Raw genomic sequence first — 57,671 nt, forward strand, 5'->3', positions numbered from 1 at the left:
GACGCGAACGACGCGAACGAAAAGAACGATACGAACGGCGCGACGCGGCGCCAAACCGACGGCGACACCGCGACGGTGAACGCCGCTCGGCGGGCATCGGCGGAGTCGCATGAAGGACGCCCGCATCTGATCGTCGTCGAAGACGATCCCGAGCTCGCGCGCACGCTCGTCGATTGGCTCGAGCAGGGCCGGTATCGGACGACGCTATTCCCGAGCGGAGGAGCAGCGATCGCTCAGCTCGCGCTGCTGCAGTTCGACGGGGTGATCTGCGACGCCGACGTGTCCGACGCGAAGGGAGTCGAAATGCTTCGCACGAGCAAGTCCGTTCGGCCACTCGTGCCGGTCATGATCATCACCTCCGATCGCTCCAACCAGATCGCGTCGGAGGCCGTGCGCAACCACGCGGACGAGATGCTCCTCAAACCCTTCGATCACGACGTCCTTCTCCGACGGCTCCAGGATATGATCGTCACGGGTCGCGCGGCACGCCGAGCCGGACCGCGAACGGTTCTCGCGATCAGCGCGCACCCCGATGATGCGGAGATCGGTGTCGGCGGCACGCTCATGGGCCACATCGCCACGGGCGACCGCGTCATTCATCTCGTGCTGACCGATGGCGAGGGCGGCGGCGCTCGGGAAGATCGAATCGCCGAGGTGGAAGCGGCGGCGGCATCGATGGGCGTGGTGCTTCGCCGCGCGAGTCTTCCGGACGGGTGTCTCGCGGACACGATGGAAACCGTCGCCGCTGTGGAGGAGATCATTCGAGAATACTCACCGTCGCTCATGTACATCCATTCCGAGCACGACACGCATCAGGATCATCGAACGGCGCATCATGTGGCGATGGTCGCCGCTCGCAACGTGCCGTTCGTCTACGCGTATCAGGCGCCAAGCTCCACCGTCGACTTTCGGCCGGCGCGCTTCATCGACATCGCGCGGCAACTCGACCGAAAGATCGACGTCCTGAGACTCTTTCGCTCGCAAGCGCCGATCCGGGCGTACCTCGCCGACGATCTCATTCGCGCGACCGCGCGCTACTGGGGACGCTTCGCCGGACACAGCGTCGTCGAACCGCTCGAAGTGATTCGGCAGTTGTCACAATGAACGAGCGCATGGGCGACACGGAGCGCGCGCTGCGCGTGCTCGTGACCGGAGGCGGCGGACCGTCGGCGATCAGTTTCATGCAAGCCGTCTCGGGCAACGACGTCGAGCTGTTCGCCGCGGACTGCGACCCGTACGCGTCGGGACTCTACCTGGTGCCGCGCGGCAACCGCGTGATCGTGCATCGAGGGGACGATTCACGCTTCATCGAGCATCTCCTCGCGGCGTGCGCGGTGCATCGCATCGAGGTTCTGGTTCCGACGGTCGATCTCGAGCTGGGCAAAGTGGCGGCGGCCCGGGACGCGTTCCAGGCGGCCGGCACGGCGGTGCTCGTCGCGAGCTCGGCGACACTCGATTGTTGTCTCGACAAGTGGGACCTCGTTCGTGTCTGCCGCAGCGTGTGCCCCACGCCGCATTCGGCGCCATACGACTCCTCCTTCGACGACGTTGGGTGGGGTTATCCATTTTTCGTGAAGCCGCGTCGCGGCGCGGGCGGCAACGGCGCGCAGCTCGTCGTGAATCCGGCGATGCTCGGCGGGCTGCCGCGCGACGGATCGCTCATCGTGCAGGAGTTTCTGACCGGCGAGGAGTTCTCGGTCGACGTGCTCTCGGATTGCGCCATGAACGTGATCGCCGTGGTCCCGCGAGTGCGCCTGCGAATCAACTCGGGCATCGCCGTATGCGGCCGAACCCTGCATGACGAAATACTCGATCGTCAGGCGCGGTCGGTCGCGCGGCGCATTGGCTTGGCGTACATCGCGAACATTCAGTTCCGTCGCGATGCCGCGGGCGTCGCCAAGCTGCTCGATGTGAATGTGCGCTTTCCGGGAACGATGCCGCTCACGATCGCCGCCGGTGTCAACATGCCGCGCCTCGCGCTCGATCTCGTCGCGAAGCGCGCCGTGCCGCGAGATGCCGGAACGTTTCACGATGTGGGAATGGTGCGGGTGTGGCGCGAGCACTTCGTGCCGACGTCGGAATTCGACGAGCTCGTGGCGTCGGCGGCGACGGTCGCCAGTTCCACGCCGGGCGCGGCTACCAGCGCACGATGAGCCCCACCGCCATCGACCGCCGGCTGTACGCACCGGTACGCGACGCAAGCTCCACGCGGAGGCCCTCCCACGGAGTGATCATCGCCGTCGCACCGGCGACGGCGGTCGTTGCCGACAGTCGGTCATCGAGATCGCGGACGACACCCAATCGAATGGCAAACGGCCGCGCGGGCGCGCGTTCCCAGAACGCGCGCAGCTGCCCGCGCGCTTCGAGCGGCGATGGTTCCACACCGCGCGTCGCGACCAGCGTGAGCGTTTGACGGTCCGCGATCGCCGTCGCCGCCCCGAGGCTGAACTGCGTCGCGCCGTTCGCGCCGCTGATCGGCCGGATGCCCGCGAGCAGCGTCACGCGCGAGGCGAGGCGATACGCCGCATCGGTCCAGAGAAAAGTCGCGCGTTCCTGCGGGGTGGACCACTCTTCCATGCGCGCGGTCATCCAGAGCGCGGTGGTCGGATGAACCACGACTCCGGCTCCGACTACACTAGCCCGCGTCGAAGCGAGCGGGTCCGCGCGCAAGACGACTCCTTCGGTGGGATCGCCGGCCGCCAGGGCGCCGACGCGCGCCAGGACCGTGACGACGGACGTGAGCTCGCCGGTGAATTCGATGTTTCCTTCGACGCCCGTCACGGCACCGCCGGGCCGGCCTGGCGCATCGATCCTCGCGCCACCGCCACTGACGTCGAGCGACCACGGTCGCTCCCACGCAAGCAGCGCCAGCGCCGAGCGCGCCTCGGCGAGCGATGGTTCGTGGGCCAAGGCCGCGCGATACCATGCTCGCGCCTCGCTGAGACGTCCAACGCCGCGCGCAACGAAGCCGCGGCCCAGCAACGGCTCGATGGCGTCGGGCTCTTCGCGTTGGAGAGCCGCAAAGCCCTCGTCCGCGCGCTCCCAGTCGCCCGCCCACGCAATCTCCCACACCGCGAGCGTGCGCGGACCCCACGTCGAGTCGACGAGCTCCGGATGCACACGCGGATCGCTGGCCGGAGTCTGAGCGGAGAGATGCTTGGGCGCGAGCGCACACAGGACCGCAGCCATCAGCAGCTGGGCTCCTCGATGACTCCGATAGCGTTTCACAATGCTCCATGGATGGACGCGCGATGAGCGATCTGATCGCTCTGATCGATCTGGCGGAGGATCGTCACGTCCATTCGACCTTCTCGGACGGCGCCGATACCTTGGAGTGCAATCTTGCGGCCGCGCGCCTCGCTGGCCTCCACCGCCTGGGCTGTGTCGATCATGTGCGGCGGGACAGCGACTACGTCGGCCGGTACGTGCAAGCGGTTCGCGCGCTGTCGTCGGACGGCGTGGTGCTTACCGCGGGCCTCGAGGCGAAAATACTCGACGCCGACGGTGCGCTCGATATGCCGGACACGTTCTCACTCGCCGACGCCGTCTACATCGCGGACCACCAGATGCCGACGCGCGACGGTCCGCGGTCCCCGCGCGCCATCCGGGACGAGCTGTCCGCGGGCCGCCTGCTCGCCGCCGACGCGATCGAGCTGATCGTCGTCGCCACGGAGCGGGCGCTGCGACGATACGCCGGCACGCCGCTGGTGATCGCGCATCTGTTCAGCATTCTGCCAAAGATCGGGGTCGAAGAGGCAGCCGTCCCGAGCGCAGCGATAGCTCGGCTCGCGACCGCGGCCGCGGACGTCGGTGCGCTGATCGAAGTCAGCGAACGCTGGCGCTGTCCTTCGATCGACACGGTGCGCGTGTTTCACCGGCACGGCGTCACGATCGTCGCGAGCACCGACAGCCATCGCGCCGAAACCATCGGTTGCTACGACTACGTTCGCTGGCTCGCGGCCGCATGCTCCGGCGATGCGTAAGGTGCGAAAGGTTCGCACGGCGCGGCCGCCAGGCGACCGACGACCAAGCCGCTGGGCCCTCTCGCGCGCGATGCGCCGAGATGCGACGACGCGGCGGACCACGAACGTGCGATTGCACGTGCTCGCATACGCGCTGCTCAACGTGCTCGCGGCACAGATCGCGGTGTTCGCGCTGCTGCCGCGAGCGCCGCGCCGCGTGGACCTCACGCTGTTTTGCATCGCGCTCGTGTTCGCGGGCGCCACGCCGGTGCTCGCGTCGGCGCTTCAATACCTCGTCATCGGACTGCATCGCTTTCATACCGGCTATCGCCGGCTCACGCCATTTTATCCGCGCACGGCGATCGTCGTCCCGGCGTGGAACGAAGCGGCCGTGATTGGCACGACCATCGACCAGCTGCTGCACATGTCGTATCCCGCCGAGCGGTTGCGGGTCTACGTCGTCGACGATGCATCGACCGACGCCACGCCGGACATCGTACGCGCCAAAGCGCTCGATGATCCCGAGCGCGTGGTTCACATTCGGCGAGTCGAGGGCGGGCAGGGCAAAGCGCATACGCTCAACGCCGGCATCGATCGCGCGCTCGCGGATGATTGGGCGCAAGCCATTCTGATCATCGATGCCGACGTGCTGTTCGAGAAAGACGCGTTGCGCAAGATGACGCGGCACTTGTCGGATCGCACGGTCGGCGCCGTGACGGCGTACATCAAGGAAGGCACGCCGAACGCGAATTATCTCAACCGATTCATTACGTACGAATACATCACCGCGCAGGCCGCGGCGCGCCGCGCGCAAAACGTCTTCGGCGCGCTCGCCTGTTTGGCCGGCGGCGCGCAACTGCATTCGCGACAAAACATGATCGACATCGGCGGCCGCATCGACACGTCGACGCTGGCCGAAGACACGGTGACCACGTTCAAGACGCAGCACGCCGGCAACCGCGCGGTCTTCGAGCCCAACGCCGTCGTCTGGGCCGAGGAGCCGAAGGATCTCGCGGCACTGTGGAAGCAGCGCATGCGCTGGGGACGCGGCAACGTCGAGATCACGATCCAGTTCGCGCACCTGTGGACGCAGTCGAACGGATTCGGCCGCCTTGCCGGCCTACCGATCAAGATGCTCTGGTTCAGCGTGTTGCTCATGCCGATCGTCATGTTTGGATCCGCCGTCGGCCTGATCGGCTTGTATTTCATCAATGCCGGCACGGCGTGGAGCGTATTTCGCGCGCTGTGGATCTGGAGCTTGTTGGTGTACGTGTTTCAGACGGCAATGGCGTTCGCCGTCGATCCCGGCGCCGCCAAGCGATCGTGGTTTCAAGCGCTGACGTTTCCGGGAATCGTGTCGCTCGCCATCATGGCGCACAGCGCCTGCCCGCCGATCGTCGACGCGACATTGGCGCGCTGGCTGCTCGCGCTGGGCTTGGAGCCTCGTTCCAACCTGGCGGTCACGTTGTCGCTGGCCATGTATGCCTGGTGTTTTCTCTGCATTCCGGCGGCGTACGTTGGCAAGCTTTGCGCGGAACATCGGACGACGAAATGGCTGACGCCATTTTGCGTCTACATCGCCGGGTACGGTCCATTCCTGTGCGCGGTGACGTTCGCCGCGTATGTGCAAGAGCTCATGAACAAGCAGGCAGTGTGGGACAAGACGATCAAGACCGGCGCCGTAGTCGTGCCGGACGCGGCGGCGAGATGACGTCATCCCCAAACGAAGAACCGGCCGCGCTGGATCCCGACTGGATGCGAGTCTTCGAGACGGAGCTCGCACATGACGATCGCGTAGAGCGCCGCCTCCTCGTGCGAGAACTGGCGATCGTTCTCGGCCTGTGCCTCGTGGTGGTGGCGTGGTCGATCCTGATTTAAAACTGTCGTGGTTCAACTGCGGAATTGCGACAACCGCTGAAAAAATCGGATAACGGCGGTCAGACCCGAGGAGAGCTCGGCCCGGGGCCAGGTTCTGCCGCTTGAAACCAACTCTAGCCTCCAGCCGCCAAGCCGATCACATTTCACGTATGGCCTGGTGGACCAAAAAGGACAAAAAACCGCGCGCCCCTCGGCGCGATCGCCTCGAAATCCCCGCGGATGTCTGGGAAAAGTGTGAAGCCTGCGGCCTCACCGACATTCGGGAGAAGTTCGAGCGCAATCTCAACGTCTGCCCGAACTGCGACTATCACCGTCGCATTCGCGCGGCCGACTACTGCAACCTGCTGCTCGACGAGGGCTCGGTCGAAGAAGTCGAAGTCGATCTACGGTCCACCGACCCCCTCGGCTTCCCGGAATATCCGAACCGGCTCAAGAAAGCGATCACGAACGCCGGCGACACCGACGCGCTGCTGGCGTGCACCGGAACGCTCGACTCGCTGCCCGTGAACCTCGGCATCATGGACTTCGCGTTCATGGGCGGGTCGATGGGCTCGGTAGTCGGCGAAAAGATCGCGCGGCTCGGCCAGCGCTCGCTCGAGCGCAAGTATCCGCTCATGGTCGTCTCCGCGTCCGGCGGCGCGCGCATGCAGGAAGGTGTGCTCTCGCTCATGCAGATGGCGAAAGTCGCGGCAATGCTCGCGCAGCTCGCCGAACGGCGGATTCCGTACATCTCGATACTGACGAATCCCACGACAGGTGGCGTTAGCGCGAGCTACGCGATGCTCGGCGACGCCATCCTCGCCGAGCCGGGCGCGGTGATCGGCTTCGCCGGTCCGCGAGTCATCAAGCAGACGCTTGGCCAGGACTTGCCCGAAGGATTCCAGACCTCTGAATTCCTGCTCGATCACGGGATGCTCGATCAGGTCACGCATCGCCGAAATCTCAAGCGGACGGTGAGCCAGCTGCTGCGTCACATGACCGGCCGGCCGGCGGCGACGGGATGGACGGCGTAGCGTCTCCCGTCGCCGGCAGGGCAGCTTTTCGCGACGCGCTCGACTTCCTCTTCGCGCGCACGACCGGCGGCTTCAAGTTCGGCCTGGAGCGCACCGAAGCACTGCTCGAACGACTGGGCCATCCTGAGCGCCGCTATCCGTCGCTGCACATCGCGGGCACGAACGGCAAGGGAAGCAGCGTGGCGACGATGGCCGCGCTCCTCGCCGCCAAAGGGCTCAAGGTCGCGACCTACACGTCGCCGCATCTGGTCGATTTTCGCGAGCGGATGATCGTGGACGGCGCGCCCATTCCGGCGGACGACGTCGTCAATTTCATCACGCGGCTCATGCCGTGCGTGGAGGAGATCGGCGCGTCGTTCTTCGAGGCGACGACGGCCATGGCGTTCGACTATTTCGCGCGCGCCGGCGCGGACGTCGCGCTGATCGAGGCCGGGCTCGGCGGCCGCCTGGATTCGACGAACGTTCTTCTGCCGATGGTCGCGGGCGTGACGTCGATCGGCCTCGATCACACCGAGTATCTGGGCGAGACACTCGAGGAGATCGCCGGCGAGAAGGCGGGCATCTTCAAGGCGGGCCGTGCCGCCGTGATCGGCGAGTGCGAGCCGCGCATTCGCGATCTGCTCGCCGAGCGCGCGCGCCGGGCGGGCGCGTCGGAAGTGCGCATCGCGTCGGAGGAAATCCGGTTCGATCGCATCGGCGTGAGCGACGCCGGCACCACGTGCAGTCTCGAATGGAATGGCCGAAGGGCGACGCTGACGACGCCGCTGGCGGGCAAGCATCAGGCGGCGAATCTCGCCTTTTCGCTCGTCATGCTCGACGCCAGCGGCGGGCCGTATCGCGTGAGCGTGGACGACGCAGCCGCGAACTTGCGCGCCGTGCGGATTCCCGGACGCTTTCAGCACACCGGACGATTCATCTTCGACGTCGCGCACAATCCCGCAGGCTCCGAGGTGCTCGCGCAGACGATTGCCGCGGTCGCGCCGATACGGCCGATTACCGTGCTGTTGTGTGTGCTCGGCGACAAGGATTGGCGAGCGATGATGCGCGTGCTCTCGGCAGTCGCCGCGCGATTCATCCTCACAATGGCGCCGACCGCTCCGGCGAGCCGAGCGTGGGATCTCGGCGACGCGTTGCGCTTCGCCCGCGACCAGGGGTTCGATGCCGACGCGATCGCCGATTTCGACGCGGCGCTCGCGACCGCGCAGGAGGGCGAGGGAAGCATCGTCGTCACCGGGTCGTTTCACACGGTGGGCGACGCGATGGAGCGCCTGCAGGTGTCGCCGCTAGCCCAGCCAGTCTAATTTTCCTGGATGGCTCAAGGGGCACCCGGCGCCTTACCCGGATTTCGCGACTTCTATCCCGAACAGTTCGCTGAACGCGCACACATCACGAATGTGTGGCGCGACGTCGCGCGCCGGTTCGCGTTCGTCGAGTACGACGGACCTCCGCTCGAGCCACTCGAGCTCTACACGAAGAAGAGCGGCGACGAGATCGTGGGACAGTTGTACAACTTCACCGACAAGGGCGGTCGCGAGATCTCGCTGCGCCCCGAGATGACGCCGACACTCGCGCGCATGGCCGCGGCGAAAGCGAACGCATTGCGGAAACCGATCCGTTGGTTCTCGATTCCGCAGCTGTTTCGCTACGAGCGCCAACAGCGCGGACGTTTGCGCGAACACTTTCAGCTGAACGTCGACATCATCGGCGAGACGGACGTCACGGCGGATGCCGAGCTACTGGCGGTCGCGATCGAGATCATGCGCGGCTGCGGACTGACGGCGGGCGACGTGCGCGCGCGCGTATCGGACCGCCGCCTGCTCCGCGCGTTGCTCGCGTCACTCGGTGTTGGTGACGAGCGCATCGCCGACGTGTTCGGCATCGTCGACAAGATCGATCGACAGCCGCGGGACGTGTCGCGCGAGAAGCTGGTGGGCGTAGGTCTTTCGAACGAGTCCATCGAGCGGCTGTTCGGATTGATGGGCGACGTCACGCTCGATCACATCGAGCGCGAGTTCGGCTCGGCGCCCGAGATCGCGACGCTCCTCTCCGATTTCCGCCGCTATTTCGCGTACCTCGAAGGTCTCGGCGTGCTGGACTGGGTGACGATCGATCTCAAGATCGTGCGCGGTCTGGCGTACTACACGGGGATCGTGTTCGAGCTGTTCGACGCGAAGGGCGAGTTGCGCGCGATCTGCGGCGGGGGACGGTACGATAATCTCCTGCAGTCGTTGGGCGGCGTGGACCTGCCGGCGCTGGGTTTCGGCATGGGCGACGTGGTGCTCGCGGAGCTGCTGCGCGACCGGGGGTTGCTTCCGTCCAAGAGCGAGGGCCCGCAGGTGTGGGTCGCCGCGGAATCGGCGGCGTTGCAGTCCGATGTTCGGCGGGCCGCGACCGCGCTGCGCCATCACGGCGTGAGCGTCGAATACGCGCTCCGCGACCAACCGCTCATGAAGCAGGTCAAGGCGGCGAAATCCGCCGGGGCGGCATTCGTGCTCACGCTGCGCGACTCCGCGCAGCCGGAAGGCGAACGCCATGCCTGGAGTCCGGAACCGCCGCCCGAATGGAACGACCTGCTTGCCGACCTCGGACTTTAGCATACTCTAAAACTACAATGGCTGACGACAAAAAACTCACGACGCGCGAAGCCGACTTCAGCGCCTGGTACAACGAAGTCGTGTTGCGCGCGGAGCTGGCGGATTACTCGCCCGTACGCGGCTGCATGGTCATTCGTCCCAACGGCTACGGCATCTGGGAGCGCATGCAGCGCGCGCTCGACGACATGTTCAAGGCCACGGGCCACCAGAACGCGTACTTCCCGTTGTTCATTCCCGAAAGCTTTCTGCACAAGGAGGCGGAGCACGTCGAGGGTTTCGCGCCCGAGACGGCCGTCGTCACGCATGGGGGCGGCAAAAAGCTCGAGGAACCGCTGATCGTTCGGCCCACGTCGGAAACGATCATCTACTCGATGTTCGCCAAGTGGGTGCAAAGCTACCGCGACCTGCCGCTGCTCATCAATCAGTGGGCGAACGTCGTGCGCTGGGAAATGCGCACGCGCCTGTTCCTGCGCACGCTCGAGTTCCTGTGGCAGGAAGGCCACACCGCGCACGCTACGCACGACGAGGCCGAGGAGGAAGCGCGGCGCATGCTCGGCGTGTATTCGGACTTCATGGAAGGCCACATGGCGATGCCCGTCGTCACCGGCCAAAAGACCAAAGCTGAGAAGTTCGCCGGTGCGCTGCGCACGTATTCGTGCGAAGCGATGATGCAGGACAACAAGGCGCTGCAGGCCGGCACGTCGCACAACCTCGGCCAGAACTTCGCCAAGGCGTTCGAGCTCAAGTTCCAGGCGGAGCACGGTGGACAGGAGTTCGCGTGGAACACCAGTTGGGGCGTGTCGACCCGGCTCGTCGGCGGCCTCGTGATGACGCACAGCGACGATAATGGCCTGCGGATTCCGCCGCTGCTCGCGCCCATCGAGCTCGTGATCGTGCCGATCTACAAGAGCGATGAAGAGCGGAGCAGGATGCTCGAGGCGGCCGATCGCGTGAGCGACATGCTGCAGGATTGGGAGCGTCGTGATCCCGGCCGCCTGCGCGTCCATGTCGACGATCGCGAAGGTGTGAAGCCGGGCGCGAAATATTACGAGTGGGAGCTGCGCGGTATCCCGGTGCGCATGGAGCTCGGACCCCGCGATCTCGAGAAGAATCAGGGCGTGCTCGTGCGGCGTGACACTCGCGAGAAGCGGCCCATCTCGCTCGATTCGCTCGGCGAGGACGTGAGCGAGCTCCTGATGCGCATTCAGGACGACATGCTCATCGCGGCGCGCGAGCGGCGCGAGCAGAACAGCATTCGCCACAAGATCAGCTATGACGATTTCAAGTCGCTGATGGACGACAAGGGCGCATTCGTCTATGCCGGCTGGTGCGGCAGCGAAGATTGCGAGCGGGAGATCAAGGAGGAAACGAAAGCGACGATCCGCGTTCTGCCCGACGAAGAGTTTCAGTCGGCCGAAACGCCGGGCACTTGCCTCAAGTGCGGCAAAAAGACCGGCGGCAGCACGACGATCGTCGAAGCGCTATGGGCCAAAGCGTACTGACCACCGGCTTCAGCCGCGTCGACGGAGTGATGTGCTGCGAGGGCGTGTCCCTCGAGCACATCGTCCGCGACGTCGGCTCGCCGGTGTACGTCTATAGCGCGGCGACGATTCGCGACCGGTTCGAGCGATTGGATCGCATGCTCGCGCCGGTCGCGCATCGCATTCACTACACGCTCAAGGCGAACGCCAGCCGCGGCGTGCTCGACGTCCTTCGCGAGCTCGGCGCGGGCGTCGACGTCGTCTCGGGCGGCGAGTTGCATCGCGCGCTCGCGGCCGGATTCAAGCCGAAGGACATCATCTTCGGCGGCGTCGGGAAGACCGAGGAAGAACTGGCGCAGGCGCTCGATGCGGACATCCTGTTCATCAACGCGGAGAGCGAAGCCGAAGTCCGGATCATCGATCGGCTGGCGGGCGAACGCGGCGTGACGGCGCGCGTGTCGCTGCGCGTGAATCCCGAGATCACGCTCGAGACGCCGCATGACTACATCAAGACGGGCGGCAAGGGGCACAAGTTCGGCATTCCGCATGACGACGTCGTGCATGTGGCGGAAGTGACGGCGTCACTCGCCCACGTCACGCTGGTCGGTCTGGACATGCACATCGGATCGCAGCTCTCGCGCATCGATCCGTATCGCGAAGGCACGGAGCGCCTGGCGTCGATCTTCGCCGAAATTCGGCGGCGGGGAATCGACACGCTCCGGTACCTCGACATCGGCGGCGGACTCGGCGTGCGATACGACACGGAGCAGCCGCCGAACCTGCAACGCTTCGCGGAGCTCGTGCTGCCGACGGTCGCTGACACAGGCCTCGAGCTGGTGATGGAACCGGGGCGTTTCATCGTCGGCAACGCCGCGGTGCTCGTTGGGCAAGTGCTCTATCGCAAGCGGAGCGGAGGGAAGCACTACGTCGTCGCGGACGTTGGCATGACGGAGCTCTTGCGCCCCTCGCATTACGGCGCCTTTCATCGCATACTCGCCATGCGGGAGCATGCGACGACGGCCACCGTGGACGTCGTCGGTCCGGTGTGCGAGAGCGGTGATTTTCTGGCGCTCGACCGCGAGCTCGACGACCTGGCGCCGGGCGAATACCTCGTGGTGTGCGACGTCGGCGCGTATGGCTACGTCATGGCGTCGAACTACAACAGCCGTATGCGGCCGGCCGAAGTGCTGGTCGACGGCGACCGGTATGCGGTGATCACCGCGCGCGAGCGCTACGAGGATCTCATGCGCCTCGAGATCGCGAAGCCGGAATGGAAAGCCACCGCAGCACACGCCGGAGACCAAAGCTGATGCGCATTGGCCTGATCGGGGACACGCACGATCGCCTGCCGGCGGTCGCGGAATTGGTGAAACAGATTCAGGCGGCGGGCGCCGGCATGGTGCTGCACGCCGGCGACTACTGCTCGCCGTTCGCGCTCCGCGCATTCGAGGAGTCGCACGTGACGCTGGCCGGCGTGTTCGGCCGCAACGACGGCGATCGCGAGGGCTTGGTCTCGCGCGCGCAATCGGCGTTCGGCGCCGAGCTGTTCGAGTCGCCGCACAGCTTCGAGATCGGGGGCAAGCGCATTCTTCTCGTACACGACATCGGCGACATGCATCAGCGCTCGATCGACTCGCACGAGATCGTGATCCATGGAAGCACGCACCAGCAGGAAATGAAGACGCGGGGGAACACGCTCATCGTGAATCCCGGGGAAGGGTGCGGCTGGCTTCACGGAACGCCGTCGGCCGCGGTGCTCGACATGGATGCGATGCGCGTCGAGTTTCTCACGCTGTCGGGAGCGGAATGGAAGTACTGACGGCTGACCACGGACGAACAGCGGACAACCGCGGATCGGCACGGAGACGGCGTCAACTGCAGTCAACTGCTGTTCAAAAGCTCTTAAGAACACCCTCGGGAAACTCGGTTTCGCGGAGCGTCCCGAGGGTGTCTGACAAAAACCATTAAACTCAAAACGCCGTTCCAACGCCGTTCCAACGCCGTCTCCGTGCCGATCGGTGAACGTCCGACGTTCGTCCGTGGTCCATATTCCTGATCCGACGTGACTTCCAGAATCCTCATCCTCGACTACGGCTCCCAATTCACTCAACTCATCGCGCGCCGCGTGCGCGAGGCGAGAGTGTATTCCGAGATCCATCCGGCGACCCGCTCACTCGAGTGGATTCGCGACTGGAAGCCGACCGGCATCATCCTGAGCGGCGGTCCGAGCTCCGTGTACGAGGACGGCGCTCCGCTCGCCGAGCCGGCGCTCCTCGACATCGCACCGGTGCTGGGCGTGTGTTACGGGATGCAGCTCGTCGCGCACATCTCGAACGGGGCGGTGATCGCCGGGGGGCGGCGCGAATACGGACGCGCACAGCTTCGCGTCGACGAGCCGTCGGGATTGTTCGCGGGCTTCCAGCCCGGCGACGAGATGACGGTGTGGATGAGCCACGGCGATCACGTCGACGCGCCGCCGCCGGGCTTCGTCGTCACCGCGTCGAGCGGCAGCGTCCCCATCGCGGGCATGCGCCACGAGACCAAGCCGGTTCACTGCGTCCAGTTCCACCCCGAGGTCGCGCACACGCCGCGCGGCCGCGAGGTGATATCAAATTTCTTATTCAACATATGTAAAGCGGAGCCGACCTGGACGCCCGGCGCGTTCGTGGACGGGGAGATCGAGAAGATTCGCGCCCGTGTCGGCTCGGCACGCGTCATCTGCGGGCTTTCGGGCGGCGTCGACTCGTCCGTCGCCGCGGCGCTCGTCCATCGCGCGATCGGCCATCAGCTGACCTGCGTCTTCGTCGACACCGGCTTGCTGCGCCTGCACGAACGCCAGCAGGTCGAGCAAACGATGCACGCCAACCTCGGGATCAAGCTCGTGACGGTGGACGCGTCGACACGCTTTCTCGACGCGCTGGCGGGAGTCGAAGATCCCGAAGAGAAGCGCCGGATCATCGGCCACACGTTCATCGACGTGTTCGAGGAAGCAACATCCGGCGCCGGGAAGGATGCCAGTTTCCTCGTGCAGGGCACGTTGTATCCCGACGTGATCGAATCGTTCTCCCCGCGCGGCGGCCCGTCGGTCACGATCAAGACGCATCACAACGTCGGCGGCCTCAAGCCCGACATGAAGTTCAAACTCATCGAACCGCTGCGCGAGCTGTTCAAGGACGAGGTGCGCAACGTCGGCCGCGAGCTCGGACTGCCCGAGGAGATGGTCGGCCGGCATCCGTTCCCGGGACCGGGACTCGGCATTCGGGTCCTCGGTGCCGTGACGCCCGACGCGCTCGACGTGCTGCGCCGCGCCGACGCGATCTATCTGGACGAGATTCGGCAAGCGAATCTCTATGACGAGATCTGGCAGGCGTTTGCCGTGCTGCTGCCCGTCCGTACCGTCGGTGTCATGGGGGACTACCGGACGTATGAAAACGTCGTGGCACTACGCGCCGTCACGAGCACGGACGGTATGACCGCCGACTGGTACCCCTTCCCACATGATGTGCTGGCGCGTATTTCAAGCCGCATCATCAACGAAGTGCGCGGGGTCAATCGTGTCGCGTATGACATCAGCTCAAAACCACCAGCCACGATCGAGTGGGAGTGAACTGACGCGTCACGGGCGATCCGCATCATCGTCTCACTCAGCTTGGACCCATGAGCATACCGCTTAACGTGACGTCGCGTTCCGCCGAATTTGCCCCGCCGGCATCCAGCGTCGAGCCGCCCGCGCCGTGGACCATTGCCTGTTTGAACTGCCACGCGACGATGAGCGGTCCGTTCTGCGCACAGTGTGGACAGCGCGCGGTGCCCCCGCACCCGAGCGTGCACGAGATCGCCGGCGAAGCCTTCTCCGAGTTCACGGGATGGGACGGCAAGTTCGTCGAGACGTTCAAGCTGCTGCTCACGAGGCCCGGCGCCGTCACGCGGCAGTTCATCGAGGGCAAACGCGTTCGCTTCATCTCGCCGGTGCGGCTGTATCTCACGATGAGCTTCATCTACTTCCTGCTCGCGTCCGCCGCACCGACGCTGGTGCCGGTGACACGTCGGGTGGACGCGGCGGGCATCCAGGTTGGCCTCACCGTCGGGCCGAATGCCGCGAAGAAAGGATCCGCGCCGGAGGTAGTGGGCAAAGCACTGGCGACCGCCGTCGCCGGCGGCAATCTCTCGACGGCACAGCGTGACTCTGCGCTCGCGAAGGTCGGCAAGGCACCCGTGTGGCTTCGTCCAATCGCGAGGCGTGAAATCGAGGATCCGCAGGGCCTCAAGCGCAACCTGCTGGACAGCCTGCCGCGCGTGCTCTTCATGATGCTGCCGGTCTTCGCGCTGGTTCTGAACGCCTTCTATCGGCCGCACCGCTATCCCGCGCATCTCTACTTCTCGATTCACTTCAACACGCTCGTCTTCATGCTGCTCGCGATCGGCGTGCTGGCGAAATTCACGTACTCGTCCGTGGTCGCCGGGCTCGTCGGCGGGATTTGCACGCTGGCGATTCCCATCTACGGCGTGATCGCGCTGCGTGGGATGTACGGCGGATCGATCGCGGCAACCATCGCCAAGGGGCTTGGCATCGTGACGATGTGCCTCTGCGCGTCGACGGTGGCGTTGTACGGGCTCGTCTACTACGCGTCGCTCGCGCGCTGACCATCGTCGAACACGATCGTCGAACGCCGCGCCAGCTAGTCTAATTTAGACTAGACGCCCTTTTCCTCGAGCAGCGCCAGAAACTGCTTGGGCTCCGTCAGCTCGAGCAGCCGGCCCGGCACGTCCGGCTCCTTGCTGAACTGCGCAATTTTGCCGAGGACGGGCAAGTACTGATTCGAGACTTCTAATGGCGGCGCGACGATCAGAAAGAAGAAGTGCACCGGCTTCTCGTCGATCGCCTTGAAGTCGACGCCTTCCTTCTTGCGGCCAAACGCCACGCGCAGCTTGTTGACGACCAGCGAGCGGCAGTGGGGAATCGCGATGCCGCGCCCGATGCCCGTCGACCCAAGATTCTCACGGCGCTTGAGCATCTTGAACAACATGCCTTCGGACTTTTCGTCCAACTTGAGCAAGCCGATCAGCTCGCGGAGGATGTCATCCTTCGACGTCCCCGCAAGGTCGAGCTTGATTGCGTCTTCGCTGAAGAACTCTCGCAGTTCCATTTGGCGCAACCTATTGAGCCCCTAGACGTGTGTCAAATGCTGATGTTGCTTGCAGTTGCTTCGTGTTGCTTCGACTTCGGCACGCTCTTAACTTGATCGAGTGGCACATGCGGCATTCCGAGCGAAGGTGCGCAGCGCCGGAGCGAGGAACACCCAGTGAAATGGCACCGTCCAGCATTCCGGGCGAAGGTGCGCAGCGCCGGAGCGAGAAACCCTCAGTGACGAAACGCTTTCCGTTCCCCCTGACAGGCAGTTCGGTCGACGTGCCGATGTATCTGGCGCCCATGGCCGGCGTGTCCGAGTCGCCGTTCCGGCGCCTCTGCCGCCGCTTTGGCGCCGACGTCGTCGTCACCGAATTCCTGTCCGCCGAGGGGATTCGGCGCGAGAACGAAGCGACGATCAGCAAGCTGCGCTTCGGGCCTGACGAGCGGCCGATCGGCGTGCAGATTTTCGGCGCCGATCCGATCGCCATGGGCGAAGCGGCCGCGTTCGTCACCGACGTCTTCCAGCCCGAGTTCATCGACATCAACTTCGGCTGTCCGGTGAAGAAGGTCGTCAAGCGGAACGGCGGCTCGGGCTGTCTCAAGGATCTCGACCTCGTGCAGCAGATCATCCGCGCCGTGGCGAAGAGCACGAGTCTTCCCGTCACGGTCAAGACGCGCAGCGGATGGAACGAGGACACGCGCGACCCGGTCGGCATCGCTCTGCGCATGCAGGACGCCGGCGCGCGCGCGTTCACCCTGCACGCCCGCACGCGCACGCAGATGTACAGCGGCACCGCGCGCTGGGAAGAAATCGCGGCCGTCGTCGCCGCGCTCGACATTCCGGTGCTCGGCAACGGCGACATCAAGACACCGGAAGACGCCGTGCGCATGCAGCGCATGACGAATTGCGCCGGCATCATGATCGGCCGCGGCGCGTTCGGGCAGCCGTGGATCTTCGATCAAACGCGCGATCTCCTCGCGGGCCGCGACAAGCGTCCCGATCCAACCGTCGAGGAGCGTTTCGCCATCGCGCTCGACCACGCGAAGATGGCCAACGACTACGAGCCCGACCGGCGCGGCGCGGCGATCGAGTTCCGCAAGCACCTGGGTTGGTACTGCAAAGGTCTCCCGGGCTCGGCGGAGCTCCGCAAGAAGCTGCACGCGGTGACGTCGCTCGGCGAAGTCGAAGGGATCTTTGAAGAGTATTTGCGTATGCGCGATCAGTACGCGGCCGAGGTCGACACGGCTGCATGAGCGTGTCATGAGACGCGAGCACGTTCGCGATCTGCTCCAGCAGGTGGCGAACGGCGCGCTCGACGTGACGAGCGCGGTCGACGCGCTCGCAAACGGCGTTCTCGAGCCGCTGGAATCGCTCGGCTTCGCGACGATCGATCATCACCGCACGCTTCGCCAGGGATTTCCCGAGGTCATTTACGCGGCGGGCAAGACGCCGGAGCAGGTCACGGAGATCGCGCGGCACATCATCGCGCGCGGCGACGCCATGCTCGCTACTCGGCTCTCGGCCGACGCCGCGGAGATGTTGCGCGCGTCGCTGCCGGATATCGAGTTGAATGCGCTCGGGCGGACGGCATTTCTCCCGGGCCGCGAGCCGGCGCCGAGCGGCAAGGGAACGGTCACGATCGTCACCGCCGGCACGAGCGATCTGCCTGTCGCCGAGGAAGCGGCCGTGACATTGCGGGCGCTGGGCGACTGCGTGGCGCGCATCACAGACGTGGGCGTCGCGGGGATTCATCGTGTGCTCGCCAAGCGCGACGAGCTTTCCGCGTCCGCCGTGGTGATCGTCATCGCGGGGATGGACGGGGCGTTGCCGTCGGTCGTGGGTGGTCTCGTGCGCGCGCCGGTGATCGCGGTGCCGACGAGCGTCGGCTACGGCGCGGCGTTCCAGGGAATCGCGCCGCTGTTGACGATGCTCAACAGCTGCGCCGCGGGTATCACGGTGGTCAACATCGACAATGGATTCGGCGCGGCGGTCGCCGCGTCGCGTATCACGCACGGCGTGTCATCCTGAGGAGCGCAGGCGGTGTGTCATCATGAGAAGTCGCGCTGTTTGTCATCCTGAAGAGCGGAGCGACGAAGGACCCCTTTCACTGACGAGAGCTCGCCTTGGTGAAAGGGGTCCTTCGCTACGCTCAGGATGACAACAGGGTTATGAGTCTTCTCATCACGGCGGCAATCGCGTTCGTCGGCGGTGCGGCGTTCGTCGCGCTGCTGTTCAGACGTCGGCGCTCTGACGACGACGGGCGTTCCCGCGCCGCGCTCACGCGCGTCGATGCGCATCGCTCGTCCGCGACGTCGGGTTCCCGCCTGACGCCGGCCAAGTCCACGGCGCTCGGGCGCGAGGCACAGGAGCGATTCGAGACGCGAGAGGCGACGCGCGATCTCGAGATCCTCGATCGGTTGCTTCGAGATCTGCGCGACTTGAGCGGCGCCGACGAAGCGATCTTCTGGCGATGGGTGGAAGCGCGGCAGACGCTGATGCCGGGCGCGTGGTCGACCGAAGGGACGTCACGTCCGACGTCGTTCGACATGCGCTCGTGGGGACCGCTCGTGCGATCGAGCGCCGAGTATCGCGAGCTGCAGCTCGTCGCGCGCGACGACGGCGCACCTGAATTCGCGGCGGCGCCGGTCCTCGGCGGACCCGGGGTGTATGGCGTCCTCTCGCTCACCGCGGCGACCGGGTTGCGATTCGACGACGCCGGAGCACGCGAATGGCTGCCGCGATTCGCCGCGCAGGTCAGCGCGCTGATCCAGCTCTTCGATCTGCGGCGCGATTACGGACGCCACATGCGCCAGGGCCAGGCGCTCCTCGATGCAGTGCAGCGCATGCATGGGCATCGGAGTGCGGAGGCGTTGGGGCAGGCACTGTGCGAGACGGCGCGCGACGTCACCTCGGCTCCGGTCGCGGGCCTCGTGCGATGGAACGACGCCGAGAAGCACGGCGTTGTTCAGGCTACGTCGCCGTCGATCGACGTCGAGCCGGGCTTTCACGTGACGGTGGATTCGATCATCGGGCAGGCGTGCGTTGCGCAGCTGCCCTTGGTGCTCGAAGACGCGGCGTCCGCCGTGAAGGAGACCTGCCCGTACGGCGGCATGGCTCGGCCGGTTGGATCGCTGGCCATCGTCCCGGTGCAGAGCGGCAATCAGGTGATCGGCGCGTTGATCGTCGAGGGAAAGGAGCCGAGCGACGTGGGCCAGCTCGAGGCGCGCAATCTGGGGCTTCTCGCGGCGGTAGCGCGCGGTCCGCTCGAGATCATCTGGGAGATCGAGGAGGTCAGTCGTCGAGCGCGAACGGACCCGCTCACGGGCCTGTCGAATCGCCGGCACTTCGACGAGCAGCTGCGGCGCGTCGTGGCGGAGACGGATCGGTTTGGTGGAACGTGTTCGCTGATTCTGGTGGATCTCGATCACTTCAAGCAGGTGAACGATCAGTTCGGCCATGAGGCGGGCGATACGGTGCTCAAGCACGTCGCGCAGGTGTTGTGCGACGGCGTGCGCGAAGTGGACGTGTGCGCGCGCTATGGCGGCGAGGAGATCGCCATTCTGCTGCCGCAGACGTCGGAGCAGGGTGCCTACGAGCTGGCTGAGCGGCTGCGGCAGACGCTGGAGGCGCGGCCGAGTTCGCATGCGGGGCAAGGAATTCCGGTGACGGCCTCGTTCGGCGTGGCGACGTATCCGGCGCCGGTGCCGTATGGGGACTGGCTGGTGTTGGCCGCCGACAAGGCGTTGTACGAGGCGAAGGCGAGCGGGAGAAACTGCGTGAAGGTAATTCAGCCAAAGCAAGTCACTCCAGCGCTTTACAAGGCTCGCTGACGAGGCTGCTTCACGAAGATCGCTGTTGATTCCGGGCGCGAATCGACTAGATTCAGTGTTACGGGGGCGACTGGCTTCGACGGGGTAAGTGAAGCCGTGGCTGCGTGCCCAGGTCGTGGAGCACCTGGTAAAACACTCCGCAACATTCCAACTGCGAACAACAACTTCGCCCTTGCCGCGTAACTTCTAGTTACGCCCGCAAGTGCCTCTGAGGAAGCTCGCCCGGGGCGGCTTCTTAGGTATCGGAAATCCGGGTTGGCTGGTGCGTACGCCTTCGGCGTACCGGCGAGACGAAGAGGGCTTACTCGCGAGTGGGTCGTCTGCCAACCAGCGCGCGGGGACATCTAACGGCGGACTACGCACGTAGGAGCTGTGGTCGATCTATTCTCGGACCCGGGTTCAATTCCCGGCGCCTCCACTGAAATCGGATGTAGCAACGTTCAACGGCGTCCAGACTCTGGGCGCCGTTGTGCGTTTCAGACCGTTACTCGTTTCTAATTCCAGAACGTTGAAGGCATGTCCTGGGCGACGTCGGTGATGCGACTCAGCGCCCGCGACCTGAGCTGATCCACGACCCAGGAAGTCGGCTGTCCCGCGATCTCGCGCAGCGTGACATCGGTGAGGCGGCGCGCCAGCCGCGCCAGCGTATGGTGATGCACGCCCAATTCAGTCGCGACAACCGGCCAACTGTCGCCCGCGGCTCGGAGCCCGGTGCCGCGCACGAGCAACAGCCAGCCGAGAAAATCCTCGAGACGCAGCCCGTCGTCGGGCACGATGCGGCGCCATTGATGCCAGAGCGTCGAGCGGTCGCACCCGACCCGCGTCGCGAGCATGCCGATCGAAGCGGCATCTCGCGGTTCATCACAGGCAATGCTCAGCGCGTGCCCCAACGCCGAGGGAACGGTCGTCGTTGCGCGAATGCGTTGCCCGACGCGAATGAACCACGCACGCACGAGCGCACGACACACCACCCGCCGCAACCGTCGCTCGAATGCATGTAGTCCAACAAGACTATCGCGGAAGAGCTCCCGGTCGTCGTGACCTTGATCGTGCACGGAACCGGTGACAACGACGAGCGGAACGAACGGCGCGCCGTCGCGCAATGCCGCGACCTTCGGCGTCAGCTCGCCGAGGGAAATCCATGGGTCGGCAACGATCGTGCACCGGGCCGTGCGATGCAACTCGTTGAATCGACTCCACTCCGTAACGAGGGTGACCTGCCCGACGTCGTGCAACGCGACGCCGGCACGCCGCACGAGTTGCGGCTCCGTGGCAAAGATGATGATCATCGCGCACCTCCGGGTTCGAGCCGCGGCCGATCGCGACGCACTGTAGCGCGCCCGCGTGAGCAGTGCGTGAGCGCTGCGTGAGCAATCAGGCTGTCGCCGAGTGTTATTGATTCTCCGGGCCCCAATGCATCTCATCCGCTTCCCAAGCGCGGCGCGCTTTCGAGCCGCCGCCGACTCGTTTCTCCTGCGCCACGAGGCGCAGCACGGGCTCATGCTCGGTATCCTCGGCGAGCTCGCCGAGCTGCCGCCCGGCGGACTCGCGGTCGTCGCGATCGACAACGGCGGGAGCGCGGAAGTGCTCGGCGTCGCGTTTCGGCTGGACACCCGTTTGCTCGTCTCGCGCGTCGAGCCGGACGCGCGAGACGAATTCGCTCAGCTGCTCCGCAAGGAGCCGTGCAGTGCCGTCGTGGGCAACGCCGAGACGGTGCGCGCGGTGACGGCGGCGATGGCCCGCGCGATCGAGCATTCGCTGGCGCAAGGCGTGTACGTAAATCGCCGCGTGATGTGGCCGGACCGGCATCCGACCGGCGCACGCCGGCTGGCGACGCCAGGTGATGAGGAAACTCTAATCGCATGGCACATCGCGCTCAGCGCGGCCATCGGACAGCGCGAGACGCTCGAGCATGCACGCGAATCGATCGCGCGCCGGATCGCGTCGCACGCGCTGCATGTCTGGGAAGACGGCGGTCGTATCGTCTCGAGCGCGGCGGCGGTCGGCCGGACCGCGCACGGCGTGAGGATCAATCTCGTCTACACGCCGCTCGAGCTTCGCGGCCGCGGCTACGCGTCGATGCTGGTGGCCGATCTCACGGACGAGCTGCTGCGCGACGGGCGCGAGTTCGTCTTCCTGCACACCGATCTCGCGAACCCGACCTCGAACAGGATCTACCAGCGACTCGGCTACGAGCGCGCGGGTGATTTTCTCATGGCGTCGTTCGAACCCGCGAACTAATCGTCCGCGCTCTCGGGCGACCGCGAATGCAGATCGAGCCCGCGATCCTCGGCGCGCACGACCTGCTTGCGCTTGAAGATGAACTCCGGCGCGAGGGCGATTCCGAGCAGGGTGACGGGAATGATCTGCTGCGTTTGAATGAGGAACGCGACGGCGATCGCCTGATCCTTATCCATTCCGAACCCGACGGCCGTCAGCGCATACACCGCCTGGAACACGCCGACGTTGCCAGGCGTCGCGCGCACGGCGAAGCCGAGGTTGACGGCGAGCAGCGCGGCGACGGTACCAACGGGCGACAGATTGAAATGCGCGGAACGCGCGGTCAACGCGTAGGTCCACACTTGCAGCGCCCAGATCGACACCGAGATCAGGAGCGCCATGCCGAATCGGGGGCCGGTGGAAATGCCGCCGATCGTATGACCGAAGTGGCGGAAGTAGTTCGCGACGCGAGACCGCCATCCGATCGCGCCTGTTACTTCGGCCGCGAGCGGCGCCGCGGATTCGGCGATGTCCGGGCGGCGGACCAGATAGACGAGGAACACCGCGATGAGCGCGAGCCCGGCCCACGCGAACGGCTTGGCGCGCGAAAGCGACGACGGCAGATCGAGGAATGAGACGGCCAGCGCGAGCATCACGACGTACCCGATCAGCTCGAACATTCGCTCGAGCGCGAGCGTCGCGAGCACCTTCGCGCTCTGCACGTGGGCGGCTCGGGCAACGAACACGACGCGCGCCGCTTCGCCGCCGTTGGCGACGAGCACGTTGTTGAGACCGGCGCCGGCGAACGTCGCCTTGAGCGCCATCCACAATGACGGCGCGCCAACGGGGCGCAGGAAGATCCACCAGCGCACGCCTTTCAGCGCCAGCGACAACAGGTTGACGAGCGCCGCAAGCAGCAGAATGGTGCGATTGGCGCTCACGATACTCTGCCACGTCGTCTGCCAATTGACCTTTCGCGCAAACAACACCAGCGCCGCGATGATGACGACGCTTAGCAACAGTCGGATGCTGCGCGAAACGGCTTTCTTCATGCGGTGGTCAGGCGATGGTCAGTCGTGATCAATCAGTGATCAATCGGCGTCGAACAGCTCGAATTCGAAACCCTGAGCCAGCAGACGATCGACAATCAAGGGCACTGCGCGTGCCGTTTGCGTCCGATCCCCTTGAGGATCGTAGCCGTCTCCGTCGTGCAAGAGAAGGATCGACCCGGGACGAGCTCCGTCGACGGTACGCTGGGCGATCACGTCGACGCCCGGCCTGTCGGAGTCCCACACGCCGAGCGACCACCCGACGGTCCGCTGGCCGAGCGAGCGCGCGATCGCCGTGACCCAGGGCGCACGGAAGCCGTGCGGCGCGCGAAAGAGGTGCGGCGTCACGCCCGACGCCCGCTGAATCGCCTCGGTGCCGAGCGTGAGATCGCGCCGCACATAGGCCGGCGACTTGAAGTGCAGCTTGCGATGAAACCAGCCGTGATTGCCGATCGAATGTCCTTCATCGGCGACGCGCCGCACGAGATCCGGCCACTGCTCGGCGTGGCGGCCGAGGATGAAGAACGTGGCCTTCACGCCGCGATCGCGCAGGGCGTCGAGGATGAATGGCGTCGCATTGGGATTGGGCCCGTCGTCGAACGTGAGCGCGACGCGTTTTCCGCCGCCGGACACGTGCGTGATGGGTTTGCCGAAAACGAAGCTGTTGCGGTGAAACGCGCCGTGCGCGGCGCCGCCGATCACGACGACGCCGGCGCCCAGACTTTCGAGAATCATGCGGCGGTGTGCCGTGCGCTATGCGCTAACGGCGACGTTTCCGAGAACGCCCTGATACACGTCCAGCACGCGAGACGTGACACGCGACCACGAATATTCGAGCGAATTCTGACGCCCGGTGGTGCCGAGCTGAATCGCCAGTCCTTCGTCGTCGAGCACGCGCACGAGCGCGTCGGCCAATGCGTCGCGGTCGCCGCACGGCACCATGAGCGCCTCACGCTCGTTCACCACGACGTCCTGGAAGCCGAGGATGTCGGAGCACACGACGGGCGTCTCGCACGCCATGGATTCGAGCAGCGTGATGCCGAACGAGGCCTTGGTGGTGGGGCAGGCGTACACACTACTATGGGCGTAGTAGCTGGGACGTCCCTCGAGGACCGAGCCGACGAAGACGATGTCCTTGTCGCCGTTCGCCTGCTTGTAGTAGTGCTCGCGCAGCGGACCGTCGCCCACGACCACGAGCCGCGCCTGGCGGCCGTTCGTGCCCTTCGACTTCACCTTGCGGAACGAGTCGATCAGCGTCGTGAGTCCGTTGCGCGGATCGAAGCGGCCGAGGAAGAGAATCGTCGGAACGTCCTTCGAAATCCCCGGCGGGGGAGGAGCGCTCGGATGAAAGACATCGGTGTCGATGCCGTTCGGAATGATCTGCCAGTCCGCCTCGAAATACCGATTGAGCGCGACGGTCGTGCTCTTCGACACCGCGATGGGCGTGGCGAGCATGTCGAGCCGTTTCTGGAAAAAGCGGTTGAACGCGGTGTATCCGACCGAGCGATCGAAGTACGTATGGAAGGTGCCGACGACCGGGATGCCGAGTCGGTCCGATTCCTCGATGGCGAGCAGCGGAAGCACGGGCGTGAGCGGCGAGTGCACGTGCACGATGTCGTACTTGCCCTCACGCAGCACGCGGCGCATGTCGCGGCGGAGATTCCACCCGACTGTGATGCGTGCCTGTGAGCCGTTGCAATAGACGGGCTGGCTGCGACCCAGGCGAATGACGTGTGGCTGCTCTTGAGCGCCCGGGATGTGGGACGTGATGACGTCCACATGGTGTCCGCGGCGGCGCGCTTCGCGGGCGAAGAAGTGCACGTGCTCGCAAACGCCGCCCAGATGCGGATAGTAGTACTCGGTTACCAGCGCGATCCGCAGCGGATTGGGATCGCTCGGCAGGAACTCGAGGTCCGGGAGGTTGGGCAGCGTCGGGTGGCTACGACGCGAGCGCCTGAGTGCTGGGAGGGGTGGATTCAAGAGCGGCATGGGCAGCGGCGAGGCGGGCGATTGGGACTCGGAAAGGAGAGCAGGAGACGTAATCGAGGCCGATCGTGTGGCAAAACTTCACGGAGCGCGGTTCACCGCCATGTTCACCGCAGATGCCCACCTTGAGTTCAGGGCGGACGCTCCGACCGGCAGATACGGCAAATCCAATCAGCTTGCCAACTCCATTCCGGTCCAGAACCTGGAATGGATCGTCGGGAAGTATACCACGATCTACGTAATTGGGTAGGAATCGGCCCGCGTCGTCGCGACTGAGGCCAAAGGTGGTTTGCGTTAAATCATTGGTTCCGAACGAAAAGAACTGCGCCTTGGTTGCGATCTCGTCAGCGGTCAGTGCCGCGCGCGGAAGCTCGATCATCGTGCCGATGGTGTACGGCACTTCTTCCCCCATTCCACCCAGCACCTGTCGCGCGACGTCCTCGAGAATGGCTCGCTGGTTTTCGAATTCGGCCAGCGTGGCCACCAAGGGGATCATGATCTCAGGACGGACATCTATGCCTCTTCGTTTCGCTTTCACAGCGGCCTCAAATATTGCCCGGCCCTGCATTTCCGTGATTTCCGGGTAGGTAATACCCAGTCTACAGCCGCGATGTCCCAGCATCGGGTTGGTCTCGCGTAAAGATTCCACAATGTGGGCTAGCTCAGCCCGCTGAATGCCGAGCGTTCGGGCGAGCAGCTTCGATTCTTCGCCGCCGTGCGGCAGGAATTCGTGCAGCGGCGGGTCGAGCAGACGGATCGTTACGGGCAATCCATCCATGGCCTCGAAGATTCCGTCGAAGTCCTGGCGCTGCATCGGCAACAGCTTGGCGAGCGCACGGCGGCGGCCGCTTTCGTCGCGCGCGATGATCATTTCGCGCATGGCGGTGATGCGGTCGCCCTCGAAGAACATGTGCTCGGTGCGGCACAGCCCAATGCCTTCCGCGCCGAACCCGCGCGCGATGCGTGCATCGGCCGGCGTGTCAGCGTTCGCGCGTACCCTGAGACGGCGCACGTCGTCCGCCCAACCCAGCAGGCGCGCGAACGCATGGTACGTCGGCGCATCGCGTTCCATCCGCGTTCCGCGAATGACCTGCACGATCTCGCTGGGCGTGGTCGGCAGATCGCCGGCGTAGACGCGGCCCGATGCGCCGTCGACGGTGATCCATTCGCCTTCGCCGACGGTGGTGTCGCCAACGGAAAAGCGGCGATGCTCCACGTCGACGTGAATGTCTCTGCATCCAACCACCGCGCACTTGCCCATGCCGCGCGCGACCACCGCCGCGTGGCTGGTCATGCCGCCGCGTGCCGTGAGCACCGCGCGCGCCGCGACGATCCCGTGAAAATCTTCCGGCGTCGTCTCGTCGCGCACGAGAATCACCTTGTCGCCCGCGGCGGCGCGATGCTCGGCCACGTCGGGATCGAACACGGCGACGCCGCTCGCCGCGCCGGGGCTGGCAGGCAGCCCGGCGCACAGCGGCTTGGCGCGCACCGCGATGTCGATGACGGGATGCAGCAATTGATCGAGCTGCTCGGGCTGCACGCGCTGGATGGCGGTGCGGGTGTCGATCAAGCCTTCGTCCACCATGTCGGTGGCGATCCGCACCGCCGCCGCCGCGGTCCGTTTGCCGGTGCGCGTCTGCAGCAGGAACAGCCGCCCCCGCTCGACCGTGAATTCCAGATCCTGCATGTCGTGAAAGTGCCGCTCGAGGCGATCCTGGACCTTTAGAAGTTCCTCATAGGCCTGCGGCAGCTTGTTCGCCATGTCGTCGATGCTGAGCGGCGTGCGAATCCCCGCGACGACGTCCTCGCCCTGCGCGTTGACCAGAAACTCGCCGTAAAACTTGCGCTCGCCGGTGGACGGATCGCGCGTGAACGCCACGCCCGTCCCGGAGTCGTCGCCCAGGTTGCCGAACACCATCGACACGACGTTGACCGCGGTGCCGAGGTCGTCGGTGATGCGATTCACCTTTCGATAATCGACGGCCTTCTTGAGCGTCCACGAACGCCACACGGCTTCGATCGCGCCCCAAAGCTGCACCACGGGATCCATCGGAAAGTCCTGGCCGGTCGTCGAGCGCACCAGCGCTTTGTACTCCTCGACGAGATTGCGCAGCGCGGTCTCATCGAGATCGGCGTCCGTCTTGGCGCCTTTGGTCAGCCGCTTGGCGCTGAGCAAGTGCTCGAACTGCGCGAACGGCACGCCGAGCACGACGTCGCCGTACATCTGGATGAAGCGGCGATACGAGTCGTACGCGAAGCGCGCATTTCCGCTGGCCTTCGCGAGTCCGTGCACGGTGCGGTCGTTCAACCCGAGATTGAGAATGGTCTCCATCATGCCGGGCATCGACACCGGCGCGCCCGAGCGAACGGATACGAGCAGGGGATTCGCGGCGTCGCCGAATTGCTTGCCGGTCGCCTTCTCGAGCCGCGCGAGCGCGGCGTTGACTTCGGGGCGCAAGGCGTCGGGCACGTGCTTTTCGCGCAGATACGCGACGCACAATGACGTCGCGATCGTGAAGCCCGGCGGCACCGGCACGCCGAGGTTCGTCATCTCGGCGAGATTGGCGCCTTTGCCGCCGAGGACGGCTTTCATGTCTTTGGTGCCCTCGGCGGTGCCGTCGCCGAAGAAAAAGACGTCGCGAGGGGCTTCGCGCGTTGCAGGGGGTGGCGCGGCTGACGCCGCGGGGAGTGGCGCGGCTGGCGCCGCGGGGGATGGCGCGCCCGCGTTCGCGGGCGCAGGTGATACCTTCACTGCGCTATCGTCTATCGGCATTGAAGAAGCCATGCTTCGTCACGGGAAACGGCCCGGCTCCGAACTGCTCGCGTGCGATTCGTTCGCTAGCAGCCGCAGCCAAACCGCAGCTTGTCGGGATCCGTTGGGGGCGGCGTCGGGTAATCGCCTGAGAAACACGCATGGCAAAAGCCGTGCGGGCCGGATGGGACCGATTCGAGCATTCCATCCAGCGAGAGATATCCCAGCGTATCGACACCAAGGTGCTTCGCGATTTCGTCGGTCGTATAGTTCGCGGCGATGAGCTCTTCGCGCGACGGTGTATCGATCCCGTAATAGCATGGCCCGGTGACGGGCGATGAGCTGACGCGCATGTGAACCTCGCGCGCGCCGGCGGCGCGCACGAGTGCAACGAGCCCGCGGGTCGTCGTGCCGCGCACGATGGAGTCGTCGACCATCACGACGCTCTTGCCGTCGAGCACTTCACGCACCGGGTTGTACTTGACCTTGACCTTGGCGTCGCGCCCGGCCTGCGTCGGCTGAATGAACGTGCGGCCGACGTAGTGATTGCGAATCAATGCGAGCTCGTAGGGCAGGCCGCTCTCCTCGGCGAATCCGAGCGCGGCGGAATTCGACGAGTCGGGCACGCTGAACACGAGCTCCGCGGCCGGCGCGGGACATTCCTGCGCCAACCGCCGCCCGAGTGCGCGGCGCGCGCGGTCGACCGAGCCGCCGTAGACGCGGCTGTCGGGGCGCGCGAAATACACAAACTCGAATACGCACCGATGCAGATCGCGCTTCGGCATGGGAAACGACGATTGAATCTCCCCGCCGCGCACGGACACGATCTCGCCAGGCTCGACGTCGCGCAGAATCGTGGCACCGACGATGTCGAGCGCGCACGTCTCCGACGCGAACACGATCGCGTCGCCGAGCTTGCCCATGGCCAGCGGACGCCAGCCGCGCGGGTCGCGCGCCGCGAGCAGCGTGTCGCCCATCGCGACGATCAGACTGAACGCGCCCTCGACACCATTGAGGGCATCGGCCAATCGTTCGGCCGGCGTCGGTGCGTTCGATTTCGCGAGGCGATGGACGATCACCTCGGAATCGTTCGTCGACGAAAAGATGGAGCCGTTGTCCTCGAGCTCCATGCGCAACTCGGCGGCATTGATCAGGTTGCCGTTGTGCGCGAGGGTGATGTAGCCGCCTTTCGAGCGAGCGACGACGGGCTGCGCGTTCTCGATCGTCGACGATCCCGCGGTCGAGTACCGCGTGTGGCCCACGGCCGAGATGCCGGGGATCTTCGACAGCTCGCGGGCGAGCGTGTCGGAGAGCGTCCCCATGCTGCGGACCGCGTGTGCGGTGCCCTGCGGGTCGATCGATACGACGCCGACCGATTCCTGTCCGCGATGCTGCAGTGAATAAAGCCCAAGCTGCGCGATGTGAGTCGCGTCAGGGTGGCCATGAACTCCGAATATACCGCACATTGGGTTTGTCTATTATTGCGTCAGCCCGAGGCGCGAAGGGCCGAAAGGATCTCATCCGCGTGGATGTGGACGAGGTCCTTCGGTTCGCTCAGGATGACAAAGTAATTGCCGATTGCGCCATGATCCTGGGAATTGCTTCGTGATACGCTTCGTCGAGCACGCGCAGCTCGGCGCTGAATTGTCCTTCACCCGTCTTGATTGCGAGCTGACTTCCTCGAGCGCCGACCAACCCGATCACGCGCGCGGGGACGCCATGTTTGCCGGCGATCTGCAGCAGCGTATCGGGCATGGTGGTCGTCACGATCGCGCGCGCCTGTGCTTCGCCGAACAACACCGCGCGGCTGGGAAGCTCGCTCCACGCCGTGAGGTCGATCGTCGCACCCCGCTGCGTTTCACGATCCATCATGCAGCACTCGGCGAGCGCCACCGCCAGTCCGCCGTCCGCGACGTCATGCGCCGAGAGGGCGATGCCGCCCTGGCACGCCTCGACCAACGTTTCGATGAGTGCCTTCTCGGCGTCGAGATCGCACGGCGGCGGGGAACCAGCCACCGTGTCGTGAATGCGCGCGAGATACTCGCTCGCCCCGATGTGCGCCGTCGGCGCCCCGAGGAGAACGATCGTGTCGTGCTCATCCTGGAAGTTGGCGCGCGTGATGTGGGCGACCGATTCGATCAAGCCGACCATCCCGATCACGGGCGTGGGATACACCGCGCCGTTCGGATTCTCGTTGTAGAGCGAGACGTTGCCGCCCGTCACCGGCGTGCCGAGCGCGTCACACGCCTCGGCGATGCCGCGCACGGCCTCGCGCAATTGGAAATAGACTTCGGGACGACGCGGATTGCCGAAGTTGAGATTATTGGTAATGGCCATTGGACGCCCGCCGGTACACGCGACATTGCGCGCGGCCTCGCACACGGCGATCTGCGCACCGACGCGCGGGTCGAGATAGGCGTATCGGCCGTTGCAATCCGTCTTCACCGCGATCGCGCGCTCGGTGCCGCGCACGCGAATCACCGCGGCGTCGCCGCCGGGCCCGATCACGGTGTTGGTGCGGACGCTGGTGTCGTATTGGCGATAGACCCACGTCTTCGACGCGATGGTCGGCGACGACAGCAGTTGCGTAAGCGTCCAGACCGGATCGCGTTCTTCCGGGCGCTCCGGAATCGTCGACACTGGTCGCGCACGCAGCCGGCTGATCTCGAGGCTCTCACGCGCGTCCGGTGTGTAGGTCGGACAGTCTGTCACGAGCCGCGTTCCGGGGAATTCCGCGACGACGCGGTCGCCCTCAGTGACGCGATACACCGGTTCAGCGATGACTTCGCCGATCACCGATGCCGTGAGCTCCCACTTTTCGAGAATGGCGCTGACTTCGTGCTCGCGGCCGCGCTTCGCCACGACCAGCATTCGCTCCTGTGATTCGCTCAGCAGAATCTCGTACGGCGTCATGCCTGTTTCGCGCACCGGCACTTTGGTCACGTCGATCGTCACACCGACGTCGCCGCGCGCGGCCATCTCGGCCGACGATGACGTGAGGCCCGCGGCACCCATGTCCTGAATGGCGACGATCGCGCCGCTGCGAATCAACTCGAGGCTTGCCTCGAGCAGCAGCTTCTCGGTGAAGGGATCGCCCACCTGGACGCGCGGGCGTTTGGCATCGCTCTGCGCCGACAGATCTTCCGAAGCGAACGACGCGCCGTGAATCCCATCGCGCCCGGTGCGCGCGCCAACGGCGATGATCGGATTACCCACGCCCTGCGCCACGGCGCGAATGAGCTCTTCTTCCTTCAGGAGGCCAACGCACATCGCGTTGACGAGTGGATTCCCTTCGTATGAGGGATCGAAGGCGATCTCGCCGGCGACGGTCGGAATGCCGACGCAGTTGCCGTAATCGCCGATGCCTTTCACCACGCCCGCGAAGAGGTAGCGAACACGCGGCGAATCGAGCGAACCGAATCGCAGCGAGTTGAGCATCGCGACGGGGCGGGCGCCCATGGTGAAGACGTCGCGCAGGATGCCGCCGACGCCGGTCGCGGCGCCCTGATACGGTTCGACGGCCGACGGATGATTGTGCGATTCGATCTTGAAGGCGACCGCGAGGCCGTCACCGATCGAAATGACGCCGGCGTTCTCGCCGGGCCCCTGCAACACGTACGGCGCTTTGGTCGGCAGCGTCCGCAGCAGCGGGCGAGAATGCTTGTACGAACAGTGCTCGCTCCACAGCGCGCTCACGATTCCAAGTTCCGTGAACGTCGGCACACGACCGAGCATCGCGACGAGGCGCTCGTACTCCTCGGGCGTCAGCCCGTGCTCGGCGACGAGCGCGGGAGTGATGACGGGATCGCCGGGGCGCGACTCGACGCGCGAAGTGAGTGGCATGCGGTGGCTACGGCTTCTTCGTGGGTGGCGCGGTCTTGGCCGTTGGAGCACCGCCGCGTCGAGCGTCGGTGCGCGAGATCATGACTGGCGAGCTGCTTTTGCCGGTGTACTTGCGACTGGGCGAACGAAACACGGCGTCGACGACCTTGCCGCTGTCGAGCACGACGAGATCGTTCATGCCGCACGTCCGCTCGCAGCCGTTCTTGTAGAAGAGATACGTGTGACCGTCCGACGTCCGCGTCGAGAGCGGCGGACCCAATTTCGCGACGACCTGCGCCTGCGTCATGCCGGGATCGATGGCGGCCGTTTGCGCATTCGCCGCGCGTGCGATCGTCATCCCGAGGAGCAGAGCGACGAGGGATCTCGCGTGCACGAGGGAGGGAAGTCCCGTCGACCGAGAGGGTAGATGCCTCGGTCGTTTCGCGCCTGTCGGGATGACGGCCATCATGCCCCCACTTTAGCAAGCATTGATTCAAACATGCTCAATCCGTCGTCGGAGCCGAGCAGCGCGTCCACGGCGCGTTCCGGGTGGGGCATCATGCCAAGCACGTTGCCGGCTTCGTTGACGATGCCGGCGATCGCGCGCATGGACCCGTTTGGACTCCACCATTCGTCGGCGTCGCCCGGGCCGCCGGCGTAGCGCAGCACGACGCGACCGTCGCCCTCGAGGCGATCGAGCGTCGCGTCGTCCGCCGTATAGCGTCCGTCGCCGTGCGCGATCGGAATGCGGATGATGCTGCCGCGCTCGTACCGATTCGTGAACATCGTGTCGGTGGACTCGACTTTCAGCCGCACCAGCTCGCACACGAACTTGAGGCTTGCGTTGCGCAGCAGCGCGCCGGGCAGCAGTCCGGCCTCGCACGCGATCTGGAATCCATTGCAGATCGCCATCACCGGCCCGCCGCGCTTCGCGAACGCGACGACGTCCTGCATCACGGGACTGAAGCGCGCGATCGCACCGGCCCGCAAGTAATCGCCGTAGCTGAATCCGCCCGGCAGCACGATCACGTCGCATTGCTTGAGATCGTGATCCTTGTGCCACAGGTACACCGCTTCTTCGCCGAGTTGTTCGACGACGGCGTGATAGGCGTCGTAGTCGCAGTTCGAGCCGGGAAACGTGACGATGCCGAATTTCATAAGATGCCGATCATGGCGTACCGCCATCGACGCCCGCGATCTCGAAGTCTTCCGTGACCGGATTCGCCAGCAGCCGCTCACACATGTCGCGGGTCGACTGCTCCGCGGCGCCGCGATCGGCTGCTTCGATCTCCACGATGACGTGGCGGCCAATGTGCACGTCGCGCACGGCGCCGAAGCCGAGCGAGTGCAGGGCGTCGGCGACCGTACGGCCTTGCGGATCGAGAATTCCGCGGCGCGGCGTGATGTGAACGGCGACCTTATATCGGTTCATTCAGCAGGGCCTGATGGAGGAAGTGGGGGTGTCGATGACGACGGCGATTCAGACGGAGGAGCACCGTCCGGCGTGCTGCCGCCTGATGTCGTGCCGCGCGGACGGTTGCTCTTGCCGCCGCGACGACGACGGCGGCGCCGCTGCGCCTGATTCGCGCCTCCGTCCGACTTTCGTTCGTCGCGGTCCGCGGCTTCGTCGGCCGATTGGCCGAGTGCGGCCTCTTCGGCTTCGTCTTCATCGATCTCGATGGGCGCGACCGGCACGCGACCGAACTGCGTGCGGCGCTCCTCGCGGCGGCGAGGCCGTTCGCCACGATCACCCCGGTCTCGATCACCCCGATCACTGCGATCACGATCACCACGATCGCGATCACCACGATCACGATCACCACGATCGCGATGATCGCCGCGATCGAGCCGTTGCGATCTCGAACTTCGTTCCGGCCCCTGATCCCAGAATATCTCTTCCGGCGTCGTCGAATCACCGAGCAGCCCGATGATCATCCACTTCACGATGCCGTACAACACGTACGCCAGGAGCGCCGGGAAAATGAACTCTCCGGCGCGAAATACGAGCAGCACGACGGAGCCGGCGACGAGAACCGTTCCAAAAAGGCGTTTGAGGCTGTTGAAACCGATCGACGGAAACGCGGGGTAGGGCACGTCGCTGATCATCAGCGCCGCGAGCACTCCCATGAGGCCGCGCAGGATCGCGTGCCACGGCAAATCGCGCAGCGTCGTGCTGTCGGTGAACAAAATCACCGTCTGGTTGTAGAGCGGCGTCTGCGCAAACCAGTAATAGGTCGCGAGCGTCAGGCCCGCGGCTGGACTGGGCAAGCCATGAAAATGCGTTTTCGCGCGGCCCGCCTGCTCCACGTTGAAGCGCGCCAGCCGCATGACCGCGCACGCACTGAAGATGAACACGAACAGCCATTCCCATTGTCCACGATTGGGAATGCCCATGTACATGATCAGCGCCGGCGCAAACCCGAATGAGATCGCGTCGACGAGCGAGTCGAGCTCTTCGCCGAAGCGACTGCCCGTGCCCGTCGCGCGCGCGACGCGCCCATCGAGCGCGTCGGCGATGCCGCCGAGCACGATGAAGCCTGGCGCGCTGGCGATGTCGCCGCGGTAGGCGAGGATGATCGCATAGATGCCGCACATCAGGTTCGCGAGCGTGAGGCCGTTCGGCAGCAGCACGACGGCGCGCCGCACGCCCTGTCGTTCGCTCGCTCGTCGCGATCGATTGCGTGGAGGTACGTTCATTTACCCGCCAGCTCAGCGACCACGGTGACCCCCGCATAGGTGACGTCGCCGACCTTGACGCGGAGCTTCGAGTCCGCCGGCAGAAACACATCGACGCGCGAACCGAAGCGAATGAGGCCCATGCGCGTTCCCTGCGTGACGCGCTCGCCTTCCTTGGAATCGGTCACGATTCGCCGCGCGATGAGCCCGGCGATCTGCCGCACGAGAATGTGGTTCGTCCCCGTCTCGATCCCGATCGACGCCTGCTCGTTCTCCATGCTGGCGTTCGGCGCCGCGGCGTTGAGAAACTTGCCGGCGCGCTTCTCGACGTAGCGCACGACTCCGCTGACCGGATATCGATTCACGTGCACGTTGAACACGTTCATGAATATCGAAACCCGAACGACGGTGCTCTTCATGAACGTCGGCTCCTGGACCTCGGTCACCATCACGACTTTGCCGTCGGCGGGCGAGATCACGAGTTGTTCGCCGCGCTCGCCTATCCGAACCGGATCGCGGAAGAAGTACGCGACCCACAGCGCGATGAGCGTCAGCCCGAACGCGAGCAGCCACACCGGCCACGAGCGGCGCGTGAGCGCGACGCCGAACGCGCCGAGCGCAATGAGCGCCGCCACGACGATGAACGTGATTCCTTCGCGGGCAAAGTTCACAGGCTCTCCGTGATGTGGAGCTCAGTCCCCGTAATGCGTTTGAACGCGTCCAGATATCGCGCGCTCGTGGCGCGAACGACGTCATCCGGCAATGTGGGGGGTGGCGCTTCGCCGTTCCATCGGCCGGCCCGCCGCTCGCCATCGAGGTAATCGCGCAGCGGCTGCTTGTCGAAGCTCGGCTGCGACCGGCCCGGCTGGTAGTGCTCGGCGGGCCAGAAGCGCGAGCTGTCGGGAGTGAGCACTTCGTCGATCAAGGTGATGGTGCCTTGGGCGTCGCGACCAAACTCGAACTTCGTATCCGCAATGATGATTCCGCGCTCGGCGGCGATCGACCGTCCGCGCTCATAGACCAACCGGCTGAGTCGCTCCAGCTCGGTGGCGACCGCGGGTCCGACGGACTCGGCCATGCGCGCGATGGTGATGTTCTCATCGTGGCCCGTTTCGGCCTTTGTCGCGGGGCTGAAGAGGGCAGGGTCGAATCGCTCACTCTCGCGCAGATCGGGAGGCAGTGACTCGCCGGCGAGCGTGCCCGAGGCCCTGTACTCCCTCCACGCGGAACCCGACAAGTATCCACGAATGACGCACTCGATGGGAAAGACCTCGGTGCGACGGCAGAGCATTGCGCGGCCCACGAGACTGGGCCGATGCTCGGCCAGTGCGGGCACGTCGGCGATGATCTCGTCCGCGTCGGCGCTGATCATGTGATGCCGGACCTGACCCTCCAGCTGGCGAAGCCACCATGCGGTGATTTGCGTGAGCACGGCACCCTTGAACGGAATTGGCTCGGCCATCACGACGTCGAACGCGCTTACACGATCGGTGGCGACAAGCAGTAGACGGTCTACATCCACGGCATAGACTTCGCGCACCTTGCCGCGACGAACATGTTCCAACGGCAGCGGCTCGAGCTGAGCGATCGTCATACGCGCACCTCGACCGGACGGTCCGCGCCCTGGTCGATGCGCGCCGAGCCGGAGAGCAGCGGCTCGACGACCTGGCTCAAGAATTCGTCGACCTGCTCGGGAGCGCGGCCGACGAAGCGCTCGGGATCGAGCGCCGACTCGAGATCCGCGATCGGAACACCGAACGCCGGATCATTCGCCAGGCGCTCCAACATGTCGTTCTTCTCCGCGCCGTTCTTGAGCGCGCGCGCCGCTTCGATGCTGTGCTGGCGAATGCGCTCGTGGGCGACCTGGCGGTCTCCGCCGGCGCGCACCGCGCGTACGATCAACTCCTCGGTCGCCATGAACGGCAGCTCGTCGAACAACCGCCGCCGAATGCGCGCCGGGTGCACCTCGAGCCCGCGCGAGACGTTCTCCATCAGGATGAGAATGGCGTCGGTGGCGAGGAAGCTCTCGGGAATGACGAGCCGGCGGTTGGCGCTGTCGTCGAGCGTGCGCTCGAAGAACTGAACGCCATGCGTGAGATTTGCGTTCGGCTCGAGCGTGACGACGAAACGCGCGAGCGACGCGATGCGCTCGCAGCGCATGGGATTCCGCTTGTACGCCATCGCGGACGAACCAATCTGCTCCGTCTCGAACGGCTCCTCGATCTCGCCGGTGGATTGCAGGACGCGCACGTCGCCGCTGAACTTCATCGCGCTCGACGCAATTCCAGCGACGACGCCGAGGACCTGCGCGTCGAGCTTGCGCGAATACGTTTGCCCGGAGACGGGAATCGACGACGTGAAACCGATCTTTCGCGTGACCAGCTCGTCGAGCTTCCGCACCTTGTCGTGATCGCCGCCAAAGATCTCGAGAAAGCTCGCCTGCGTGCCCGTGGTGCCTTTGACGCCGCGGCAGGGAAGCGTGGCGATACGATGCTCGAGGTCCGCGAGGTCGAGCACCAGGTCCTGCATCCACAGCGTCGCGCGCTTGCCCACCGTTGTCGGCTGTGCCGGCTGCAGATGCGTCGAACCAAGCGTCGCCTCGGAGCGCCAGGTCCGGGCAAACGTCGCGAGCCCGCGCAGCACGTTCAGCACCTTGCCGCGAAGAAGCTCCATGCCGCGCCGCATGAGGATGAGATCCGCGTTGTCCGTGACGAACGCGCTCGTCGCGCCATAGTGAATGAAACGGCGTGCTTCGGGCGCGACATCGGCGAACGCGTGCACGTGCGCCATCACATCGTGGCGGAAGCGTCGCTCGTACGCCGCGACCGCATCGAAGTCGATGTCGTCGAGATGCGCGCGCATCTGCGCGATCGCCTCGTCCGGAATGTCGACCCCCAGCTCCTTCTCGGATTCCGCGAGCGCGAGCCACAATTGACGCCACAGGCCATGACGCATGGCGGGCGACCACAGCTCGAGCATCGCGGTCGAGGCATACCGGGACGCGAGCGGCGACGAATACTGTCGATGCGAGTGCTCTAACGTCATCGCACCGCGAATGGATCGGTCACGAACAATTGCCCCTGGCGGTCGATGACGAGACGAAGATAGCTGCGGCTCCCGAGCCGATCGATGACGCGCTGCACATCCTGCGCGCTCGCGATCGGCACGTTGTTGATCTGGACGATGACATCGCCCTGCTGCAGGCCCGTCTGCTCGGCGATCGTCTGACTGATGTTGTAGATCATCGCGCCCGCCGCGCGCCGCAGGCCGCGATCCGCCGCGATCGCCGGCGTCACGGTGATCAGCTGCAGGTCGCGCAACACCTGAACCTTCGGCGCGCTGACTTCCGGCAGATCGGTGACGTTGACATTGACATCGAGCTCGCGGCTGCCGCGCCGAATGTGCAATCGCGCGGGCGAGCCGACCCGCAAGTCGAGCAACGCGGCCTGCCAGTCGAACGGATTGCGAATGACTCGCGTGCCCTCGCGCGCGATCACGTCCCCTGGTTGAATGCCGGCGCTCGCGGCAGGCGAACCCGGGGTGACACTCGCCACCACGGCGCCTTCAGCAATGATGTCCCGCGGATTGGTGGACTGCCGCTGCTGCAATCGCACTCCGATCCAGGGACTGCGAATCGACCCGTGACTCAGCAGATCGTCCACGACGCGCGCGACACGATTGATCGGAATCGCGAACCCCAGACCAACCGATCCGCCGCTCGGCGAAAAGATGCTGCTGTTCACGCCGATGACTTCGCCGTCGGCATCGACGAGTGGTCCACCCGAGTTGCCGGGATTGATCGCCGCGTCGGTTTGAATCATGTCGAAGTACGAAGCCTGGCCCTCGCCGGGCGCGACGAGGTTGCGCTGCGTTGCGCTGATCACTCCCACGCTCACACTCGGCTCGCTGTTGCCCAGGTAGAAGCCGAATGGATTGCCGATGGCGATCGCCCATTCGCCGACGACGAGACTGTTCGAGTTGCCGAGCTTCACTTCGGCCAGGCCTTTCGCATCGATCTTCACGACGGCGATGTCGTTCGTCTCGTCCTGGCCGAGGATCTTTGCGGGGAAGACTTTGCCGTCGCGCATCATCACGGAGACTTTGCTGGCGCCCGCGACGACGTGCGCGTTCGTGACGATGACGCCGTCGTTGCGAACCACGAATCCGGTGCCCAGTCCCGCCTGCGTGCGCGCTTGTGGGCGCCCGCCAAAGAGCCAGTCGAATGGATCCTGCGGCGCTTGCTCCAGCACTTCGGTCTGCACGGTCACGACGGATGGCGAGACCTTCGCGACCGCGGCGGTGAGCGCGTTCTGCCGGCTCTGGGACACCTGCATGTTGGGCGGAACGTTCACGCCCGACGTTTGCGCCGCGGATTCCCGCGGCGACCGCGTGCATCCGATCGCGACGGCGAGAAGAATGAATCGGGAGAAGGAGAGGCGTTTCATGTCGGCATCAGATACAACTCGCGCGGATACATCACGCGATCGAGAAAGAGGGCGTGCGGCGGTGCGGGCGGTGACACGTCGCTGTTGTCGGCCGCGTCGAGCAACGCGACGAGGTCGTCGTGTGAACGGCGACCCGAGGCGATGTCGAGCATGGTTCCGACGAGAAAGCGCACCATGTGATGGAGAAAGCGATTGGCTTCGATCTCGAACACGAGCCCACCCGGACGGTCGCGCCACCGTGCCTCCGCGACCCGACAGCGATGGTCATCGTGCGCGGGCGCCGTCCCGAGTACGGCGAAGCCCCGAAAGCAGTGATCGCCCATGAGGTGAGCGGCCGCCGCATCCAGAGCGCCCCGATCCAAGGGCTGCCCGAATGCCAGCTCGTACCGATCACGGAACGGCGAATGCGCCTCGTCATCCGTACCGACGTAGTAGCTGTACCGCCGGCTCACTGCACTGTAGCGCGCGTGAAAGTCCTGCGTCATCTCGATCGCCTCGGCGACCCAGATGTCTCGTGGAAGCACCGCGTTCAGCGCGCGCCGCAACTTCTGACCGCGACCCGCTTCCACCCATCGCTCCGGCACTCGAACGCCGACCGCCTGACCTCGCGCGTGCACGCCGGCATCGGTCCGGCCGGACCCCAGCGCCGCGATATGTTCGGCGCACAACCGCTCCAGAGCCAGCTCCAGAACGCCTTGAACGGTCCGTTGGTCCGGCTGCCGCTGCCACCCGCTGAATTCGCTCCCGTCGTAGTGCAACACGAGCTGCACGGTGCGCTCGGCCATTGCTCGAAAGCTACCCGCACCGAGGGGAGTGTCAAGCAATGCGGGAGCAATGCGCGAGGTCGAAAAGACATGCAAGCGAGTGACGAAAGCGATTGACATTGCGTGAGCTACGCGCTCACATTGACTTCGCAGATGCCCCCGCGCACGCTCGCCTCTCTCGCCCACGCGCTGACCGTTTCCGGCAGCACCGATGCGGCGCTTCAAGCGTTGGGCGAAGCGTTGTCGGAAGTCGATCGCTTCGCTCAGCTGGCCCTCGTCCGTTTCGATGAACGGAAGGGGATGCTCCGCGATCGCCTACTGGTCAACGGTTCGCGTATCGACTGTACGACGCTCGATACCACCTTCGATCATTTACCGACGCGCGAACGCGTCGCGATCGAGGCGGGCGGCCAGTTCGTGGAGTTCGGCGATGCCAGCGACGAATTCGGCCGGCTGTTCGCCATGCCGGGCCTTGGCGAGTCCGGGTGGCTGAACGTGCGCGGGCTGCGCTACGACGGACAGTTGAGCGGCCTATTGCTGCTGTACGAGTCGCGAAAGCTCTTTGGCGCGCGCACGGCCGAGCGGTTTCTGCCGGCGATCGCTCTATTTGAACTTGCGTATTTAAGATTTCTCGAACGCACGGCGCGTGAGGAGGCGGTGCGCACGCTCGAGGACGTCACGGAACGCGTGCACGGCGACTACGAGCTCAAGCTCGCCGAAGTCGAAGCGCGCCTCATGGACGTGAGCAACACCCAGTTGGCCGAGAACAGCGCGCGAATTCTCACGCTGGAGCGAGAGCTGGCGCTGGCCACCGACGACGCTCGCCGCGCGCTCAAGCGTGCCGCCGCGGTCGACGCGACCGTCGGCTCCGCGGTCGAACAGCTCGAGAAGGCGCACGTCGAGCTGCATCGCCGAAGCGAAGCACTGCGACAGAAGACGCGCACCATGTATCTGATCGACAAGGTGCTGACCCTCGATGCCTCGACCGACGATCCGCGCCAACTCGCCGACGGCTTGCTGTCGCTCGTCGGCGACGACATGCACGCGCATCGCTGCTCGCTCATGCTGTGCACGCCGGGCGGCGATCAGTTGTACATCGCCGCCGCGAAAGGCGTGGCGCCCGGCATCACCGAAGGTGTTCGCGTCTCGATCGGTCACGGCGTGGCGGGTCGCGTGGCCGAGAGTCGCGAGCCGCTTCTCGTGCGCGACGTGGCCGAGGCGAATCAGCATCCGTTGCTTCGCGATCAGTACTTCACCACGGGCTCGTTCATCAGCTTCCCGCTCGTCTATCACGACGAGCTGGTGGGCGTCGTGAACCTCGCGAATCGCGCCATGCACGGCGTCTTCGTCGAGGAGGACGTCGATCGCGTCCGACTGCTCGGCCTCGTCATCGCGCTCGTCGCATCGAACGCGCGGCTTCCCGAACGGCTCGTCGAAGCGCTCAGTGTCCGCTAGCACGCCTCCGACCGCCCCGAATCCGCTCCTCGCGACCGTTCGCCGACTGACGCTCGGCGAGGCCGCGTCGCCCGACGAGTTGAGCGCTGCGTTCGACGTCATCTTCGCCGGTGATGCCACGCCGGCGCAAATCGCCGCACTGCTGGTCGGACTGAGAGTCCGCGGTGAATCGCCGCGGGATCTCGCCGCCGCCGTGCGCGCGCTGCGTCGCGTGATGATCGCGTTGCCCGCCGAGGAACCGGATGCGTTGGTGGATACCTGCGGGACCGGTGGCGGCACGATCAACACGTTCAATATTTCGACAGCCGCCGCGCTGGTCGTGGCCGGTGTTGGCTTGCGCGTCGCGAAACATGGCAATCGTTCGTTCACGACCCAATGCGGCAGTGCAGACGTGCTCGAAGCGCTCGGCGTTTCGATCGACGCGCCCGTTCACACCATGGAGCACGCACTACGCAGCGCCGGCATCGTGTTCATGTTCGCGCCGCTCATGCATCCGGCCATGAAGAACGTTGGCCCCGTTCGGCGCGAGCTTGGCGTACAAACGATCATGAACCTCGTCGGGCCGCTGGCGAATCCGGCGAGTGCGGGGCGCCAGGTCGTCGGCGTATCGGACGCGCGGCGACTGCACTTGATCGCCGGCGCGCTCAGCGAACTGGGCTCGGTGCACGCGATGGTCGTGCACGGCGAAGGAATGGATGAGATCTCGCCCTTCGGTCCGACCGACGTCGTGGAGATGCGCCAGGGCCACGACCCGCTCGAGTGGACGATCGACCCGAAAGACTTCGGCTTCGGCCGAGGTTCGCCCGCGGACATCGTCGGAGGACCGCCCGCGGACAACGCGGCCACAGTGCTCAGGGTGCTTCGCGGCGACGGCAACGAAGCATCGACGGCAGCGGTCGCGCTCAATGCCGCGGCGGCGATTTATGTGGCAGGTGGTGCGGCCACGTTCGCGGAAGGCGTCGAGGTTGCGCGAGCGGCGATTGGAGCGGGGGTCGGTTTGGCGGCGCTGGAGCGGCTCAGAGTGGCGTTTCGGGGCTAAACGGCGCGGAAAATCGAACGGAAACTACGAACGGAAAGAGCGAGTGGAAGAACCGAATGGAAAAGGCGACTGAAAACTACGAATCAGTCGCAGTTTCCAGTCGCCTTTTCCGTTCGATCTTTCCAATCGCCGTTTCCGTTCGCTCTTTCCAATCGCCGTTTCCGTTCGCTCTTTCCATTCGCTCTTGCAGTTGCGCCGTCTAATATCTCCGCAACACCCCAACGACGATCCCCTGGATACTGATGTCATTCTCGTGAACGTAGATGGGCGTCATGGTCTCATTCGCCGGCTGTAGGCGTATGCGTCCGTCGCGCTCTCGATAAAACTTCTTCACCGTAGCAGAGCTACCGTGAAGCATCGCGATCACCATTTCGCCGTTATCCGCGCGTTGCCGCTCGTTCACCACCACAAAGTCGCCGTCGCGAATCTGCTCGTCGACCATCGAGTTGCCTCGCACGCGCAGCACGTAATGATTGCCGCCACGGCCAATCATCGCGTCGGGCACCGTGAACGTCTCGTTTTGCTCGAGAGCCTCAATCGGCATACCGGCCGCGACTGTGCCGAGTAACGGCAGTTCTACCGCGCGCGGGGTCGCCTCGCTGGGCAGGATTTCGATCGCGCGGCTCTCGTTGTAACTCCGCTTGATATAGCCCTTGCGCTCGAGGTTGGTCAGATGCTCGTGCACCGTCGCGAGCGAGTTGTAGCTGAACTGCTCGGCGATTTCCTCAAAGCTTGGCGCGAAGCCGTTTTGCTCCGTGTAAGCCGTGAGGTAAGTTAGGATTTCACGCTGACGCTTTGTGAGCGGCATAGGCTGACACCCGTTCAGCTTATATGATGGATAGACTCGGGGTAGTTTACCGAATAAGCCCCGAACACTAGAATATCCGAAGAAGGACCGAAGTGCAAGCTTCTTCTGTGTGGACGCCTCCGGGCGGGACGTTGGGCGGGATCATCGCCGAGGCGAAAGCACGCGTCGAAGCACTCCGAACGCGTACCGCCGAGCTCGAGCGCCACGTCGCGAATGCGCCGCAGGCGCCGGGATTCTCCGCCGCCCTCACGGGCTCGCACGTCGGCGTCATCGCCGAGGTGAAGCGGCGCTCGCCGTCGAAGGGGTGGATCAACGCCGAGATTTCGGCGCCAGACCAGGCATGCGCCTACGAGCGCGGCGGGGCGGCCGCGATCTCAGTGCTCACCGAGCCGGCGCACTTCGGCGGCTCCGTCGACGACCTGCTCGCGGTGCGCTCGCACGTCGCGGTTCCAATTCTCAAGAAGGACTTTCACGTCGATCCGGTCCAGCTGCTCGAGGCGAAAGCGATCGGCGCGTCGGCGGCGCTGCTCATCGCCCGCGCGCTCTCGCCTGGCGACCTGCCGCAACTCGTCGCCTTCGCGCGAAGCATCTCCCTCGAGGTGCTCGTGGAGATTCGCGATGCCGAGGAGCTGCGGCGCGCACTCGACGCCGGTGCGGCGGTGATCGGCATCAACAATCGAAATCTCGAGACACTCGTCATCGACCCCGCCACGTCGGAGCGGCTGCTCGCCGAGATTCCTCGCGACGTCGTCGCGATCGCCGAGAGCGGCGTGAGCGGTCGAGCCGACGTCGAGCGATACGCACGCGCCGGCGCGGATGCGGTGTTGGTAGGCTCAGTGATTTCCGCCGCCGCCGATCCATCGGCGATGGTGCACACGCTTGCGAGTGTCGAGCGGATTGGCCGTGGCGCCTGAGATCAAGTTCTGCGGCCTGACACGCGCCGAGGATGTGCGCGAAGCGGTGGCGCTCGGCGCTTCGTACGTCGGCGTGATCTTCGCCGGCGGGCCCCGAAATCTTACGCCGGCACGGGCGCGCGAGGTGCTCGGCGAGGTGCCGGGCCGCGTGAGGCGTGTGGGCGTCTTTGGCGATCAATCGCCGGAAGAGATCGCGACAGCGGCGTTCGAGGCGAGCCTCTCCGTCGTTCAGCTGCACGGTGCGTCTGATCCGATGCGCATCTCGCGGATTCGCGACCAATTCACCGGCGAGGTCTGGCCGGTGCTGCGAGTGGCCGGTGCTGAGCTGCCGCCTGAGGCGGCCGAACTCGCTTACGCGGGTGACGGATTACTTCTCGACGCTCTCGTTGCGGGAGGGTTGGGCGGGACCGGCGTTACGCTTCCGTGGGACGCGCTGTCGGCCGCGATTGCGCGATTGCGGTCCGGGGTGAAAATCGTCCTTGCTGGAGGCCTTCGCGCCGAGAACGTCGCGCAGGCGATCGGTGCGCTCGACCCCGACGTCGTGGACGTGTCGTCGGGCGTTGAGCAACCCGGTTCGCCGGGCGTCAAGGATCATCAACGAATGCGCGCGTTCCGCGACGCGGTCGAAAGTGTATCCGCGGAATTCCGAGCGAAGGCGCGAAGCGCCGAAGCGAGGAACAACCAGAGTCCAAGATGACCATCGTACAGCAGGATCGATTCGGACTGTTCGGCGGCCGATACGTGCCCGAGACGCTCATCCCCGCGCTCGAGGAGCTCGAGGCTGCGTACGACGCCGCGTGCGACGATTCATCGTTCCGCGCCGAGCTCGACGACATGCTCAAGAACTACGTGGGCCGACCGTCCGCGCTGACCAGCGCGCCGCGATTCTCCGAGCTCGTGGACGCGCAGGTGTGGCTCAAGCGCGAAGACTTGAACCACACGGGCGCGCACAAGATCAACAACACCGTCGGACAGATCCTGCTGGCGCGTCGCATGGGCAAGACGCGCATCATCGCCGAGACGGGGGCGGGGCAGCACGGTGTGGCGACGGCCACCGTCTGCGCGCGCTACGGGATGCAGTGCATCGTGTACATGGGCGAAGAAGACATGCGGCGCCAGTCGCTCAACGTCTTTCGCATGCGGCTCATGGGAGCAAAGGTCGTCGGCGTCACGAGCGGCACGCGCACGCTCAAGGACGCGACGACGGAAGCGATCCGCGACTGGGTCACCAACGTCAATGACACGTATTACATCATCGGGTCGGTCGTGGGACCGGCGCCGTATCCGCGTATGGTGCGCGACTTCCAATCGGTGATCAGCACCGAGGCGCGCGCGCAAATGCTGGAGCGCGTCGGGAGACTGCCGAAGACAGTGGTCGCGTGCGTCGGCGGTGGATCGAATGCAATGGGCGCGTTTGCCGCGTTCATCGACGATCGCGACGTGGAGCTGGTCGGTGTCGAAGCGGCCGGCGACGGACTGGATACCGATCGGCATTCAGCGTCGCTGTCACGCGGCAAGCCCGGCGTGCTGCATGGCTCGCTCAGTTACCTCCTGCAAGATGAACGAGGCCAGGTGCATCCGGCACACTCCATCTCGGCCGGTCTGGACTATCCTGGGGTGGGACCGGAGCACTCGTATCTCAAGGACAGCGGCCGCGCGACGTACGTGGCGGTCTCCGACGCGCAAGCGCTCGAGGGTTTTCGCTTGCTCAGTCAGCTCGAGGGCATCATTCCCGCACTGGAAACGGCGCACGCGGTGAGCTGGATCGCTTCGCAAAAAGGGCGGTGGAGGAAGAATGAACCGGTACTGCTTTGCGTGAGTGGCCGCGGGGACAAGGACGTGGCACAAGTCAGTGAAATGAATATTTTGGAATCGTGACCTCGCTTCCGCCGTCCGCCCCTTCGTTGGCCTCGGGATCGCCGCGCGGCATGGAGCCGGGCCAGGCTCCGTTTTCGCCGGCGCCGATCCGGGAGCTGCTCCGCCTGATCGTGAAGGCGGCGCGTGCGCACCAGTTGTATCTGCCGAACAATCCGATCTATCAAGGCGCGATCAACACGCTGCGTGCGGGCTTCACGCCGATCTGGGCCGAGACGGACGAAATCGCCCTCGCGATCACCGAGAGCGACATCCGCTGGTTCGACGCCACGGTCTCGGAGACGACCACCGCCGCCGCCCGGTCGTCCGAGAACCTGGCGTGGCTGTTCTACAAGGACGGCGTCCGCGAGCTCAAGATCGCCAAGGGCTTCGAGGACGCCGAAGTGATCAAGTTCCTCGAAATCGTCCAGCGCGCGCGCAAGGGATCGGCGGACGAAGACGATCTCGTGACGATGCTCTGGGAAGCGGATTTTTCACTTCTTAAATATAAATACGTTGATCTCCTGCAGGAAGGCGGCGGCGGCGGCGAGGATCTGGCCGACGGCACCGACACGGTACCCGCCGAACCGGGCGCCGTGCGCCAGGCGGCGCAGGAAGCGGTGGAGGAGTCGCGCGCCGGCGGCATCGTCAACATGGCGGACTTCGATTCCACGCTCTACTTCCTCGACGAGCGTGAAGTCGAATACCTGCAGGACGAAATCAAGCGCGAGTACCAGCAGGACCTCCGCACCAACGTCGTCTCGGTGCTCCTCGACATCTTCGAGGCCCAGGCCGATTCGGAAATCCGCCTGGAGGTGCTCGACGACGTCCACACCCTCATGGTGTATCTCCTCACGACGGGACATTTCCGCGGCGTCGCGTATGTGCTCAAGGAAGCGCAGCAGTCGCTGCAGCGCGCAACCGACATCACCGAGGACCAACGCGCCAAGCTTGCCGCGCTGCCCGACCGCCTGAGCGCTCCCGAAGCGGCGTCGCAGCTGCTTCAGGCGTTGGACGCCGCGCCGACGCTCCCGCCGCAGGACGAGCTGGTCGAGCTCTTCGACCAGCTTCGACCCGCCGCGCTGTCGACGGTCTTCCTGTGGCTTGGCTCATCGCACAACGACCGACTGCGCCCGTTGCTTCAGGCAGCGGCCGGACGCCTCGCCGCGGCGAACACCGCGGAGCTCGTGCGGCTCATTCAGGCGCCCGAGCCCGAGGTGTCGGCCGAGGCGATTCGCCGCGCCGGCGCGCTCAAGGCGCAGGCGGCGGTGCTTTCCCTGAGCAAGATTCTGACGGAACCCGACGTGCAGCGCCGCCAGCTCGCCGTGCAGGCGCTGACGGAGATCGCCTCGCCTGGTGCGCTGCAAGCACTCGAGAAATCGGTCGAGGACGACGATCGCGACGTGCGCATCACCGCCGTGCGCGCGCTGACCGCGAAGGTCTATCGCCCGGTGCTGCCGCGGCTCGAGGCGGTGGTGAAGGGCAAGGCGGTGCGTGAGGCGGACCTCACGGAGAAAATGGCATTCTTCGAAGGCTACGGCGCGTTGTGCGGTGACGGCGGCGTTCCGCAGCTTGACAATATTCTAAACGGCAAGGGATTCCTTGGCCGCCGCGAAGATCCCGAGCTGCGCGCGTGTGCGGCGATTGCGCTCGGCCGCGTCGGTACGCCGAAAGCGCGCGAAGCATTGCAGAAGGCGTCGACCGAAAAAGAGATCGTCGTGCGCAACGCGGTGAACAAGGCGCTGCGCGGCGGAGGACCGACGTGACGACGCCCCGCATGGCGCCTCCCGGCGCGGCCGGCGGCGAAGGCTCGGGCGATTCGTTCATTCGTCGCGCGGGCCGCCAGCTCATCTTCGCGGCGTACGGTGCGCTGCGCGCCGTGAAGCTCTATCCCGTCGAGAACGCGGCCGTTCAAAAAGCGCTCGCCGAGCTCGCGAGCCAGAGCAACGAGCTGCTCGGCAGCGAGGGCGAGCTCGAGCTGCGGATGTCGGGCGAATTCATCTTCGTCAATCAGACGCGCTTGCGGCTGGACCTCGACAACTTCGCGAGCTTTAGTCACCTATTGGCACTATTTCGTGCCGCGGGCATTGGTACGGTCACGGTGTCCGATGGCGTAACCCCGAAGGACTGGCTCGTCTTCCTGTCGCTCTTGCAAGCGCCCGGCGTGGACGATCCGGCGGAACGCCTGCTGCAACTCGGCGACAAGCTCGATAGCGCGGGTGTCGCGGCATTCACGTTCGCGCCGCCGGCGGAGCCGGGCGAAGGCAACAAGGAAAAGGCGAAGGAGCGGGCCAAACGCACCTACGCGCAATCCGTCGCCGCGACGCGGGACCTCATGTCGTCGGTGCGGATGGGCGGCAGCCCGAACATCAAGAAGATCAAGCGCGTGGTGCAGGGCATCGTCGACCAGATTCTGAGCGAGGAGACGTCGCTCATCGGGCTCACGACGATTCGCGACTACGACGAGTACACGTTCACGCACAGCGTCAACGTCTGCATCTTCTCCGTCGCCCTTGGCAAACGCCTTGGGCTGAACAAGCTGCAGTTGTACGATCTCGGCATGGCCGCGCTGTTCCACGACATCGGCAAGTCGCGCGTGCCGCAATCGATTCTCAACAAGTCCGGCGGGTTGACGGACGAAGAGTGGCGCCTGATTGCGTCGCACCCGTGGCTGGGCGTGCTCGCGCTCTTCCAGGTGCGTGGCGCGCAGGAGCTGCCGTATCGCTCGATGATCGTGGCGCACGAGCATCACATGAAGCGCGACCTCACCGGCTATCCTCGTCCGATTCGGGCGCGCCAGCTCAGCATGTTCAGCAAGATCGTCGCGATCGCCGACGGCTTCGACGCCGCCACGTCTCGGCGTTCATACCAGACCGTGCCGTTCACGCCCGCCCAGGTCATGCTCGAGATGCGCGACAATCCGCGCCGCGGCATGGACCCGGTCATCGTCAAGGCGTTCATCAACCTGACCGGCATCTACCCGGTGGGGACCCTGGTGGTGCTCGATACATTCGAGCTGGGCATCGTGCACGCGGTAAATCCCCTGCAGGACATGCTGTCGCGGCCGATCGTGCGCGTCATCAGCGACGCGCAGGGCAACCTCGTGCATCCGGGCGATCTGGTGGACCTGGCGGACCGGAACGCCGACGGCGTGTTCCTGCGTACCATCATCAAAACGGAAAACCCTGATCGATATGGCGTCCGCGTCGGTGACTATTTCACCTGAAGCCTCCCGCGAGGCATCGGGCACGGCATCAACTGCCGAGCGCGGGATCGAGCACACGTTCGCGAAGTTGCGCGCGTCGAAGACGCGTGCGCTCGTCCCGTACATCACCGCCGGGCATCCCGATCTCGAGCGCAGCGTCGAGCTCCTGATCGCGCTCCAGGAATCGGGCGCCGACGTCATCGAGCTCGGGCTGCCGTTCTCCGATCCGATGGCCGACGGTCCGGTGATTCAGGCGAGCTCGCAGATGGCGCTCGATCAGGGCATGAGCTTCGATCGCCTGCTCGAGATGGTCGCGAAAGCCAAAGCGCGAGTCCCCTTGGTGCTCATGAGTTATCTCAATCCGATCATGGCCGCGGGTTCCGACGCACTCGAGCGCGCGGCCGATGCGGGCATCGGTGGACTGCTGCTCATCGACCTTCCGGTTGGATCCGACCCCGAGCTCGAGTCGCGCATTGGCTCCGGCCCGTTGTCGTTCATCCGGCTCGTGGCGCCGACGACGCCCGAGGCGCGCATGAAGGAAATCGCGGAGCATGGCAGTGGCTTCGTGTATCTGATCAGCAGCTTGGGCGTGACGGGCATGCGCGATACGCTGCCGCCAGAATTATCCGACACGGTGAAGCGCCTGCGCGGCGCGACGACGTTGCCGGTGTGCGTGGGCTTTGGCGTGTCGCGGCCCGAGCAGGCGGCGCAGGTGGCGCGCATCGCGGACGGCGTGGTCGTGGGCAGCGCGATCGTGCGCGCCGCGGGCGAAGGCGTCGAGCAGGCGGCACGACTCGCCGCGGAGATGCGGGCCGCGATCGACGGCGCGTGAGCGCGACGGAGCGGCGCACGCACCAGACCACGCTCGAGATCACACTCGAGGCCATGCGCTTCGACGCGCTGGTAGGCATTCTACCCAACGAGCGCACGACGCCGCAGCCGATCGAGATCGACCTCACCGTCGACGTCGGGCCGGGCGATTCGGTCGTCGACTATCGCGAGCTGTACGACGTGGCCGCCGCCGTCATGCGCGCCGCGCCGATCGATTTTCTGGAAGAGATTGCGGATCGCGTCGCCGAGGGCGCGCTCGCCGTGAATGGCCGCATTTGTCGCGCGCGCGTCGCGGTTCGGAAACCGCGCGTCGCACTCGGTGGGCCGTTGGCGTACGCGCAAATCGTCGTCGAGCGCCGCACGAATGATTGACGTCGCCTACATTGCGCTCGGCTCCAATCTCGGCGATCGGCATGCGCACCTCGCGCGAGCGCGCGCCGCGCTGGGAGCGCTGCCGCACAGCCGAGTGCTCGCCGAGTCGGCGATCGAGGAGACCGCCCCGATCGGCTTGCTCGAACAACCACCATTTCTCAACCAGATGATCGCGCTCCAAACGACGCTGTCGCCGCGCGAGCTGCTCGTGATGCTGCAGGACATCGAGCTTCGCGAGGGCCGAGTGCGGAACGTGCGATGGGGGCCGCGCACGATCGATCTCGACATCGTTTGCTTCGATCAACAGACCATGCAAGCGCCGGGGCTCGAAGTGCCGCATCCCGAGCTGGCGAACCGCGACTTCTGGCGGCGCGAGCTCGCCGAACTGCGTGGGGGCGCCGGCCCGGCATGAGCGAGATCATCTTCCCGGCGTGGGCGCAGGTGAGCGACAAGCGGCGCAAGCACATCACGCGCGTCATCGCGATGCTCATGGAGTGGGCCGACGAGCTAGGGGTCTCTTCGGAAGAACGCGAAGCGTGGTACTCCGCCGGATTGTTGCACGACGCGCTGCGCGACGCGCCCGAAGCGGACTTGCGCGGCCTGGCTCGCGATGCGGAGCGCGAAGCGGAGCTGTTGCACGGACCGGCGGTGGCGAATCTGCTCGCGTCGCGCGAGGAAGCGACGGAATCCGTCCTGCGCGCAATCCGCTACCACACTGTCGGCGCGCCGGATTGGGATCGCACGGGAAAGGCGCTGTACATGGCGGATTTTCTCGAACCGGGACGCAACTTCTCGCGCACCGATCGCGCGTTTCTCGCCGTGCAGGTTCCGCACGACTTCGACGGCGTGTTCAGACAAGTCGTGCGAGCGCGGCTCGAGCATGCCTTGCGCGAGGGGTACACACTCTTTCCCGAAACCGTCGGCCTCTGGAACGCGGTGCGATGACCGGCAGGGGAATTCTTGGCGTGGTCGCGCTCGGGTTGGTGCTCATCGGCGCGGATACGCTGTGGCATTCTACAGGAAGCCGTGCCGCGAAGGACCCGACCGGCGGACCGGAGGTGCACGCGCCGCCGGGCACACGCGTTCGCGTTCAAGTACTGAACGGAACGCGAACGCGCGGTTTGGCTCGGCGCGCGACGATGCTGCTGCGCGATCGTGGATTCGATGTGCTCGAGAACGGAACGGATGCGACGCCGCGCGACACGACGATCGTGTACGATCTCACCGGCCATCCCGACTGGGCGCAGCGCGTCGCGCGTGGGCTTGCTCCGGCGCGCGTCGAGGCGCGCCCGGACAGCTCACGCTACCTGGACGTCGTCGTCGTGCTTGGCGCGACGTGGCGGCCGCCGGCCCAGCCGTTCTACCCGTAGCTGTCCGCACGCCGCGGCGATGTCGATGCCGCGGCTCTTTCGTACCGCGACCTCGACACCGAGCTTCCGCAGCTCGCGCGCGAACTTGACGATCTTGTCGGTCGGCGTCGGTGTGAAGCCGCGCGCTCCGCCCGGATGCAGCGGGATGAGATTCACGAACGCCTTGCACTCGCGTGCGAGCTGCGCGAGTTGCAGGGCGTGCTCTTCGGCGTCGTTCACACCGCCCAGCATGACGTACTCGAAGGTGACGCGGCGGTCGAACACCTTCGCCGCGTCGATCACCTGCGCGAGCGGAAACTTGGTGTTGATCGGCATGAGCTCCTGCCGGAGCGCGTCGTTCGGCGCGTGAATCGAAATCGCCAGGCGGAACTGCTCGGGACGCTCGCCAAGCGCGACGATGCCCGGCAGCACGCCGACGGTGGAGATCGTGATGTGTCGCGCACCAATGCCCAAGCCGTCGGGATCGTTGAGCGTCGTCAGCGTGGCGTCGACAGCGCGCCAATTCATGAGCGGCTCGCCCATGCCCATGAAGACGATGTTCGTGATGTTGATCGGCGGCTCGAGCAAGCGCATCTCGCGCACCTGACTCGCGATCTCGAACATCGACAGGTTGCGCGTGAAGCCCATCGCGCCGGTCGCGCAGAACGCGCATTGCAATGCGCATCCCGCCTGCGACGAGATGCAGAGCGTGACGCGATCGCCTTCGGGGATCGCGACGGTCTCGATCGCTTCGTTGTCGGCGAGCCGGAAGAGAAACTTCTCGGTGCCGTCGTTCGATTTCTGTCGCGCCGCGATCGTGAGCCGCGGCAGCTCGAACGCGGTGTCGAGCAATTCGCGCAACCGAACCGGAAGCTCCGTCATCGCATCGAAGGACGGCGCCGGATTCTGCCACAGGCGCCGTGCGACCTGCTTCGCGCGGTATGCCGGCTCACCGATGGTCTCGAGAAAGCGCGCCAGACTGTCGCGAGCAGACGCGGGCGTCAGATCCAGGAGATTGACTTTGCCGGTCGGCCGCTCGGAAGGCTTCAACGGAACACTCGAGAAATCAGAAACTGGTAGCTGGCGCCGAACCCTGCCGCGCCATCCTCACGACCGAAGGCGATGTCATAGTTGGCATAGCGCAGACCAACGCCCAGGCGCAGTCGCTGCGCGGTCGATCCGTACGCCGACGTCTGCGAAACGCCGGCGCTCACGTCCAGCTGACGAAAGCTGGCACTGGTGAACGCATAGTCGTCCCGGCCGCGGCCCGTGGTCCGGCTCGCCGAATAGCCGGCGCGGAGCGTGAGGATTGAATCGCGTCGAACGACCGGCATGTCAGCGCCGAGCATGTATGTCGGCGTCTCGCGGCCATGGTTCACGGAGAAGAGGAACGTCGAGGCCGCCAGGCGCACCGGCGTTCCAGCGACGCCGTCTACGCTGACGCCGCCATCGAGCGCGAGCGAGTGGGAGTGACTCAGGTCGAGCGTCGCCCAGCGATACCTGAGCGCAGCGCCATAGGAGATGTTGTGCTGTCGCGCCGACAGTCCGCCCGAGACCACCGACGTGCCGTACGGAATCTCTCCAAGGGACTGCGGGTCGGTCGCCGTGCGAATGATGTCACTGACCGACGCGTTCGCGAACGTCATCGTTGCCGTGAGCGTCGGCGACACACGCAACTCGCCGCCGATCATCTGCAGGCGAATGCCTTGTTCTTGCGGCGTCGTGAGTCCCGAGAAGCCGATCGCGGCGTGGTCGCCGGGGTTTAGCGCGCCGTTGGCTGGATTCCAGAAACCGCCGGGCATGGTGCGGCTGAGCGGCGGCGAGTCGGCGAGCAGGCCCAACGGAAACTCCAGCAAGTCCCGCCCAGGCACTTGCTGCGCCACGGCGGCGCTGGTGAGACCCACGAACGCCGCGATGGCGAAGATGAAGCGGGACATATACTTGAGCTTATTGTATTCAACGCCGAGGGTCAACCCGAATCACTACCATCGCGCCCCTTGCATACGTACCATTCCTTGATGCACACGGACCATCTCGCCACGGCCCTTCGCACCCATCTGTGCGGCGCGCTCCGCACGACCGACGTCGGTAAGACTGTTCGCCTCGGGGGTTGGGTGCATCGCGCCCGCGATCTGGGCGGCCTCGCGTTCGTGGACCTGCGAGACCGGGCCGGTATCGTGCAGGTCTCGTTCGATCCGCGCACCGCGGACGCCGGCGTGGTGAGCGCGGCGGCGGCGCTCGGTCCCGAGACGGTCGTGCTCGTTGACGGCGAAGTCGTCGCGCGTCCGCAAGCCATGCGCAATCCCGAGCTCGCGACCGGCGAGATCGAGGTGCGCGCCACGGGTCTTCGTGTGGTTGGTCCGGCCACGCCGCCCGCGATTCCCGTCGCACGCGCGCGCAACGAGAATCTCGCCGCGGAGGAACTGCGTCTTCGGCACCGCTTTCTCGATCTGCGCCGGCCCGAGCTGCAAGAGAACATCATCCTGCGCCATCGCTTGATGCAGGTGACGCGCCGATATCTGAGCGAGCACGGGTTCTTCGAGATCGAAACACCGATTCTCACCAAGCCCACGCCCGAGGGCGCGCGCGACTACCTCGTTCCAAGCCGCGTACACGCCGGCGAGTTCTACGCGTTGCCGCAGTCGCCGCAGCTCTATAAGCAATTACTCATGGTGTCGGGGTTCGACCGCTACTTCCAGATCGCGCGTTGCTTCCGCGACGAGGATCTGCGTCAGGACCGGCAACCCGAGTTCACGCAGATCGACATCGAGGCGTCGTTCATCGCGCAGGAGGACATCATCCGGCTGAGCGAAGGCCTCATCGCCGCGCTCTGGCGCGAGGCGGGGCAGGACGCGCCCGACACGTTCCCGCGGATGACGTACGCGGAAGCGATGGAGCGCTACGGCTCCGATCGCCCGGACACGCGGTACGAATTGGAGTTGTTCGATGCGAGCGACGTCTTCCGCGGCGCCGACTTCGGCATCACGCGCTCGGCGCTCGAGGCGGGCGGCCGCGTGCGCGGGCTGCGTGTGCCCGGCGGCGCGACGCTCTCGCGCAAGCAAGTCGACGAGATCGAGGCCGACGCGAAAAAGGGCGGCGCTATGGGCTTGCTGCGGCTCAAGTTCGCGAACGGCGCCCTCGAGGGACCGGCGGCGAAGTTTCTGGGCGAGGATGCGTCGGCGCGCCTGGGGCTCGCCGACGGCGACCTGGTACTCTTCGTGGCCGGCTCCGATCGCGTCTCGAGCGCGTCGCTCGACCGTGTCCGCCAGAACGTGGCGCGGAGATTGAATCTCGTGCCGGCGAACGAGTCACGCTTTCTGTGGGTCGTCGACTTTCCCATGCTCGAAAAGGATCCGACTACGGGCGCGCTCAGCCCGGTGCATCATCCATTCACGTCGCCGAATCCGGAGGACGCGCACCTGCTCGAGAGCGCGCCCGACCGCGTGCGCGCGCAGGCGTACGACTGTGTGTGCAACGGCACGGAGCTCGGCGGCGGCAGCATTCGTATCAGCGATCCGAACGTCCAGGCCCGGGTCTTCAGTCTGCTCGGCATCGACGAGGCGACGGCGCAGGCACGATTCGGCTTCCTGCTCGAGGGACTGCGCGCCGGAGCGCCGCCGCACGGCGGCATCGCGTTCGGATTCGACCGCATCGCCATGCAGCTGGCGAACGCCGGCTCGCTACGGGACGTCATCGCGTTTCCCAAGACCACCGCGGCCCGCGCATTGTTCGAGGGTGCGCCGTCGGTCGTGCCCTCGGACGACCTCAACGACTTGCACATCAGCGTGACTGTAGAGAAATCAGGTGAAGCGACGTGAGTGACGATACCGTCACGCAGCGAATCTCCGCGGAAGGGGCCGACCCACTCACGCTGGCCGGCGTGAACGACGCCAATCTGATCGAGTTGTCCCGCCTGGGAGGCGTGCGCGTCACCCTGCGCGGCGATACGCTGACCATCACAGGGACGCGTGATTTCGTCGATCGCGCGTCGCACATCGCGAGTCGGATGATCGACGCGGCGCGCCAGCGCCGCGACCTCACGCCGGACGATGTGCTGCGCATGGGCGACATCGTCGACGGCGGCATCGATGAAGACGACGACGGCGATGAAGCGGGCGGCAACGGCGCCGGTGGCAACGGAGCCGGGCCGCGCATCGCGCTGCCGGGCGTTCGCAAAGTCATTCAGCCCAAGACGCCGGGCCAGGCCGAGTATCTGAAGAAGATTCAGGAAAACGACATCGTCGTCGGCATCGGGCCCGCGGGCACGGGCAAGACCTACCTCGCGGTGGCGGCCGCGGTCGACGCGCTGACGCGAAAGCGCGTGCGGCGCATCGTGCTCGCGCGGCCGGCGGTCGAAGCCGGGGAGAGCCTGGGCTTTCTTCCGGGCGACATGCAGGCGAAGGTCGATCCGTATCTCCGCCCGCTGTACGATGCGCTCGACGAGATGATGCCGTTCGAGCGCGTGCAGCGCGCGCTCGAGCAGCGCGTGATCGAAGTGGCGCCCCTCGCGTTCATGCGCGGCCGCACGTTGGGCGACGCATTCGTGATCGTGGATGAAGCACAGAACGCCACCGCGATGCAGATGAAGATGCTGCTCACGCGTCTGGGCGTGAATTCGAAAATGGTCATCACCGGCGACAAGACGCAGGTCGACCTCCCGAAGCGCGAAGACTCCGGCCTGCTCCAGGTCGAGCGCATTCTGCCCGGCATCGACGGCATCGGGTTTCACTATTTCACCGAGGTCGACGTGGTCCGCCATCGGCTGGTCCGCGACATCGTCCGCGCCTACGCTGCCGACGCCGGGGAGTAGCGACGCGGCGCGGCGGCGTCCGGCCATGTTTCACGCGGCGCGAATCGCCGTCGCCGTCGCGCTTGCCGTCCTCACGTACGCGTTATTTCCGGCGTCCCCGGCGATCGACTTGCCGGTGTACGAGGTTGGTTCCGTCGCCGCGGACAACGTCATCGCCCCGTTTCGTTACAGAGTTCTAAAGACCCCGGCGCAGTTGCGCACGGAGCAGGACGCGGCGGTGCGGTCGGTCGAACCGGTATTTCTTTACGTCCCCGCGGCGCTCGACAGCGCTCGGCAGTCGCTCGAGGCGTTCGCCTCGGCCATCGCGTCCGCCGCGCACACCCCGCCGCCGTACGCGGCGACGGCGGTCCAGCGCGCCGCGCAAAGCTGGGGTATTCGGCTGAGCAGCGGCGAAGCCACGTATCTCGCGAACGAAACGCGCCGCAAGGCGCTGCTGCTCTCGCTGGGCCGCGTGTTCGATCGCTGGCTCAGCGCCGGCGTCGCACAGAGCGGCGCGCTCGACTCCCTGCGCGGCGAAGTCGTCGTTCGCGTCGGCAACGAAGATCGGCGGGTGCCGAGCGACAGCATCACGACGTTCAACATGCTCGTGAGCCGCGCGCGCCTGCTGCACCCGGACCCGGGGTCGGCAACCGGCGATTCGGTCTATACACGATTGCTGGCCACGTTTTTCCATCCCACCATCGTTCCGGATCACGCGACGACGGAGATGCGCCGGGATGAGGCGCGCCGCTCCGTTCCGACCGCCCAGTACGACGTCCTCGCCGGCGAGAAGATCATCGGCGCGAACGAAGTCGTGGGTCGCGAACAGAACGAAAAGTTGCGCGCCCTGCGCGACGCATCCGACGCGTATCGCGGATCGACGCGCAGCGGACGGCGCATCGTCGGGGCGGTGCTGTTCGACTTCGTGCTCATCGCGCTGATCGGACTGACGCTCGTCGTGTTTCGGCCCGGCGTCTATGCGAACTTTCGCAGGCTGCTCACGGTCGCGGGCTGCTCCGCGCTCGTGATTGCCGGCGGCGCCATCGTGGCCCATCTCCGTCCGATTCATCCCGAGCTCGTGCCGGTCGCACTCGCCGCGGTGATTCTGAGCGCGTTGTTCGATCGCCGGGTCAGCATGGTGACGGCCACGGTGCTCGCGACGCTCGTCGCCGGCCAGAGTGTGTATCGCGGCACCAACGCGCTCTTCATCAATCTCGTCGGAGGCGTGGTCGCCGCGTTCGCGGTCGGCGAGATCAGCCGCCGCAATCAGTCGTATCGCTGGATGATGGCCATCGGCGCCGCATACATCGTCACCGCGACGGCGATCGGCTTGACGCTCGACCTGCCGTCGCGCGACATCCTCGTCTCGGCGGGATTCGGCATCCTCAACGCGTTTGCGTGCGTGCTGATCGGCGTGATGCTGCTGCCCATGGCCGAGGCGTTCACCGGCA

The 57,671-nt window shown here is 65.6% G+C and carries 53 protein-coding genes and 1 other RNA gene (1 of these 54 running past the window's edge); 33 read left to right on the forward strand and 21 right to left on the reverse strand.

Features of this window, described 5'->3' with window-relative positions; genetic code table 11:
- Together VN706_24415 and VN706_24420 are read left to right on the forward strand one after the other, a co-directional pair.
- On the forward strand, positions 1 to 1,104 hold a 1,104-nt coding region (locus VN706_24415), incomplete at its 5' end, for a PIG-L family deacetylase (GenBank protein ID HXT18792.1).
- Complete coding sequence (locus VN706_24420; GenBank protein HXT18793.1) at positions 1,101 to 2,153, forward strand: ATP-grasp domain-containing protein; 1,053 nt, start codon at positions 1,101 to 1,103, stop codon at positions 2,151 to 2,153. The genes VN706_24415 and VN706_24420, both read left to right, overlap by 4 nt.
- On the opposite strand, the gene VN706_24425 is transcribed toward VN706_24420, so the two are convergent.
- Positions 2,137 to 3,189, reverse strand: a complete 1,053-nt coding sequence (locus VN706_24425; protein ID HXT18794.1) for a hypothetical protein — start codon at positions 3,187 to 3,189, stop codon at positions 2,137 to 2,139. The two genes, VN706_24420 and VN706_24425, sit on opposite strands and share 17 nt — an antisense overlap.
- 62 nt (positions 3,190 to 3,251) lie before the next feature.
- Between VN706_24425 and VN706_24430 the strand changes: the two genes are divergently transcribed.
- The 11 genes from VN706_24430 to VN706_24480 all read left to right on the forward strand — a co-directional run bounded on the left by VN706_24430 (position 3,252) and on the right by VN706_24480 (position 15,572).
- Positions 3,252 to 3,983 (forward strand): hypothetical protein, encoded by a 732-nt coding sequence (locus VN706_24430; protein ID HXT18795.1) that lies wholly within the window; start codon positions 3,252 to 3,254, stop codon positions 3,981 to 3,983.
- Positions 3,976 to 5,673: a glycosyltransferase gene (locus tag VN706_24435; GenBank protein ID HXT18796.1), complete on the forward strand. Its 1,698-nt coding sequence runs from the start codon at positions 3,976 to 3,978 to the stop codon at positions 5,671 to 5,673. Before VN706_24430 ends, VN706_24435 begins: the two co-directional genes overlap by 8 nt.
- Positions 5,670 to 5,840 (forward strand): hypothetical protein, encoded by a 171-nt coding sequence (locus VN706_24440; protein ID HXT18797.1) that lies wholly within the window; start codon positions 5,670 to 5,672, stop codon positions 5,838 to 5,840. Before VN706_24435 ends, VN706_24440 begins: the two co-directional genes overlap by 4 nt.
- A gap of 149 nt (positions 5,841 to 5,989) precedes the next feature.
- A complete protein-coding gene (gene accD, locus VN706_24445; GenBank protein ID HXT18798.1) occupies positions 5,990 to 6,853 on the forward strand; it encodes an acetyl-CoA carboxylase, carboxyltransferase subunit beta in 864 nt (287 codons plus the stop codon).
- Positions 6,841 to 8,154, forward strand: a complete 1,314-nt coding sequence (locus VN706_24450) for a folylpolyglutamate synthase/dihydrofolate synthase family protein (protein ID HXT18799.1) — start codon at positions 6,841 to 6,843, stop codon at positions 8,152 to 8,154. The genes accD and VN706_24450 overlap by 13 nt, the downstream gene beginning before the upstream one ends.
- 9 nt (positions 8,155 to 8,163) lie before the next feature.
- The gene (hisS, locus tag VN706_24455; protein ID HXT18800.1) at positions 8,164 to 9,447 is read left to right on the forward strand and encodes a histidine--tRNA ligase; all 1,284 of its coding nucleotides are present in this window, start codon (positions 8,164 to 8,166) and stop codon (positions 9,445 to 9,447) included.
- A gap of 17 nt (positions 9,448 to 9,464) precedes the next feature.
- Entirely contained in the window at positions 9,465 to 10,949 is a 1,485-nt protein-coding gene (gene proS, locus VN706_24460; protein HXT18801.1) for a proline--tRNA ligase, read from the forward strand.
- On the forward strand, positions 10,931 to 12,238 hold the full coding sequence (gene lysA, locus VN706_24465) for a diaminopimelate decarboxylase (GenBank protein ID HXT18802.1): 1,308 nt from the start codon (positions 10,931 to 10,933) through the stop codon (positions 12,236 to 12,238). Before proS ends, lysA begins: the two co-directional genes overlap by 19 nt.
- The gene (locus VN706_24470) at positions 12,238 to 12,747 is read left to right on the forward strand and encodes a metallophosphoesterase (protein ID HXT18803.1); all 510 of its coding nucleotides are present in this window, start codon (positions 12,238 to 12,240) and stop codon (positions 12,745 to 12,747) included. Before lysA ends, VN706_24470 begins: the two co-directional genes overlap by 1 nt.
- A gap of 243 nt (positions 12,748 to 12,990) precedes the next feature.
- Positions 12,991 to 14,535, forward strand: a complete 1,545-nt coding sequence (gene guaA / locus VN706_24475) for a glutamine-hydrolyzing GMP synthase (GenBank protein HXT18804.1) — start codon at positions 12,991 to 12,993, stop codon at positions 14,533 to 14,535.
- Positions 14,536 to 14,585: 50 nt separating this feature from the next.
- Positions 14,586 to 15,572 (forward strand): DUF3667 domain-containing protein, encoded by a 987-nt coding sequence (locus VN706_24480; GenBank protein ID HXT18805.1) that lies wholly within the window; start codon positions 14,586 to 14,588, stop codon positions 15,570 to 15,572.
- A 50-nt stretch (positions 15,573 to 15,622) separates the two neighbouring features.
- On the opposite strand, the gene VN706_24485 is transcribed toward VN706_24480, so the two are convergent.
- A complete protein-coding gene (locus VN706_24485) occupies positions 15,623 to 16,075 on the reverse strand; it encodes a PTS sugar transporter subunit IIA (GenBank protein ID HXT18806.1) in 453 nt (150 codons plus the stop codon).
- Positions 16,076 to 16,293: 218 nt separating this feature from the next.
- Here VN706_24485 and dusB point away from each other — a divergent pair, with 218 nt between their 5' ends.
- From dusB to ssrA, 4 genes are all read left to right on the forward strand, one after another.
- Positions 16,294 to 17,313: a tRNA dihydrouridine synthase DusB gene (dusB, locus tag VN706_24490; protein ID HXT18807.1), complete on the forward strand. Its 1,020-nt coding sequence runs from the start codon at positions 16,294 to 16,296 to the stop codon at positions 17,311 to 17,313.
- 7 nt (positions 17,314 to 17,320) lie between these two features.
- Positions 17,321 to 18,088 (forward strand): nickel pincer cofactor biosynthesis protein LarB, encoded by a 768-nt coding sequence (gene larB / locus VN706_24495; GenBank protein HXT18808.1) that lies wholly within the window; start codon positions 17,321 to 17,323, stop codon positions 18,086 to 18,088.
- A gap of 140 nt (positions 18,089 to 18,228) precedes the next feature.
- The gene (locus tag VN706_24500; protein HXT18809.1) at positions 18,229 to 19,890 is read left to right on the forward strand and encodes a sensor domain-containing diguanylate cyclase; all 1,662 of its coding nucleotides are present in this window, start codon (positions 18,229 to 18,231) and stop codon (positions 19,888 to 19,890) included.
- A gap of 62 nt (positions 19,891 to 19,952) precedes the next feature.
- Positions 19,953 to 20,311: a transfer-messenger RNA gene (ssrA, locus tag VN706_24505) on the forward strand.
- Between the two features lie 73 nt (positions 20,312 to 20,384).
- Here the strand turns inward: ssrA and VN706_24510 are convergent.
- On the reverse strand, positions 20,385 to 21,179 hold the full coding sequence (locus VN706_24510) for a hypothetical protein (protein ID HXT18810.1): 795 nt from the start codon (positions 21,177 to 21,179) through the stop codon (positions 20,385 to 20,387).
- A 124-nt stretch (positions 21,180 to 21,303) separates the two neighbouring features.
- Here VN706_24510 and VN706_24515 point away from each other — a divergent pair, with 124 nt between their 5' ends.
- Positions 21,304 to 22,131, forward strand: coding sequence for a GNAT family N-acetyltransferase (locus VN706_24515; GenBank protein ID HXT18811.1), 828 nt, complete (start codon positions 21,304 to 21,306; stop codon positions 22,129 to 22,131).
- Here the strand turns inward: VN706_24515 and VN706_24520 are convergent.
- The 15 genes from VN706_24520 to truA all read right to left on the reverse strand — a co-directional run bounded on the left by VN706_24520 (position 22,128) and on the right by truA (position 39,625).
- Entirely contained in the window at positions 22,128 to 23,162 is a 1,035-nt protein-coding gene (locus VN706_24520; GenBank protein HXT18812.1) for a lysylphosphatidylglycerol synthase transmembrane domain-containing protein, read from the reverse strand. The genes VN706_24515 and VN706_24520 overlap by 4 nt on opposite strands.
- Positions 23,163 to 23,201: 39 nt before the next feature.
- A complete protein-coding gene (locus VN706_24525; protein ID HXT18813.1) occupies positions 23,202 to 23,894 on the reverse strand; it encodes a polysaccharide deacetylase family protein in 693 nt (230 codons plus the stop codon).
- Between the two features lie 18 nt (positions 23,895 to 23,912).
- On the reverse strand, positions 23,913 to 25,139 hold the full coding sequence (locus VN706_24530; protein HXT18814.1) for a glycosyltransferase family 4 protein: 1,227 nt from the start codon (positions 25,137 to 25,139) through the stop codon (positions 23,913 to 23,915).
- Positions 25,099 to 27,897, reverse strand: coding sequence for a pyruvate, phosphate dikinase (ppdK, locus tag VN706_24535; protein ID HXT18815.1), 2,799 nt, complete (start codon positions 27,895 to 27,897; stop codon positions 25,099 to 25,101). The genes VN706_24530 and ppdK overlap by 41 nt, the downstream gene beginning before the upstream one ends.
- An 86-nt stretch (positions 27,898 to 27,983) precedes the next feature.
- Positions 27,984 to 29,363 (reverse strand): amidophosphoribosyltransferase, encoded by a 1,380-nt coding sequence (purF, locus tag VN706_24540; GenBank protein ID HXT18816.1) that lies wholly within the window; start codon positions 29,361 to 29,363, stop codon positions 27,984 to 27,986.
- 88 nt (positions 29,364 to 29,451) lie between these two features.
- Complete coding sequence (purL, locus tag VN706_24545) at positions 29,452 to 31,740, reverse strand: phosphoribosylformylglycinamidine synthase subunit PurL (GenBank protein ID HXT18817.1); 2,289 nt, start codon at positions 31,738 to 31,740, stop codon at positions 29,452 to 29,454.
- Positions 31,741 to 31,747: 7 nt separating this feature from the next.
- A complete protein-coding gene (locus VN706_24550; protein HXT18818.1) occupies positions 31,748 to 32,077 on the reverse strand; it encodes a hypothetical protein in 330 nt (109 codons plus the stop codon).
- 107 nt (positions 32,078 to 32,184) lie between these two features.
- On the reverse strand, positions 32,185 to 32,877 hold the full coding sequence (gene purQ / locus VN706_24555; protein HXT18819.1) for a phosphoribosylformylglycinamidine synthase subunit PurQ: 693 nt from the start codon (positions 32,875 to 32,877) through the stop codon (positions 32,185 to 32,187).
- 10 nt (positions 32,878 to 32,887) lie between these two features.
- Entirely contained in the window at positions 32,888 to 33,151 is a 264-nt protein-coding gene (gene purS, locus VN706_24560; GenBank protein HXT18820.1) for a phosphoribosylformylglycinamidine synthase subunit PurS, read from the reverse strand.
- Positions 33,148 to 34,416 carry a CDP-diacylglycerol--serine O-phosphatidyltransferase gene (gene pssA / locus VN706_24565; protein HXT18821.1) on the reverse strand — a complete coding sequence of 423 codons (1,269 nt, stop codon included), beginning with the start codon at positions 34,414 to 34,416 and terminating at the stop codon, positions 33,148 to 33,150. Before pssA ends, purS begins: the two co-directional genes overlap by 4 nt.
- The gene (locus VN706_24570; GenBank protein HXT18822.1) at positions 34,413 to 35,066 is read right to left on the reverse strand and encodes a phosphatidylserine decarboxylase family protein; all 654 of its coding nucleotides are present in this window, start codon (positions 35,064 to 35,066) and stop codon (positions 34,413 to 34,415) included. The genes pssA and VN706_24570 overlap by 4 nt, the downstream gene beginning before the upstream one ends.
- Positions 35,063 to 35,989 carry a phosphoribosylaminoimidazolesuccinocarboxamide synthase gene (locus tag VN706_24575; GenBank protein ID HXT18823.1) on the reverse strand — a complete coding sequence of 309 codons (927 nt, stop codon included), beginning with the start codon at positions 35,987 to 35,989 and terminating at the stop codon, positions 35,063 to 35,065. Before VN706_24575 ends, VN706_24570 begins: the two co-directional genes overlap by 4 nt.
- Entirely contained in the window at positions 35,986 to 37,440 is a 1,455-nt protein-coding gene (gene purB / locus VN706_24580) for an adenylosuccinate lyase (protein HXT18824.1), read from the reverse strand. Before purB ends, VN706_24575 begins: the two co-directional genes overlap by 4 nt.
- Positions 37,437 to 38,840: a trypsin-like peptidase domain-containing protein gene (locus VN706_24585; protein ID HXT18825.1), complete on the reverse strand. Its 1,404-nt coding sequence runs from the start codon at positions 38,838 to 38,840 to the stop codon at positions 37,437 to 37,439. Before VN706_24585 ends, purB begins: the two co-directional genes overlap by 4 nt.
- Positions 38,837 to 39,625, reverse strand: a complete 789-nt coding sequence (gene truA / locus VN706_24590; GenBank protein ID HXT18826.1) for a tRNA pseudouridine(38-40) synthase TruA — start codon at positions 39,623 to 39,625, stop codon at positions 38,837 to 38,839. The genes VN706_24585 and truA overlap by 4 nt, the downstream gene beginning before the upstream one ends.
- Positions 39,626 to 39,757: 132 nt before the next feature.
- On the opposite strand from truA, the gene VN706_24595 reads away from it, so the two are divergent.
- Positions 39,758 to 41,059, forward strand: a complete 1,302-nt coding sequence (locus VN706_24595) for a GAF domain-containing protein (GenBank protein ID HXT18827.1) — start codon at positions 39,758 to 39,760, stop codon at positions 41,057 to 41,059.
- Positions 41,049 to 42,098 (forward strand): anthranilate phosphoribosyltransferase, encoded by a 1,050-nt coding sequence (trpD, locus tag VN706_24600; GenBank protein HXT18828.1) that lies wholly within the window; start codon positions 41,049 to 41,051, stop codon positions 42,096 to 42,098. Before VN706_24595 ends, trpD begins: the two co-directional genes overlap by 11 nt.
- A gap of 199 nt (positions 42,099 to 42,297) precedes the next feature.
- On the opposite strand, the gene lexA is transcribed toward trpD, so the two are convergent.
- A complete protein-coding gene (gene lexA / locus VN706_24605) occupies positions 42,298 to 42,906 on the reverse strand; it encodes a transcriptional repressor LexA (protein HXT18829.1) in 609 nt (202 codons plus the stop codon).
- Between the two features lie 92 nt (positions 42,907 to 42,998).
- On the opposite strand from lexA, the gene VN706_24610 reads away from it, so the two are divergent.
- From VN706_24610 to VN706_24655, 10 genes are read left to right on the forward strand one after another with little or no spacing between them, the layout of a single operon-like run.
- The gene (locus VN706_24610) at positions 42,999 to 43,820 is read left to right on the forward strand and encodes an indole-3-glycerol phosphate synthase TrpC (protein HXT18830.1); all 822 of its coding nucleotides are present in this window, start codon (positions 42,999 to 43,001) and stop codon (positions 43,818 to 43,820) included.
- Positions 43,810 to 44,517 carry a phosphoribosylanthranilate isomerase gene (locus VN706_24615; protein HXT18831.1) on the forward strand — a complete coding sequence of 236 codons (708 nt, stop codon included), beginning with the start codon at positions 43,810 to 43,812 and terminating at the stop codon, positions 44,515 to 44,517. The genes VN706_24610 and VN706_24615 overlap by 11 nt, the downstream gene beginning before the upstream one ends.
- Positions 44,514 to 45,698, forward strand: a complete 1,185-nt coding sequence (gene trpB / locus VN706_24620; GenBank protein HXT18832.1) for a tryptophan synthase subunit beta — start codon at positions 44,514 to 44,516, stop codon at positions 45,696 to 45,698. The genes VN706_24615 and trpB overlap by 4 nt, the downstream gene beginning before the upstream one ends.
- The gene (locus tag VN706_24625) at positions 45,695 to 47,440 is read left to right on the forward strand and encodes a HEAT repeat domain-containing protein (protein HXT18833.1); all 1,746 of its coding nucleotides are present in this window, start codon (positions 45,695 to 45,697) and stop codon (positions 47,438 to 47,440) included. Before trpB ends, VN706_24625 begins: the two co-directional genes overlap by 4 nt.
- On the forward strand, positions 47,437 to 48,900 hold the full coding sequence (locus VN706_24630; GenBank protein ID HXT18834.1) for an HD-GYP domain-containing protein: 1,464 nt from the start codon (positions 47,437 to 47,439) through the stop codon (positions 48,898 to 48,900). Before VN706_24625 ends, VN706_24630 begins: the two co-directional genes overlap by 4 nt.
- Positions 48,884 to 49,711: a tryptophan synthase subunit alpha gene (trpA, locus tag VN706_24635; protein HXT18835.1), complete on the forward strand. Its 828-nt coding sequence runs from the start codon at positions 48,884 to 48,886 to the stop codon at positions 49,709 to 49,711. Before VN706_24630 ends, trpA begins: the two co-directional genes overlap by 17 nt.
- Entirely contained in the window at positions 49,708 to 50,082 is a 375-nt protein-coding gene (locus tag VN706_24640; GenBank protein HXT18836.1) for a dihydroneopterin aldolase, read from the forward strand. The genes trpA and VN706_24640 overlap by 4 nt, the downstream gene beginning before the upstream one ends.
- Positions 50,075 to 50,494 carry a 2-amino-4-hydroxy-6-hydroxymethyldihydropteridine diphosphokinase gene (gene folK / locus VN706_24645; protein HXT18837.1) on the forward strand — a complete coding sequence of 140 codons (420 nt, stop codon included), beginning with the start codon at positions 50,075 to 50,077 and terminating at the stop codon, positions 50,492 to 50,494. Before VN706_24640 ends, folK begins: the two co-directional genes overlap by 8 nt.
- Entirely contained in the window at positions 50,491 to 51,027 is a 537-nt protein-coding gene (locus tag VN706_24650) for an HD domain-containing protein (GenBank protein HXT18838.1), read from the forward strand. Before folK ends, VN706_24650 begins: the two co-directional genes overlap by 4 nt.
- Positions 51,024 to 51,452 (forward strand): LytR C-terminal domain-containing protein, encoded by a 429-nt coding sequence (locus VN706_24655; protein HXT18839.1) that lies wholly within the window; start codon positions 51,024 to 51,026, stop codon positions 51,450 to 51,452. Before VN706_24650 ends, VN706_24655 begins: the two co-directional genes overlap by 4 nt.
- Here the strand turns inward: VN706_24655 and rlmN are convergent.
- Together rlmN and VN706_24665 are read right to left on the reverse strand one after the other, a co-directional pair.
- Positions 51,381 to 52,481: a 23S rRNA (adenine(2503)-C(2))-methyltransferase RlmN gene (rlmN, locus tag VN706_24660; protein HXT18840.1), complete on the reverse strand. Its 1,101-nt coding sequence runs from the start codon at positions 52,479 to 52,481 to the stop codon at positions 51,381 to 51,383. The genes VN706_24655 and rlmN overlap by 72 nt on opposite strands.
- Positions 52,478 to 53,368 carry a hypothetical protein gene (locus VN706_24665; GenBank protein HXT18841.1) on the reverse strand — a complete coding sequence of 297 codons (891 nt, stop codon included), beginning with the start codon at positions 53,366 to 53,368 and terminating at the stop codon, positions 52,478 to 52,480. The genes rlmN and VN706_24665 overlap by 4 nt, the downstream gene beginning before the upstream one ends.
- Before the next feature lie 81 nt (positions 53,369 to 53,449).
- Between VN706_24665 and aspS the strand changes: the two genes are divergently transcribed.
- The 3 genes in view from aspS to VN706_24680 are tightly spaced (at most 25 nt apart) and all read left to right on the forward strand, a layout consistent with a single transcriptional unit that may run on beyond the window.
- Entirely contained in the window at positions 53,450 to 55,249 is a 1,800-nt protein-coding gene (gene aspS, locus VN706_24670; protein HXT18842.1) for an aspartate--tRNA ligase, read from the forward strand.
- On the forward strand, positions 55,246 to 56,241 hold the full coding sequence (locus VN706_24675) for a PhoH family protein (protein ID HXT18843.1): 996 nt from the start codon (positions 55,246 to 55,248) through the stop codon (positions 56,239 to 56,241). Before aspS ends, VN706_24675 begins: the two co-directional genes overlap by 4 nt.
- Positions 56,242 to 56,266: 25 nt before the next feature.
- Positions 56,267 to 57,671 carry the 5' portion of an HDIG domain-containing protein gene (locus VN706_24680; protein ID HXT18844.1) on the forward strand. It continues 734 nt past the right edge of the window, so only the first 1,405 of its 2,139 coding nucleotides appear in the window; its start codon is at positions 56,267 to 56,269; the stop codon falls past the right edge of the window.

It is taken from the genome of Gemmatimonadaceae bacterium, from assembly GCA_035606695.1.
Lineage (GTDB): Bacteria > Gemmatimonadota > Gemmatimonadetes > Gemmatimonadales > Gemmatimonadaceae > JAQBQB01.

Coding starts and splice junctions, on each gene's coding strand:
- proS (HXT18801.1), top strand. CDS start 9,465: ATGGCTGACGACAAAAAACTCACGACGCGCGAAGCCGACTTCAGCGCC.
- VN706_24470 (HXT18803.1), top strand. CDS start 12,238: ATGCGCATTGGCCTGATCGGGGACACGCACGATCGCCTGCCGGCGGTC.
- VN706_24595 (HXT18827.1), top strand. CDS start 39,758: ATGCCCCCGCGCACGCTCGCCTCTCTCGCCCACGCGCTGACCGTTTCC.
- VN706_24525 (HXT18813.1), bottom strand. CDS start 23,894: ATGATTCTCGAAAGTCTGGGCGCCGGCGTCGTCGTGATCGGCGGCGCC.
- folK (HXT18837.1), top strand. CDS start 50,075: ATGATTGACGTCGCCTACATTGCGCTCGGCTCCAATCTCGGCGATCGG.
- purF (HXT18816.1), bottom strand. CDS start 29,363: ATGTGCGGTATATTCGGAGTTCATGGCCACCCTGACGCGACTCACATC.
- VN706_24435 (HXT18796.1), top strand. CDS start 3,976: ATGCGTAAGGTGCGAAAGGTTCGCACGGCGCGGCCGCCAGGCGACCGA.
- VN706_24430 (HXT18795.1), top strand. CDS start 3,252: ATGAGCGATCTGATCGCTCTGATCGATCTGGCGGAGGATCGTCACGTC.
- VN706_24420 (HXT18793.1), top strand. CDS start 1,101: ATGAACGAGCGCATGGGCGACACGGAGCGCGCGCTGCGCGTGCTCGTG.
- purQ (HXT18819.1), bottom strand. CDS start 32,877: ATGAAATTCGGCATCGTCACGTTTCCCGGCTCGAACTGCGACTACGAC.
- VN706_24520 (HXT18812.1), bottom strand. CDS start 23,162: ATGAAGAAAGCCGTTTCGCGCAGCATCCGACTGTTGCTAAGCGTCGTC.
- pssA (HXT18821.1), bottom strand. CDS start 34,416: ATGAACGTACCTCCACGCAATCGATCGCGACGAGCGAGCGAACGACAG.
- larB (HXT18808.1), top strand. CDS start 17,321: ATGAGACGCGAGCACGTTCGCGATCTGCTCCAGCAGGTGGCGAACGGC.
- VN706_24655 (HXT18839.1), top strand. CDS start 51,024: ATGACCGGCAGGGGAATTCTTGGCGTGGTCGCGCTCGGGTTGGTGCTC.
- accD (HXT18798.1), top strand. CDS start 5,990: ATGGCCTGGTGGACCAAAAAGGACAAAAAACCGCGCGCCCCTCGGCGC.
- VN706_24550 (HXT18818.1), bottom strand. CDS start 32,077: ATGACGATCGCACGCGCGGCGAATGCGCAAACGGCCGCCATCGATCCC.
- VN706_24480 (HXT18805.1), top strand. CDS start 14,586: ATGAGCATACCGCTTAACGTGACGTCGCGTTCCGCCGAATTTGCCCCG.
- purB (HXT18824.1), bottom strand. CDS start 37,440: ATGACGTTAGAGCACTCGCATCGACAGTATTCGTCGCCGCTCGCGTCC.
- VN706_24665 (HXT18841.1), bottom strand. CDS start 53,368: ATGTCCCGCTTCATCTTCGCCATCGCGGCGTTCGTGGGTCTCACCAGC.
- trpB (HXT18832.1), top strand. CDS start 44,514: ATGACCATCGTACAGCAGGATCGATTCGGACTGTTCGGCGGCCGATAC.
- VN706_24485 (HXT18806.1), bottom strand. CDS start 16,075: ATGGAACTGCGAGAGTTCTTCAGCGAAGACGCAATCAAGCTCGACCTT.
- VN706_24425 (HXT18794.1), bottom strand. CDS start 3,189: ATGGCTGCGGTCCTGTGTGCGCTCGCGCCCAAGCATCTCTCCGCTCAG.
- VN706_24450 (HXT18799.1), top strand. CDS start 6,841: ATGGACGGCGTAGCGTCTCCCGTCGCCGGCAGGGCAGCTTTTCGCGAC.
- purL (HXT18817.1), bottom strand. CDS start 31,740: ATGCCACTCACTTCGCGCGTCGAGTCGCGCCCCGGCGATCCCGTCATC.
- VN706_24510 (HXT18810.1), bottom strand. CDS start 21,179: ATGATCATCATCTTTGCCACGGAGCCGCAACTCGTGCGGCGTGCCGGC.
- VN706_24515 (HXT18811.1), top strand. CDS start 21,304: ATGCATCTCATCCGCTTCCCAAGCGCGGCGCGCTTTCGAGCCGCCGCC.
- aspS (HXT18842.1), top strand. CDS start 53,450: ATGCACACGGACCATCTCGCCACGGCCCTTCGCACCCATCTGTGCGGC.
- lexA (HXT18829.1), bottom strand. CDS start 42,906: ATGCCGCTCACAAAGCGTCAGCGTGAAATCCTAACTTACCTCACGGCT.
- purS (HXT18820.1), bottom strand. CDS start 33,151: ATGAACCGATATAAGGTCGCCGTTCACATCACGCCGCGCCGCGGAATT.
- truA (HXT18826.1), bottom strand. CDS start 39,625: ATGGCCGAGCGCACCGTGCAGCTCGTGTTGCACTACGACGGGAGCGAA.
- lysA (HXT18802.1), top strand. CDS start 10,931: ATGGGCCAAAGCGTACTGACCACCGGCTTCAGCCGCGTCGACGGAGTG.
- VN706_24585 (HXT18825.1), bottom strand. CDS start 38,840: ATGAAACGCCTCTCCTTCTCCCGATTCATTCTTCTCGCCGTCGCGATC.
- VN706_24575 (HXT18823.1), bottom strand. CDS start 35,989: ATGACGATCGCTCAGCTCGAGCCGCTGCCGTTGGAACATGTTCGTCGC.
- VN706_24500 (HXT18809.1), top strand. CDS start 18,229: ATGAGTCTTCTCATCACGGCGGCAATCGCGTTCGTCGGCGGTGCGGCG.
- hisS (HXT18800.1), top strand. CDS start 8,164: ATGGCTCAAGGGGCACCCGGCGCCTTACCCGGATTTCGCGACTTCTAT.
- VN706_24650 (HXT18838.1), top strand. CDS start 50,491: ATGAGCGAGATCATCTTCCCGGCGTGGGCGCAGGTGAGCGACAAGCGG.
- VN706_24440 (HXT18797.1), top strand. CDS start 5,670: ATGACGTCATCCCCAAACGAAGAACCGGCCGCGCTGGATCCCGACTGG.